Source organism: Streptantibioticus ferralitis (assembly GCF_029223525.1).
Classification (GTDB): domain Bacteria; phylum Actinomycetota; class Actinomycetes; order Streptomycetales; family Streptomycetaceae; genus Streptantibioticus_A; species Streptantibioticus_A ferralitis.
The window spans coordinates 1-57,671 of record NZ_JARHTQ010000003.1 but is presented as its reverse complement, the minus strand read 5'-3'; the positions used below and the strand labels follow the sequence as shown (position 1 = coordinate 57,671).

General features: G+C 70.6%; 38 protein-coding genes, 1 rRNA gene, 1 other RNA gene and 1 pseudogene (1 of these 41 running past the window's edge). 13 read left to right on the top strand and 28 right to left on the bottom strand.

Annotated features, from left to right (window positions below; genetic code table 11):
• On the top strand, window positions 1–193 hold the 3' portion of the coding sequence (locus tag P2L57_RS05860; protein ID WP_275809367.1) for a hypothetical protein. The gene continues 26 nt to the left of window position 1, outside the view; the window shows 193 of its 219 coding nt (coding positions 27–219); its start codon lies off the left edge, out of view; its stop codon occupies window positions 191–193.
• A 97-nt stretch (window positions 194–290) separates the two neighbouring features.
• On the opposite strand, the gene P2L57_RS05855 is transcribed toward P2L57_RS05860, so the two are convergent.
• Together P2L57_RS05855 and P2L57_RS05850 are read right to left on the bottom strand one after the other, a co-directional pair.
• Window positions 291–575, bottom strand: coding sequence for a DUF3039 domain-containing protein (locus tag P2L57_RS05855; protein WP_275809364.1), 285 nt, complete (start codon window positions 573–575; stop codon window positions 291–293).
• A gap of 36 nt (window positions 576–611) precedes the next feature.
• Window positions 612–1,190 (bottom strand): YqgE/AlgH family protein, encoded by a 579-nt coding sequence (locus P2L57_RS05850; RefSeq protein ID WP_275809361.1) that lies wholly within the window; start codon window positions 1,188–1,190, stop codon window positions 612–614.
• Window positions 1,191–1,605: 415 nt separating this feature from the next.
• On the opposite strand from P2L57_RS05850, the gene murA reads away from it, so the two are divergent.
• The gene (gene murA / locus P2L57_RS05845; RefSeq protein WP_275809358.1) at window positions 1,606–2,940 is read left to right on the top strand and encodes a UDP-N-acetylglucosamine 1-carboxyvinyltransferase; all 1,335 of its coding nucleotides are present in this window, start codon (window positions 1,606–1,608) and stop codon (window positions 2,938–2,940) included.
• A gap of 219 nt (window positions 2,941–3,159) precedes the next feature.
• Here murA and P2L57_RS05840 read toward each other — a convergent pair whose 3' ends face one another.
• The 9 genes from P2L57_RS05840 to ftsE all read right to left on the bottom strand — a co-directional run bounded on the left by P2L57_RS05840 (window position 3,160) and on the right by ftsE (window position 12,791).
• Complete coding sequence (locus P2L57_RS05840; protein ID WP_275809355.1) at window positions 3,160–3,441, bottom strand: HU family DNA-binding protein; 282 nt, start codon at window positions 3,439–3,441, stop codon at window positions 3,160–3,162.
• A gap of 328 nt (window positions 3,442–3,769) precedes the next feature.
• Window positions 3,770–5,212 (bottom strand): NAD-dependent malic enzyme, encoded by a 1,443-nt coding sequence (locus tag P2L57_RS05835; RefSeq protein WP_275809352.1) that lies wholly within the window; start codon window positions 5,210–5,212, stop codon window positions 3,770–3,772.
• Window positions 5,213–5,610: 398 nt separating this feature from the next.
• Window positions 5,611–7,914: a HelD family protein gene (locus P2L57_RS05830; RefSeq protein WP_275810102.1), complete on the bottom strand. Its 2,304-nt coding sequence runs from the start codon at window positions 7,912–7,914 to the stop codon at window positions 5,611–5,613.
• A 336-nt stretch (window positions 7,915–8,250) separates the two neighbouring features.
• On the bottom strand, window positions 8,251–8,667 hold the full coding sequence (locus P2L57_RS05825; RefSeq protein ID WP_275809349.1) for a VOC family protein: 417 nt from the start codon (window positions 8,665–8,667) through the stop codon (window positions 8,251–8,253).
• 216 nt (window positions 8,668–8,883) lie between these two features.
• Window positions 8,884–9,264, bottom strand: a transfer-messenger RNA (tmRNA) gene (gene ssrA, locus P2L57_RS05820).
• Between the two features lie 89 nt (window positions 9,265–9,353).
• The gene (smpB, locus tag P2L57_RS05815) at window positions 9,354–9,833 is read right to left on the bottom strand and encodes an SsrA-binding protein SmpB (RefSeq protein WP_275809346.1); all 480 of its coding nucleotides are present in this window, start codon (window positions 9,831–9,833) and stop codon (window positions 9,354–9,356) included.
• An 18-nt stretch (window positions 9,834–9,851) separates the two neighbouring features.
• On the bottom strand, window positions 9,852–11,048 hold the full coding sequence (locus P2L57_RS05810; RefSeq protein WP_275809344.1) for a S41 family peptidase: 1,197 nt from the start codon (window positions 11,046–11,048) through the stop codon (window positions 9,852–9,854).
• A gap of 91 nt (window positions 11,049–11,139) precedes the next feature.
• Window positions 11,140–12,057 carry a permease-like cell division protein FtsX gene (gene ftsX, locus P2L57_RS05805; protein ID WP_275809340.1) on the bottom strand — a complete coding sequence of 306 codons (918 nt, stop codon included), beginning with the start codon at window positions 12,055–12,057 and terminating at the stop codon, window positions 11,140–11,142.
• A gap of 44 nt (window positions 12,058–12,101) precedes the next feature.
• Window positions 12,102–12,791, bottom strand: coding sequence for a cell division ATP-binding protein FtsE (gene ftsE, locus P2L57_RS05800; protein ID WP_275809337.1), 690 nt, complete (start codon window positions 12,789–12,791; stop codon window positions 12,102–12,104).
• 314 nt (window positions 12,792–13,105) lie between these two features.
• On the opposite strand from ftsE, the gene P2L57_RS05795 reads away from it, so the two are divergent.
• Complete coding sequence (locus tag P2L57_RS05795; RefSeq protein ID WP_275809334.1) at window positions 13,106–13,294, top strand: hypothetical protein; 189 nt, start codon at window positions 13,106–13,108, stop codon at window positions 13,292–13,294.
• Between the two features lie 104 nt (window positions 13,295–13,398).
• On the opposite strand, the gene P2L57_RS05790 is transcribed toward P2L57_RS05795, so the two are convergent.
• The 4 genes from P2L57_RS05790 to P2L57_RS05775 all read right to left on the bottom strand — a co-directional run bounded on the left by P2L57_RS05790 (window position 13,399) and on the right by P2L57_RS05775 (window position 19,978).
• Window positions 13,399–14,424 carry a hypothetical protein gene (locus P2L57_RS05790; protein WP_275809331.1) on the bottom strand — a complete coding sequence of 342 codons (1,026 nt, stop codon included), beginning with the start codon at window positions 14,422–14,424 and terminating at the stop codon, window positions 13,399–13,401.
• Between the two features lie 273 nt (window positions 14,425–14,697).
• Entirely contained in the window at window positions 14,698–15,816 is a 1,119-nt protein-coding gene (gene prfB / locus P2L57_RS05785; RefSeq protein WP_275809328.1) for a peptide chain release factor 2, read from the bottom strand.
• Window positions 15,817–15,903: 87 nt separating this feature from the next.
• A complete protein-coding gene (locus P2L57_RS40125) occupies window positions 15,904–18,078 on the bottom strand; it encodes a protein kinase domain-containing protein (protein ID WP_308292437.1) in 2,175 nt (724 codons plus the stop codon).
• 211 nt (window positions 18,079–18,289) lie between these two features.
• Window positions 18,290–19,978: a serine/threonine-protein kinase gene (locus P2L57_RS05775; RefSeq protein WP_275809325.1), complete on the bottom strand. Its 1,689-nt coding sequence runs from the start codon at window positions 19,976–19,978 to the stop codon at window positions 18,290–18,292.
• A gap of 463 nt (window positions 19,979–20,441) precedes the next feature.
• Here P2L57_RS05775 and P2L57_RS05770 point away from each other — a divergent pair, with 463 nt between their 5' ends.
• The 5 genes from P2L57_RS05770 to P2L57_RS05750 all read left to right on the top strand — a co-directional run bounded on the left by P2L57_RS05770 (window position 20,442) and on the right by P2L57_RS05750 (window position 30,488).
• A complete protein-coding gene (locus P2L57_RS05770) occupies window positions 20,442–24,128 on the top strand; it encodes an FtsK/SpoIIIE domain-containing protein (RefSeq protein ID WP_275809322.1) in 3,687 nt (1,228 codons plus the stop codon).
• 203 nt (window positions 24,129–24,331) lie between these two features.
• Window positions 24,332–25,702, top strand: a complete 1,371-nt coding sequence (locus tag P2L57_RS05765) for an ABC transporter substrate-binding protein (protein ID WP_275809318.1) — start codon at window positions 24,332–24,334, stop codon at window positions 25,700–25,702.
• A 6-nt stretch (window positions 25,703–25,708) separates the two neighbouring features.
• Complete coding sequence (locus P2L57_RS05760; RefSeq protein ID WP_372515618.1) at window positions 25,709–27,064, top strand: carbohydrate ABC transporter permease; 1,356 nt, start codon at window positions 25,709–25,711, stop codon at window positions 27,062–27,064.
• On the top strand, window positions 27,061–27,960 hold the full coding sequence (locus P2L57_RS05755) for a carbohydrate ABC transporter permease (protein ID WP_275809315.1): 900 nt from the start codon (window positions 27,061–27,063) through the stop codon (window positions 27,958–27,960). Before P2L57_RS05760 ends, P2L57_RS05755 begins: the two co-directional genes overlap by 4 nt.
• A 110-nt stretch (window positions 27,961–28,070) precedes the next feature.
• A complete protein-coding gene (locus tag P2L57_RS05750) occupies window positions 28,071–30,488 on the top strand; it encodes a bifunctional glycosyltransferase/CDP-glycerol:glycerophosphate glycerophosphotransferase (RefSeq protein WP_275809312.1) in 2,418 nt (805 codons plus the stop codon).
• 16 nt (window positions 30,489–30,504) lie between these two features.
• On the opposite strand, the pseudogene P2L57_RS05745 reads toward P2L57_RS05750, so the two are convergent.
• A pseudogene (locus P2L57_RS05745) lies at window positions 30,505–31,530 on the bottom strand (acyltransferase family protein); the annotation flags it as partial.
• A 308-nt stretch (window positions 31,531–31,838) separates the two neighbouring features.
• Here P2L57_RS05745 and P2L57_RS05740 point away from each other — a divergent pair.
• On the top strand, window positions 31,839–33,386 hold the full coding sequence (locus P2L57_RS05740; RefSeq protein WP_275809309.1) for a hypothetical protein: 1,548 nt from the start codon (window positions 31,839–31,841) through the stop codon (window positions 33,384–33,386).
• Window positions 33,387–33,808: 422 nt separating this feature from the next.
• On the opposite strand, the gene P2L57_RS05735 is transcribed toward P2L57_RS05740, so the two are convergent.
• The 3 genes from P2L57_RS05735 to P2L57_RS05725 form a co-directional block, all read right to left on the bottom strand.
• Window positions 33,809–38,764 (bottom strand): NAD-glutamate dehydrogenase, encoded by a 4,956-nt coding sequence (locus P2L57_RS05735; protein ID WP_275809306.1) that lies wholly within the window; start codon window positions 38,762–38,764, stop codon window positions 33,809–33,811.
• 367 nt (window positions 38,765–39,131) lie between these two features.
• A complete protein-coding gene (locus P2L57_RS05730; protein ID WP_275809303.1) occupies window positions 39,132–39,785 on the bottom strand; it encodes an HAD family hydrolase in 654 nt (217 codons plus the stop codon).
• A gap of 59 nt (window positions 39,786–39,844) precedes the next feature.
• Entirely contained in the window at window positions 39,845–40,351 is a 507-nt protein-coding gene (locus P2L57_RS05725; protein WP_275809300.1) for a DUF6912 family protein, read from the bottom strand.
• Window positions 40,352–40,672: 321 nt separating this feature from the next.
• On the opposite strand from P2L57_RS05725, the gene P2L57_RS05720 reads away from it, so the two are divergent.
• Window positions 40,673–41,218, top strand: coding sequence for an Rv3235 family protein (locus tag P2L57_RS05720; RefSeq protein WP_275809297.1), 546 nt, complete (start codon window positions 40,673–40,675; stop codon window positions 41,216–41,218).
• Between the two features lie 53 nt (window positions 41,219–41,271).
• Here the strand turns inward: P2L57_RS05720 and secA are convergent, their stop codons facing one another.
• Window positions 41,272–44,055 (bottom strand): preprotein translocase subunit SecA, encoded by a 2,784-nt coding sequence (secA, locus tag P2L57_RS05715; protein WP_275809294.1) that lies wholly within the window; start codon window positions 44,053–44,055, stop codon window positions 41,272–41,274.
• 214 nt (window positions 44,056–44,269) lie between these two features.
• Between secA and P2L57_RS05710 the strand changes: the two genes are divergently transcribed.
• Complete coding sequence (locus tag P2L57_RS05710; protein ID WP_275809291.1) at window positions 44,270–44,860, top strand: GNAT family N-acetyltransferase; 591 nt, start codon at window positions 44,270–44,272, stop codon at window positions 44,858–44,860.
• Between the two features lie 106 nt (window positions 44,861–44,966).
• Window positions 44,967–46,265: a winged helix-turn-helix domain-containing protein gene (locus P2L57_RS05705; RefSeq protein WP_275809288.1), complete on the top strand. Its 1,299-nt coding sequence runs from the start codon at window positions 44,967–44,969 to the stop codon at window positions 46,263–46,265.
• A gap of 91 nt (window positions 46,266–46,356) precedes the next feature.
• On the opposite strand, the gene P2L57_RS05700 is transcribed toward P2L57_RS05705, so the two are convergent.
• The 7 genes from P2L57_RS05700 to mtnA form a co-directional block, all read right to left on the bottom strand.
• Window positions 46,357–47,085: a response regulator gene (locus tag P2L57_RS05700; RefSeq protein ID WP_275809285.1), complete on the bottom strand. Its 729-nt coding sequence runs from the start codon at window positions 47,083–47,085 to the stop codon at window positions 46,357–46,359.
• Between the two features lie 180 nt (window positions 47,086–47,265).
• Complete coding sequence (gene hpf, locus P2L57_RS05695; RefSeq protein WP_275809282.1) at window positions 47,266–47,943, bottom strand: ribosome hibernation-promoting factor, HPF/YfiA family; 678 nt, start codon at window positions 47,941–47,943, stop codon at window positions 47,266–47,268.
• Window positions 47,944–48,377: 434 nt separating this feature from the next.
• Complete coding sequence (locus P2L57_RS05690) at window positions 48,378–49,313, bottom strand: ComF family protein (RefSeq protein WP_275809279.1); 936 nt, start codon at window positions 49,311–49,313, stop codon at window positions 48,378–48,380.
• A 237-nt stretch (window positions 49,314–49,550) separates the two neighbouring features.
• Window positions 49,551–51,374: an LpqB family beta-propeller domain-containing protein gene (locus P2L57_RS05685; protein ID WP_275809276.1), complete on the bottom strand. Its 1,824-nt coding sequence runs from the start codon at window positions 51,372–51,374 to the stop codon at window positions 49,551–49,553.
• A gap of 32 nt (window positions 51,375–51,406) precedes the next feature.
• The gene (gene mtrB / locus P2L57_RS05680; RefSeq protein WP_275809273.1) at window positions 51,407–53,536 is read right to left on the bottom strand and encodes an MtrAB system histidine kinase MtrB; all 2,130 of its coding nucleotides are present in this window, start codon (window positions 53,534–53,536) and stop codon (window positions 51,407–51,409) included.
• Window positions 53,537–53,543: 7 nt separating this feature from the next.
• Window positions 53,544–54,221 (bottom strand): two-component system response regulator MtrA, encoded by a 678-nt coding sequence (gene mtrA / locus P2L57_RS05675; RefSeq protein ID WP_275809270.1) that lies wholly within the window; start codon window positions 54,219–54,221, stop codon window positions 53,544–53,546.
• 524 nt (window positions 54,222–54,745) lie between these two features.
• A complete protein-coding gene (mtnA, locus tag P2L57_RS05670) occupies window positions 54,746–55,888 on the bottom strand; it encodes an S-methyl-5-thioribose-1-phosphate isomerase (RefSeq protein WP_275809267.1) in 1,143 nt (380 codons plus the stop codon).
• A gap of 507 nt (window positions 55,889–56,395) precedes the next feature.
• Between mtnA and P2L57_RS05665 the strand changes: the two genes are divergently transcribed.
• Window positions 56,396–57,388: a DUF7847 domain-containing protein gene (locus tag P2L57_RS05665; protein ID WP_308292436.1), complete on the top strand. Its 993-nt coding sequence runs from the start codon at window positions 56,396–56,398 to the stop codon at window positions 57,386–57,388.
• A gap of 158 nt (window positions 57,389–57,546) precedes the next feature.
• On the opposite strand, the gene rrf is transcribed toward P2L57_RS05665, so the two are convergent.
• Window positions 57,547–57,663 (bottom strand): 5S ribosomal RNA (gene rrf / locus P2L57_RS05660).
• Between the last annotated feature and the right edge of the window lie 8 nt (window positions 57,664–57,671).

The following is a 57,671-nucleotide window of genomic DNA, read 5'->3' as shown; positions in this document are numbered from 1 at the left end:
CTTCCGCCTCCGCAACGACACGTGCTCCCGCTGCTTCGCCACGGGAGTGCGCCTCGTCATGACCGGCCCGATCGCCCATTCCCCGGGCGAGCAAGCGCCGATCCTGCACTGCGAGTTGTGCCACGCGATCTCCGAAGCCGCACGGCACGCGCAGTCCCAACTCCGCGATCCGATGCTCGAATGGAGCCCGTGATGCCGTTCCCGCCACACGATGACGCAGCGGTGATACACGACGCCGCCCCGGCGGGCGGGGCGGCGGGCGTGCGTAGGGGGTGCCGGAGGCCGAAGGGCTACTTCTTGCCGCCCTTGTCGTTGTCTCCGCCGCCGATCTCCATCGACTCGAAGATCTCCTTGCACATGGGGCAGACCGGGTACTTCTTGGGGTCGCGGCCGGGGACCCAGACCTTGCCGCAGAGCGCGACCACCGGCGATCCGGAGAGCGCGCTCTCCATGATCTTGTCCTTCTGTACGTAGTGGGCGAAGCGCTCGTGGTCGCCGTCGCCGTGCGACACCTGCGGTGTCGGCTCGACAAGGGTTCCGGTACCCGCCCCGCGCTCGGGCTCAAGAGTGCTCATGTCGAACTAGCCTAATTGACGGACACGCCCACTGGCCTAATTGAGAGAGGGATCGTCGGGATACGTGGCCACCATCGCCAGTTCGTTGCGCTGTCGGCGCAGCACAGAGCGCCACAATCGTTCCGGATCGGGGGACGAGACATCTCCCGGCTCCGACTCGACCACATACCAGGCGCCCTCCACCAGCTCGTCCTCCAGCTGGCCCGGCCCCCAGCCGGAGTACCCGGCGAAGATCCGCAGCGAGCCAAGCTCGGCGGCGAGCAGTTCCGGTGGGGCCTCCAGGTCGACCAGGCCGATCGCGCCGTGCACCCGCCGCCAGCCCAGCGGCTCGCCCTCCTCGCCCTCCCGGGCCTCACCGGGCACCACGGCCAGCCCGAGCGCCGAATCCAGCGAGACCGGACCGCCCTGGAAGACCACCTGCGGAGCGCCCGCCAGCTGTGCCCACGCCTCCAGCACGTCGCCGACGCCCACCGGGGTCGGCCGGTTGAGGACAACGCCCAGCGTCCCCTCCTCGTCGTGGTCGAGGAGGAGGACCACCGCCCGGTCGAAGTTCGGGTCCGCGAGGGCCGGTGTCGCCACGAGCAGCCGACCGGTGAGCGAGGACACCTCCGTCATGACCAACATGATCCCGCATCCAGGCCCGCTGCGGGCAGTTCTCATGGGGCTCATTCGGGGGCGGAGGCGGCCGGTCGTGCGATGCTCCGCACTGCGACGCGCCCGCACCGGGCCCCCGGTTGCCGGGACATGTCACCAGGGCGTGCCGGGTGGCCGATTCCGGTTCGTCCCCCGCCAGCTGCGTGACATCGTGATGGGCAATGTGCTGCACCTACGTGACAAGGGACTCAAGCCGTGCACGGGCTTGACAGGGGTGGTCTCTGAGCGCATTACCATTTCTTCCGGTGCCGCGCCCCGACTACCGGTCGGGAGTTGCTGCGAGTAGGGCGCGGACCGTCGTACGTGCGGACCTCCCGTACGTACGGAGGCGTACTGCCTCTCCCCGTCCTGCCACGTCTCCAGGAACGCGAGCCCCATGACCGACGACATCCTGCTTGTCCACGGCGGTACCCCGCTTGAGGGCGAGATCCGTGTGCGCGGTGCGAAGAACCTCGTACCCAAGGCCATGGTGGCCGCCCTGCTCGGCAGCGGGCCGAGCCGCCTGCGCAACGTTCCGGACATTCGGGACGTACGTGTGGTGCGGGGGCTGCTCCAGTTGCACGGCGTCACCGTCGGCCCCGGTGAGGGGCCCGGCGAGCTGGTGCTCGACCCCTCGCACGTGGAGAGCGCGAACGTCGCGGACATCGACGCGCACGCGGGCTCCTCGCGCATCCCGATCCTGTTCTGCGGGCCGCTGCTGCACCGCCTGGGCCACGCCTTCATCCCCGGCCTGGGTGGCTGTGACATCGGCGGCCGTCCGATCGACTTCCACTTCGAGGTACTGCGGCAGTTCGGCGCGACCCTCGACAAGCGGCCCGAGGGGCTGTACCTGGAGGCGCCGCACCGGCTGCGCGGCACCAAGATCCAGCTGCCGTACCCGTCGGTCGGCGCGACCGAGCAGGTGCTGCTCACCGCGGTGCTCGCGGAGGGCGTGACCGAGCTGTCGAACGCGGCCGTCGAGCCGGAGATCGAGGACCTCATCTGCGTACTGCAGAAGATGGGCGCGATCATCTCCATGGACACCGACCGGACGATCCGGATCACCGGTGTCGACACGCTCGGCGGCTACAACCACCGCGCGCTGCCGGACCGCCTGGAGACCGCGTCCTGGGCCAGCGCGGCGCTGGCGACCAAGGGCAACGTGTACGTACGCGGCGCCAGCCAGCGCGAGATGATGACGTTCCTCAACGTGTACCGCAAGGTCGGCGGCGCGTTCGAGATCGACGACGAGGGCATCCGCTTCTGGCACCCGGGCGGCGCGCTGAACGCCATCGCCCTGGAGACCGACGTGCACCCCGGCTTCCAGACCGACTGGCAGCAGCCCCTGGTGGTGGCGCTGACCCAGGCGTCGGGACTGTCGATCGTGCACGAGACGGTGTACGAGTCGCGGCTGGGCTTCACCAGCGCGCTGAACCAGATGGGCGCGCACATCCAGCTCTACCGCGAGTGCCTCGGCGGTACGCCGTGCCGGTTCGGCCAGCGCAACTTCCTGCACTCGGCGGTCGTCTCCGGCCCGACGAAGCTGCAGGGCGCCGATCTGGTCATCCCGGATCTGCGCGGTGGCTTCTCCTACCTCATCGCCGCGCTGGCGGCGGAGGGGACGTCTCGGGTGCACGGGATCGATCTGATCAACCGGGGCTACGAGAACTTCATGGAGAAGCTGCGGGCGCTGGGCGCGCATGTGGAGCTTCCCACTGGCGTGGCCGTCTGAGTCGGCGCCTCCGGCTACGGCTGGGACGGCGGCTGCGGCTGGGAACGGTCTCGTGCCGGGTGCGGCTTCGTCGCGCCCGCGGCGGGCTGTTCCCCCGCCCACCCTTTTCCCGGGGGCGTGCCCCCGGGAAAGATCGTGCACGCGTAAGGGCGGCCACCCCAGGGTGGCCGCCCTCGTGCGTGGGTGACGGGCATCCCGTCCCATCACCGGGACAAGTGCTTACTTGCCCTTCGCGGCTTCCTTGAGCTTGGAGCCCGCCGCGACCTTCACGGTGTACCCAGCCGGGATCTCGATGGGGTCGCCGGTCTGCGGGTTGCGGGCGGTGCGAGCGGCACGGTGGGTGCGCTCGAAGGTCAGGAAGCCAGGGATGGTGACCTTCTCGTCGCCCTTGGCGACGACCTCTCCGACGGTCTCGGCGAGGGCGGCCAGGACGGCGTCGGCGTCCTTGCGGGTCACCTCGGCACGGTCAGCCAGAGCGGCCACCAGCTCACTGCGGTTCATAATTCGTACTCCCGTGTTTTTCTTGCCATTAAGGCGTGAGTTTGAAGCCGATGCTGCCAGGCCCCTCGGACACTCAGTGGTCCGGGGCTGCCGCAAGAACCTCTCGCCCGGGTACGCATCCTGCCCGTACCAGCGGCGGGAAAGCCAATCCGGCGCCCGCGAGAGTCACACGAAAAGCGCCACCGTGGCGGCTTGGTGACGCTCCGTCCGCTCCTGACAGCGCAGCGCAGGGTTTGTCCGGCCGCGGCTGCGGCAACCTTATGGGCTCCGCAGCCACGACCGGCAGCGACGCGCTGGCTCGTAGCGCCTCACGTGCGGCGCGGAACGCCTACTGGACGTCGTTCGGCATCGAGTGCGGGGCGGCGACGCCCTGAGCCTTGGCGGCCTCCCGGACGGCCTCGGCGACTGCGCTGGCGACCTTGTCGTTGAAGACGCTGGGGATGATGTAGTTGGCGTTGATCTCGTCGTCCGCGACGACCTCGGCCAGTGCGCGGGCGGCCGCCAGCATCATCTCGGTGTTCACCGTGCGCGACTGCGCGTCCAGCAGACCGCGGAAGACGCCGGGGAAGACCAGGACGTTGTTGATCTGGTTGGGGAAGTCGCTGCGGCCGGTGGCGACCACGGCGGCGGTCTCACGGGCGACCGCCGGGTCGACCTCGGGGTCGGGGTTGGCGAGCGCGAAGACGATCGCGCCGTCGGACATGCCGGCGACGTCGGTGCCGTCCAGCACGTTGGGGGCGGAGACGCCGATGAACACGTCGGCGCCGCGGACGGCCTCCTTGAGCGTGCCGGTCACGTTCTCCGGGTTGGTGTTGTCGGCGATCCAGCGCAGCGGCGACTCGGGGTCGGCGTCCACCAGGTCGCTGCGGTCGCTGTGGACGACGCCGTGGATGTCGGCGACGACGGCGTGCTGGACGCCCGCCGCGATCAGCAGCTTGAGGATCGCGGTACCGGCCGCACCCGCACCGGACATGACGACCCGTACATCGGCGATCTTCTTGCCGACCACCCGCAGCGCGTTGGTCAGGGCGGCGAGCACGACGATCGCGGTGCCGTGCTGGTCGTCGTGGAAGACCGGGATGTCGAGCGCCTCGCGCAGCCGTGCCTCGATCTCGAAGCAGCGGGGCGCTGAGATGTCCTCCAGGTTGATGCCCGCGAAGCCGGGGGCGATCGCCTTGACGATCTCGACGATGGCGTCGCTGTCCTGGGTGTCGAGGCAGATCGGCCAGGCGTCGATGCCCGCGAAGCGCTTGAAGAGGGCCGCCTTGCCCTCCATGACCGGCAGTGCGGCCTTGGGGCCGATGTTGCCCAGGCCGAGCACGGCGGAGCCGTCGGTGACCACGGCGACGCTGTTGCGCTTGATGGTCAACCGGCGTGCGTCGTCAGGGTTGTTGGCGATCGCCATGCAGACCCGGGCGACACCCGGCGTGTAGACCATCGACAGGTCGTCGCGGTTGCGGATGGGGTGCTTGGACGCCATCTCGATCTTGCCGCCGAGGTGCATCAGGAAGGTGCGGTCGGAGACCTTGCCGATGACCAGGCCCTCGATGCCCCGCAGCTTCTCGACGATCTCGTCCGCGTGCGACGTCGAGGTGGCCGCGATGGTCACGTCGATACGGAGTTTCTCGTGTCCGGAAGCGGTGACGTCGAGGCCGGTCACGGACCCGCCGGACGACTCCACCGCGGTGGTGAGCTGACTGACCGCGGTCCCGCTCGCCGGGACCTCCAGTCGGACCGTGATCGAGTAAGAGACGCTCGGCGCCGTTGCCATGCCGACTTTCCTCCGCTAAGTCCGTGTCGTGTCCATGGGTCGGGCACGAGACACTCGATGGTCGCACCTACTGACGGGTAGGCGGTAACCAGCCTCGGATCACGGAAAGGTAATTCCGTGATGCGGTAGGCCAGGGTTAGATTATCGGCCAACCAGGGCCGGGCCGCAGACCGGTCCCTAGGCCGTCCGGGCCGCTCGAACGGACAATTCCCGCAACAGGAATGGGCAACCGGCAACGTTTGTTAGTCTGGGTACGGCACCGGCTCGATCCAAGCCCCCGGGCCCAACCATTGTCGCTACGAGCGACCTCTTGCCGCGAGGCGAGCATGGCGGGTCGGTGTCACAGGCTTCACACGAAGGGCCCCCTCCGCGGAGGGGGCCCTTCGTCGTACCCGCGCTCAGTCCCGCAGCAGATCCGGCACACCCGCCGCGTCGGGCTGGTCCCGCTCCCCCGCGATCACCGTCAACTGCTGGGTCGCCCGGGTCAGCGCCACGTACAGCACCCGCAGCCCGGCCGGGGACTCGTCGGCGATCTCGGCGGGCGAGACCACCACCGTGGCGTCGTACTCCAGGCCCTTGGCCTCCAGGCTGCCGAGCGGCACCACGCGGTCACCGAGCCCGGCCAGCCACTGCCGGGCCTCGTCCCTGCGGCCCATCGCCACGACCACGCCGACCGTACCCTCGACCTCGGCCAGCAGCCGCTGCGCCGCCGCCCGCACGGTCGCCCCCAACTTCCGGTCGGCGATGGTGAATCGCGGCACCACGCCGGTCGAGCGCACCGCGGTCGGAGACTGGGCGCCCGGCATCGCCAACCGCAGCACCTTGGCCGCCAGCTCCGCGATCTCGGCCGGATTGCGGTAGTTGACGGTCAGCGTGAAGCGGCGCCGGACCCGCGCGCCCAGCGCCTCGTCACGGGCGCGGGCCGCTTCGTCCGGGTCGCTCCACGAGCTCTGCGCCGGGTCACCGACCACCGTCCAGGTGGCACTCGTACCGCGGCGCGCGACCATCCGCCACTGCATCGGCGTCAGGTCCTGCGCCTCGTCGACGATGACATGCGCGTACTCGGTACGTTCCTGCTCACGGCGCTCGGCGCGGCTGCGGCGGGAGGAGTAGGACCGCTCGGCGTAGGTGGTGACCTCGTCCAGGCCCGTCAGCTCGTCCAGCGGGTCCGCCTCGCGCGGCCTCGACGGACGCGGCGGGGCACCCAGCAGCACGCGCAACTCGTCCAGCAGCGCCACGTCGTGCACGCTCAGCGGCCCCTGGCCCTGGTTGTCGAGGCGGCCCAGCGACCGCGCCAACTGCCGGATCTCACGCGGGTTCAGCGTCCGGCGCGCCCACCGGGCCAGCCGTCGCTCGTCCGCCATGGCAGCCAGGACCCGGCGCGGGGTGAGCACCGGCCACCACGCCTCCAGGAAGGCGATGAAGTCGTCCTCGGTCGAGACGTCCTCGTCGAACCCCTCGCGCGCCTCGGCGATCAGCTCCGGGTCCACCAGATGCGTACCGCGCCCGGACTTCGCCCACAGTGCGTCCAGGACGAGTCGGCGGGCACGCGGACGCATGAGGTTCAACGGCGCGGTACCGCCGAGGACGCTGCGCCGGATGTCGGCGAGTTCCCGCTCGTCCAGCTCAAGCCTGCGGCCGAACACCACCACGCGCAGCGACCTGGGCACCTCACCGCCGAGGTCCAGTGTGCCGCGGGAGGCCCTGCGCAGTACCTGGAGCATCCGCGACGAGCCCTTGACCCGGGCCACCGCGGGAGTGTCGAAGGCGTCCGCCTCGGCTCCCTCGACCAGCGAGCCGACCGCGCGGATCGCGACCTGGCCCTCCTCGCCGAGGGACGGCAGCACGCCCTCGGTGTACGAGACGAGCAGCGGCGTCGGGCTGACCACCAGGATGCCGCCGGAGTACCGGCGCCGGTCCTGGTAGAGCAGGTACGCGGCCCGGTGCAGCGCCACCGCGGTCTTACCGGTGCCCGGGCCGCCGGTGACCTCGGTGACGCCCGGGGCGGGCGCGCGGATCACCAGGTCCTGCTCGGCCTGGATGCTCGCCACGATGTCGCGCATCGTGTGGCTGCGGGCCCGCCCGAGGGCCGCCATCAGCGCGCCGTCGCCGACGATGGCCAGTTCCTCGCCGGCGAGGCTGGTCGCCAGCTCCGGGCGCATCAGGTCGTCCTCGACGCCGAGCACCCGACGGCCCTTGCTGCGGATCACCCGGCGGCGCACCACCCGGCCGGGGTCCTTGGGGGTGGAGCGGTAGAAGGGCGCGGCGGCGGGCGCCCGCCAGTCGATGACCAGGGGCGAGTAGTCGGCGTCCAGCACCCCTATACGGCCGATGTGCAGGGTCTCCGCGATGTCGGCCGTGTTGTCGGGGCGCACGGCGTCCTCGGCGACCTCGGTCGCGGTGAACGCGCCGTCGGGGCCGCGCTTGCCGTCCTTGCCGCGCAGCAGGTCGATCCGGCCGAACAGGAAGTCCTCGAACTCGGAATTGAGCCGATTGAGGTGGACACCCGCCTGGAAGACCTGCGCGTCGCGCTCCGCGAGCGCGCCCGGTGTGCCGACCTGGCCGCGCTTCTCGGCGTCGTCCACGAGGAACTCGGCCTCGTGGATCTTCTCCTCCAGGCGGTGGTAGACGCGGTCGAGATGGCGCTGCTCAGCGGCCAGCTCGCGGTCGACGACTGCGAGCTGGGTCGCCTCCTGCGCGATGTGGCCTGCGTCCACGGCCACGTCCTGCGCGTCCTGCGCGCTCACGCACGGACCCCCTTCTTGCCTTACTCACTTCCACTCCGCGCAGGAGCGGTGTCACTGCGTGGGAGCCACTCCTAGAGGAGCAGCCTGCCACCGTATATGAATACGGGCGTTTTCTCACGGGTGAGGTCGCGCGTGAGCTGTGCGTTCGGGGTTCCGGGTTCGCGGGAATTCCCTGCCCGCCCGTTGCCGGTATTCGCGCCCGGCGCGCGGCTCGGCTGCTCTGGGGCCGGGGGCGCGCCGCGCGCTGCCGTCGGGCGGGCAGGGAAACTCCCGCGACGCCGACGCGGAGCGTCAGGGAAGGTCCGCGAAAAGCTCCACGGCGTTACCGTCCGGATCGTGGACAACGGCGTACCGCTGGCCCCAGAAGGCGTCCCAGGGCTCCTTGTGGCCCTCGTACCCGGCACCGGTCAGCTCCGCGTACACCGAGTCCACCTCGGCGGGACCGACGCAGGCGAAGGCCAGTCCGATGCGGTGGCCGCCCTCGGGCGGCGCCCACTCCGGGTCGAAGGAGCGGATGGTCGCGGCGGAGTCCCAGGCGAGCCGCAGCCCACCGGGCAGCGCGACCTCGACATGCGGTTGGGTGTCGGCCTCCGCGGGCAGGTCGAGGCCCAGCCGCCGGTAGAAGGCGAGAGAGACGGCCATGTCGGTGACGACGAGGCCGATGAGGTTGAGGCGCGGTGTGGCCCGTGCGGGCTCAGCGGTGGTCATACCGGCACGCTAGACACACGGGACACCACTGGTCCAGGACGGATCGGCGATGCCGTCGGCCGCGAACTCGCACTGTTCGCACGGCACTTGGATGCGGGGAAGCGGGCTTCCGGCCCACCCCCGCCCGGACGCCCCCGCAACCCGCGGCGAAGCCGCACAGAAACGACGAAGGCGACATGGCCCGCGCTTTCCGTGGGCACACGTCGCCTGTCGCCTTCGTGGAGATGGCGGGAATCGAACCCGCGTCCTACGGTGCGGAACCAGGGCTTCTCCGAGCGCAGTCTGCTGTGCTTTTCTCGGCCCCGGCAGTCACGCAGACAAGCTGCCGACGGGCTCAGCCACTGTTTGGTTTCCCGCTAGGCCCCGTGGCCGGGCCTAGTGGTTGAGTTCCCTAGCTGATGCCAGGATCCGGGTCGGGAACAGCCCCGGGCTGACACTTCGCAAAGTCGCTGTCTGTTAGATCAGGCAGCGAGGGCGAAGGAATCGCGCTTGGTGTTGGCGATTATTTTTTTGCGACACATGGTTTACGAGATCATTGCCGCGTTCCTCGGCTCGCTTCCCCTGCCTCGACAACCGCAGTCGAAACCGATCATCCCCATTGTTTTGTTCTCAAGGTGCTGGCATCAGCATACTGGATCAATGGATGCCGGTGCCAGCGTATTCCCGGACCGTACGGCCGCCGGCAGTCAGCTCCGCTGGCGGCGGCGCGCCGCCGAGATCGCCCGATCCGCCTCGCGCCGGTCCTGCTTCTCGCGCAGGGTCTGCCGCTTGTCGTAGTCCTTCTTGCCCTTGGCAAGCGCGATCTCGACCTTGGCCCGGCCGTCCTTGAAGTACAGCTGCAGCGGGACCAGCGTGTGACCGGTCTCCTGCGTCTTGCCGATCAGCTTGTCGATCTCCGCCCGGTGCAGCAGCAGCTTGCGCTTGCGCCGCGCGGAGTGGTTGGTCCAGGTCCCCTGGCTGTACTCGGGGATGTGCACGTTGTGCAGCCACGCCTCGCCACCGTCGAGCTGAGCGAAGCCGTCCACCAGCGAAGCGCGCCCCTGGCGCAGCGACTTGACCTCGGTGCCGGTCAGCACCAGGCCCGCCTCGTAGGTGTCCAGGATGTGGTAGTCGTGCCGCGCCTTCTTGTTCTGCGCGATCAGCTTGCGACCCGTCTCTTTAGCCATAGCCTGGCCATTCTCCCACTACGACCGGGTCCCAAGGCCACTGAATACCTTCCTCGCCTCGGCCTCGGCGCTCTGTCGGCCGCGGACGGTCAGATCGGGGGCGATGCCCTGCCCGTCGACCTCGCGCCCGGTCGGCGTGCGGTAGTGGCCGACGGTCAGTTCGGCGACCGAGCCGTCGGGCAGCGTGCTGGGCATCTGCACGGAGCCCTTGCCGAACGTACGCCAGCCGACGACCACCGCCCGCCCGCGGTCCTGCAGCGCACCGGTGAGCAGTTCCGCGGCGCTCATCGTGCCGCCGTCCACCAGGACGACCAGCGGCGTCCTGGTGTCGCCGGTGCCCCGCGCGTACAGCGAGCGCTGCGCGCCGTGCACGTCGTAGGTGGCCACCAGGCCGCCGTCCAGGAAGGCGGAGGCCACATCGACGGCCTCGGTGACCAGGCCGCCCGAGTTGCCGCGCAGGTCCAGCAGGACGCCCTGGCGGTGGTCGCCGTGCGCGAGGGCGGTACGCACCTGGTCGGCGACGCCGTGCACGAAGGAGTCGACGCCGATCTCGGTGACCTCGGGCCAGGGCTGGGTCACGGTGACCGGCTCGGTGGTCAGCATCGCGCGGCGCACGGTGATCGCCCAGTCGTGGCCGTCCCGCTGCAGGGCGAGCCGGACGGCGCTGCCGGGGCGCGGGGCGGGCGCGTCATCCGGGCCGCCGGGGTCAACACCGCGCAGCCGGGCGACCACTTCGGTCACCGGGCGGCCGGTGACGTCCCGGCCGTCGACGGCGCGCAGCCAGTCGCCGACGCGTAGCCCCGCGCGTTCGGCGGGGCTCGCGGACTGGACGCGGGAGACCGCTATGCGGCCGTCCGGGTCACGCCGTACCCACAGTCCGACGCCGACGTACCTGCCGTCCAGCTCCTGCCGGAAGCCCTCGTACTCCTGAGCGGTGAAGAACGACGACCAGCGGTCACCGCTGCGGCTGACGAGCTGCGCGGCGCCCTGCGGGCCGACCTTGCCGTCGTCGATGGCCTGGGCGATCTCGCTGGTGTCCAGGTGCGAGGCGGCCGCCGGGGCCTGTGCACGGTGGTGCCGCGGTATCGGGTGCGGTCCCGGCTGGCTGAAGGCCCCGGTGGCCGCGCCGGTGGCCAGCACGGCACCGAAGACAAGCGTCAGGGTCGCCCCGCGGCGGATCCGCTGGGGCCTCACGAACATCGTGGGGCCGGACATGCTCGGGAGTGTAGGGCAGGGCTGTACGCCCAGGCATGGAGAACACCGGGGCGTACGGAAGCCCGGCCGGAGGGCGGCCCGTACACGCCCGTCACACCTTCAGGTACTTGCGGAGAGTGAAGAAAGCGGCAAGGGACGGCATCATAACGCCCACCACCAGCACCAACGGCAGCACCCTGATCACATCGCCCCAGCCGAGGAACTGGATCAGCTGGATCTTGGCCTGCAGCTTCAGTCCGCCGTCGATCAGGAAGTACCGCCCGGCCAGCAGCATGCCGCAGGCGAGTCCGCCGCCGATCAGCCCGGCCAGCGCCGCCTCCATGATGAACGGCATCTGGATGTAGAAGCTGGACGCGCCGACCAGTCGCATGATGCCGGTCTCCCGGCGGCGGCTGAACGCCGAGACGCGCACCGTGTTGACGATCAGCAGCATGGCGACCGTGAGCATGAACGCCAGTACCGCAAGGGCGACATACGTCATGCCGTTGAGCAGGCCGAACAGGTTGTCCAGCAACTTGCGCTGGTCCTGCACCGATTGCACGCCGGGACGGCCGTCGAAGGCGCTGGAGATCACGTTGTACTGCTGCGGGTTCTTGAGCTTGACCCGGAACGACCACTGCATCTGGTCCGGAGTCAGCAGATCGATGCCCGCCTGCCCGGAGAACTGCTGCTTGTAGTGCTGGTACGCCTCCTGCGGCGACTCCTTGAAGACCTTGTCGACCACCGGCAGCTTGTTCAGATCGGCCTCGATCTGGTTCATCTGGTCCGGAGTGACCGCGCCCTTCGAGCAGTTGGCGGTGTCCGTGCCGTCGGTCTTGTTGCACAGGAAGATCGACACCTGGACCTTGTCGTACCAGTAGCCCTTCATGTGGCTCACCTGCTCGCGGGCGAGCCAGGAACCGCCCGCGAGGGCGAGGGAGAGGGCGACGGAGACGATCACCGCGAAAGTCATGGTGAGGTTACGGCGAAGACCGACGCCGATCTCCGACAGGACGAACTGGGCGCGCATGGTGACCTTTCTGCTGGTGGCTGCGGCTGCGGCTGCTGGTGGGGCTAGTGCTGGTAGCCGTAGACACCGCGCGACTGGTCGCGGACCAGTCGCCCCTTCTCCAACTCGATGACGCGCTTGCGCATCTGGTCGACGATCTGCTGGTCGTGGGTGGCCATCACGACCGTGGTCCCGGTCCGGTTGATCCGGTCCAGGAGCTTCATGATGCCCACGGAGGTCTGCGGGTCGAGGTTGCCGGTCGGCTCGTCGGCGATCAGCAGCAGCGGCCGGTTGACGAACGCGCGGGCGATGGCCACCCGCTGCTGCTCACCACCGGAGAGCTCGCCGGGCATCCGGTCGTCCTTCCCGGCCAGGCCGACCAGGTCGAGGACCTCGGGAACGGTCTTGCGGATGGTGCCGCGCGGCTTGCCGATCACCTCCAGCGCGAACGCGACGTTCTGCGCGACGGTCTTGTTCGGCAGGAGTCGGAAGTCCTGGAAGATCGTGCCCACTTGGCGCCGCATGTGCGGCAGCTTCCAGTTGGACAACCGGTTCAGGTCCTTGCCGAGCACATGCACGGCTCCCGTGTCGGTGCGCTCCTCGCGGAGCATCAACCGCAGGAAGGTGGACTTCCCGGAACCGGAGGATCCCACCAGGAAGACGAACTCGCCCTTCTCGATCTCCAGCGACACTTCGCGAAGCGCGGGGCGGTTCTGCTTTGGGTAGGTCTTGCTCACATTGTCGAATCGGATCACAGCTGCACCAGGGTCGGCCTAGAGGGGACGGACAGCCGGTAGCGCGGCTCTCCCGGTGCGCCGACCATACGCGAAGCGCGCGCGACCGCGCAGGCGCCGTCCGTGGTTTGGGGGGTTCCTCACCAGCGATACGCGGACAAAGCGCACATCGGACGCACCCACTGGTGTGGACGGCCGTACGGGGCGCGCCGAATCGTGCGGGAACTGGCACAGTGGAGGGACAGCGGTGTATGAGGCGCCGGAGAACGACCGGGATGACCGCCCGGGAACCCGTCGACGCCGGATGGCGTTGAAAAGGGTGAGGAGGACATCGCATGACATGCGACCGACTGGTGTGCGCCAACTGCGCCGGACCTGTCTCGGAAGGCCGCTGCGCCGTATGCCGAGCCAACCGGGAGCGCCTGCACCAAGAGAGCCCGTTCGGCGCAGTGACCCCGGCCACACTGATGGCGCTGCTCATCGCGCTGATCGCGGTGGCGCTGGTGATACGCCAGGCCGCGTGACAGGCCGTACGACCGGCTGACGGGGCCACGAGACATACGAGGGGCCTGGGGCTACTTGGAACGTAGCCCCAGGCCCCTTACATATGGCTGAACGCCGGGTGTCGTCAGGCCGCCGTACGACGGTTGACCAAGCGCGGCATCAGCCGGAAGCCGATACCACCGGCGATCATCGTGGCGGCGCCGACCAGCAGGAACGCCGTGTCGGACGAACCGGTCTCAGCGAGCTGCTGCTTCGGCTTGCCCTGGGCGACCTGCTGGGTGTTGTTGTTGTCGGTGCCGGTGTTGTTGTTGCCACCGCCGCAGTTGACGCTGTCCTGGGACAGCGTGCAGGTGCCGCCGTTGTCACCGGAACCGGTGGAGCCGGTGCCGCTGCTCGTGCCCTGCGAGGTACCGGAGCTGGTCCCCTGCGAGGTACCCGAGGAGGTGCCCTGCGAGGTACCGGAGCTCGTCCCCTGGGACGTACCGGAGCTCGTGCCCTGCGAGGTACCCGAGGAGGTGCCCTGCGACGTACCCGAGGAGGTGCCCTGGGACGTGCCGGAGCTCGTGCCCTGCGAGGTGCCGGAGCTGGTCCCCTGTGAGGTACCCGAGGAGGTGCCCTGCGAGGTGCCGGAGCTCGTGCCCTGCGAGGTACCCGAGGAGGTGCCCTGCGACGTACCGGAGCTGGTGCCCTCGGAGGTGCCGGAGGAGGTGCCCTGGGACGTACCCGAGGAGGTGCCCTGGGACGTGCCGGAGTTGTCACCGCCGGTGGTCACACCCACCACCGTGCCGCCGCCCGTGGTGACACCCACCACGCTGCCGCTGTCGCCGCCGGACGTGGACGTGGTGCCGGACGAGTCGCCGCCCGACGTGGACGTGGTGCCGGAGTTGTCACCGCCCGTGGAGGACGTCGTACCGGAGTTGTCACCGCCCGAGGTGGAGGTACCGCTGGTGACACCCACGATCGAGTTGCCACCGGTGACACCGAGAACGGTGCCGTCCTGAGCGGACTTCGCGGTCTGCTGGGCCGCACTGTTGTCGACGCCCGGGCTCATGGCCTGAGCGGTACCCACGGCAGTCAGCGACGCACCGGCCGCGAACACCGCGCCGGCGGCTATGCGCGCCATGCGCACGCGAGTCTTACGATTGGTCATCTGCCAACTACCCCCAGTAGCTGCTGATCTCCGATGCGGAGAATGCGAAGAATGTGGTGCAGCTATGCCCGGGGTCGCGATTCCCCGGGGCGCGCGCGTCGCAGGACCACTGCTCGCCCGCCCCCGTCCGCTGGTACCCCGTCACACGCATGCCGCGCGCCAGCTTTCCCACATTTCACAGCAGCGTCAAGCGGATAGCGACGCCGAATGCCCGGATTGGCGTTGTTTGCTGGGCAGTTGGGTGTAAGGCTGTGATAAAAAACGCCAACTGGCTTACGCCGTGAGCTCCTTCTCCTGCTGCTTGCGCCAGCGGATACCGGCCTCCAGGAAGCCGTCGATCTCGCCGTCCAGCACCGCCTGGGGGTTGCCGACCTCCCACTCGGTACGCAGGTCCTTGACCATCTGGTACGGGTGCAGGACGTACGAACGCATCTGGTTGCCCCAGGAGTTGCCGCCGTCGCCCTTGAGCGCGTCCATCTTCGCCTGCTCCTCCTGGCGGCGCCGCTCAAGCAGCTTGGCCTGGAGGACGTTCATCGCCGAGGCACGGTTCTGGATCTGCGAGCGCTCGTTCTGGCAGGAGACCACGATGCCGGTCGGCAGGTGGGTGATGCGCACCGCGGAGTCGGTGGTGTTGACGCCCTGGCCGCCGGGGCCCGAGGAGCGGTAGACGTCCACCCGCAGCTCGGACTCGTCGATCTCCACGTGGTCGCTCTGCTCGACGACCGGCAGCACCTCGACGCCCGCGAAGGACGTCTGGCGGCGGCCCTGGTTGTCGAACGGCGAGATGCGCACCAGCCGGTGCGTGCCCTGCTCCACCGAGAGGGTGCCGTAGGCGTACGGGCTCTTGACCGCGAAGGTGGTCGACTTGATGCCGGCCTCTTCCGCGTACGAGGTGTCGAGCACCTCGGTGCTGTAGCCATGCCGCTCGGCCCAGCGCAGATACATCCGCTGCAGCTGCTCGGCGAAGTCGGCGGCGTCGACACCGCCGGCCTCGGCCCGGATGTTCACCAGCGCCTCCCGGGCGTCGTACTCGCCGGAGAGCAGCGTGCGGACCTCCATCTCGTCCACCGCCTTGCGGACCGAGGCCAGCTCGGCCTCTGCCTCGGCGCGGGTGTCCGCGTCGTTCTCGGCCTCGGCGAGCTCGAAGAGCACGCCGAGATCGTCGATCCGCCCGCGCAGCGCCTCGGTCTTGCGCAGCTCGCCCTGGAGGTAGGACAGCCGGCTGGTGATCTTCTGCGCGTTGTCGGGGTCGTCCCAGAGCGACGGCGCCGCGGCCTGCTCCTCAAGCTCGGCGATGTCAGCCCTCAACTTGTCGAGGTCCAGGACAGCCTCGATGGACTCCATGGTGGAGGAGAGGGACTTCAGCTCTTCGGATACGTCGACGATTGCCACGCCCCCAGCGTACCGGCTTGCAGATGGGTCGATTCTGCGGTTGCCGCACGCCGTGCTCCCGCCGCTGGTCCGCCCGCTGCCGACCGCCTACTGCTGGGCGGAGCCGACCGCCCGGGACAGGGCGCCGGCGCCGGTGCGGACCCACGCCTCCAGGCTGCGGCCGCTGGTCGTCACGCCCGCGCCCGAGCCGCTCGCGCCGGTGTCCTCGGCCAGGTCCGTCACCGTCCAGTCGGCGCCGTCCTGCGGGCTCACGGCCTGCGCGAGGCCGCCGCCGGAGGGCGCGAGGAGGTACTCGCGGCCCGCGGCGTAGACCGGTTCCGGGCGACCGGTGGCGTCGAGCCTGCCGACGACCTGGGTGGGCCTCCAGGCGCCGTGCGCGTACGGCAGGCGCAGCACGGCGCCGTCCGCCTTGCGGACGACGAAGGCGTCCAGGGTGCCGGTCGCGCGGGAGACCAGGCCCGGGGCGGCGGTGATACGGCCCGCGGTGGGGACGACCGCCCAGGCGTTCCAGCGGTCGCCGACCAGGGAGGCGGTGACCAGGTCGCCGCCGGTGCGGCCCACCAGGTCGATGCGGCCCGGCTCCGAGGAGGCGGCGGCCGGGGCCGCGTCGAACGTGGTGCGCTCGTCGACCATGTACCACTGGCTCCACACCCCGCCCGCGAGGGTCCTGCGGTACAGCAGGTGGTCGGTGCCGAGCGCGAACAGGTCGAGCTGGCCGGGGCGGGCGGAGACGACGGCGGGGTCGTCGGCGGCGTGTATGCCGCTGAGCCGCTGCCAGGCGCCGTACTGGCCGGTGGCCGCGTCGCGGGTGAGGTACCAGATGTTCTGGTCGGTGCCGCGTGCGAAGACGTACGTGATGCCGGAGAGCACGATCGCGCGCGGGCCGCCGACCAGCGACACCCCCGCCCGGGGCGCGTCCTGGAAGGCGGACCAGTGCGGCAGCGCGGCGGGAGCGCCGGTGTGGCCCTGCGGGGAGGCGGCGCCCGCCGTGGGGGCGGTCGGGGTGGTGCCGCGCGGGGTGCCGCCGGGGTGCTGGTCCTCGCGCGAGTTGGACTTCCCGTCGCCGCCCGAGGCGACCGCCCAGCCGCCGATGCCCGCCGCGACCACGGCGGCGGTCGCGGCGGCGGCGAGCTTGAGGCGCCGCCTGCGCAGCGCGTCGGGTACCGCCCGGTGCCGGTGCGGGACGCGGTGGCCGCCGGTGTCGCGGTGCGGATAGGCGGCCAGTTCCTCGGCGGTGGGGAGCTTGATGCTGGTGTGGGTGTCGCGGCTGGAGTCGGGCGTGGCCCCCCGTACCAGCGGCACGGCGCCGCGCCGGGCGCGCGGTGCGGCCTCCCGCGCCTCGGGCGGCACGCTCTGCGAGCGGTCCTCCGGATGCGTACGGTCCGGCTCGTCGGCGTCCGCCGCCTCCGAGGGCGCGGCCACCTCCAGCGGCGGCAGCCCGGCCAGCTCGGGCAGCAGGCCGCGCAACCGCTCGCCGAGTTCCTTGGCGGTCAGCCGGGAAGCGGGCGCCTTGGCGAGGCACTGCGCCAGGATCTGCCACAGGGCCTCGGGGGCACCGGGGATCGGACTGACGGTTTCGGTGACATGGCGGCGCAGTACGGCGCCGGGGTGGCCGCCGCCGAACGGGGTGAACCCCGCCAGGAGTTCGTAGAGCACGGTGGCGAGCGCGTAGATGTCGACGCTGGCGCGCGGCGGCAGCCCCTCGATGATCTCGGGAGCGAGGTAGTCGGGAGTGCCGATGATCCGGGTCGCGCGAGTGCGACGCGGGGAGTCCACCAGGCGGGCGATGCCGAAGTCGGTGAGCAGCGCGGGGGGCGCGCCGCCGGGCCCGGCCGGGGCGGCGGCGTCCAGGAGGACGTTCTCCGGCTTGACGTCGCGGTGCACGACACCCGCGGCGTGCGCGGCGGCGAGGCCGTCGGCGACGTCCGCGGCGATGGCGACCGCGGTCTCCGGCGCGAGGCGGCGCTCGCGCTCCAGCCGGGAGCGCAGATCGGAACCGCGGACCAGGTCCATGACGAGCGCGAGGTCCGAGCCGTCGACCACCAGGTCGCGGATGCCGACGATGCGCGGGTGGTCGAGGGACAGCAGCGCGGTGCGCTCCTGGACGAACCGGCCGACCAGGTCCTGGTCGGAGGCGAGGTCCTCGCGCAACAGCTTGATGGCGACCGGACCTTCGGGCCCCTCACCCAGCCATACCGTTCCGGCGGAACCCCGCCCGAGGACCTGCTGGGCGGTGTACCGGCTGCCGATCTTCCGTGCCAAGGCTGCTCCGACTCATCCGACGTCACCTGTCGCCATTCGACGGCCTGTTGGGCGGCGCGGGCGACAAGCGTTGCCGACAAAGCTACGCGGATGACGGCGCGTTGGGGGCATCGGCGGGTGGCGAGTGCGGCTTCTGCGGGGGAAATCACCCTCAGGAAGTCGACAAATCAACAGGCTCGGCGCCAGGAGGGGCCTTCGAGGGCCCCTCCTGTCAGCCGTTGCCGATCATCCTGCCGGAGCTGTGGCCAACGCTGGAGACCCAGTGCCAGGCCGAGCTGATCCAGCTCGACGTCGCCTCGTACCAGCTCTGGCCCTTGGCGACCCACTCCGGGACCGGCGTGAAGTTCCACACCAGCACGGCGATCACCACCAGGATGAAGATCATGAACAGGCAGCCCTTGAGGCAGCCCGCGCCCGGAATCCGCATCCGGCTGCGCGGCCGCGGCTCACGGCGCGGCGCCGGTTCCCGTTCGGGACGGCGCTGCGGCTCATAACGCTGCGGCTGCGGCTCGTACCGCTGCTGCGGCTGCGGCTCGTAGCGCGGCTGGGGTTGCTGCTGGTAGCGCGGTTGCTGCTGCTGGTAGGGCTGCTGCTGGCGCGGGGCCGCCGCGGGCTGGCGGCGCGGGCGGCGGCGCAGCGGGTCCTGGCTGGGGTCCAGGTACTGCAACTCGGTCTGCTCGTTGCGGCTGCGGGCCGCGTTGAGCTGGGACTCCCAGGGATGCGGGCCCTGCGGCTGCTGGGACTGCTGCGTCTGCCCCGCCGGGCCGGCGTCCGGCAGCGGCGGCATCACCCGGGTGCCGTCCGCGCCGATGGTGGGCGCGGAGTGCGGCAGCACGCTGGTCGCGCCGTTCGGGTCGTACCCGTACGAGCCGTTCTGGCCGTATGCCGCGGCGCCGCCGCTGGTGGGCAGGACCTGTGTCGGGTCGGCGGCGCCCGCCGCTCCGGCAGCGGCGCCCAATCCCGTGCCGGGCACCGTGGCCGGGGCGGGGTCCGGTGCGAGCAGCGCGGCGACGCCCAGCGCGGCCTCGGCCGCCGCCGGGGTGGCGTGCACCCCGACGCCCTGGCCGACAACGCGGAGCGCACGGGCCAGGTTCTCGGCGCTGGGTCGCTCGTCCGGGTTCTTCCGCAGGCAGCGCTCGATCACCGTCCACAGCGGCTCGGGCACGGTGGAGGGGCGGCGCGGCTCCTCGCTCAGGTGCTGGTGCAGCACTTCGAGGGCGCTCTCGCCGCGGAACGGCGGATGCCCGGTGACCAGCTCGTACATCAGGATGCCCGCGCCGTAGATGTCCACGGCGGAGGTCTGCGGTCGGCCCTCGGCGGACTCCGGCGCCACGTACGCGGGCGTGCCGACGAATTCATGCGTGCGGGTGACGCCAGCAGAGTCAGCGAGCCGCGCGATGCCGAAGTCGGTGAGCATCGGATGCATCTGCGAGCCGTCGGCGCTGCTGGACAGCAGGACGTTGGCGGGCTTGAGGTCGCGGTGCACCACGCCGTCGGCGTGGCTGGCCGCGAGCGCGTCGGCGATGCCCGCGGTGAGCAGGGCGGCGCCCATCGGGCTGAACGGCCCGTTCTCCCTCACATAGCGGTGGAGATCCGGACCGTTGACCAGGTCCATCACCAGGGCCAGCAGCTCGCCCTCGACCACCAGGTCACGGGTGCGCACGATGTTCGGATGGGTCAGGCGCAGCAGTACGGAGCGCTCCCGCAGGAAGCGCATCACGATGTCCGGATCGCTCGCCAACTCCTCCTTGAGGACCTTGATCGCGACGGCCTCCCCGGCCTGCGACGCCGTGCCCTCCGCGGGTTCGGCCGCCTCGCGCACCCGGGCCCGCCAGACGGTGCCCGTGGCACCCCGCCCGAGCGGCTCCTCTAGCAGGTACTTGCTGCCTACCGGCCGCACGTCATGAGCTCCCAGATCGTGGTCGACATCGCTTGCCGGACCCGCCCGCCCGTCGCCCGCCTCCGCCCTCAGCGGAGGCGCTTCGCGCCGAGGCGTCGATAGTCCATTCGCCCACTGTAGTGCCGCACCGCCGTACCGGTCCGAGCTCTGTGGAACGGACCCTGTGACGGCCGTGACATGGGGCTTCTGGGTAGGACGCCAGGGACAGGCGATCGGTTGCCCGACGCCCGGCCACGTCTGTGTGAACGGTCGAGACCGCACTTGCGTTCACCACGGGACGGACTTTCGGTAGCGGCCGTGATCGAATTCCATCCGAATGACACCGGTCGCCGACCATTCAAGATCGTTATGGTGAGCGCCGGGGGTGGAGTGTCAGTGGCAGGTGGGAGGATGCCTCACGTACGACGCGGTGGGGGACGGCGCCCCTGCCGGGCTTCCCGGGTGAGAAGGGACGCGGACGACGATGCAGATCCGGCTGACCGTCCTCGGGCCGCGCAGCGGCCGCGCCTGTGACGTGCTCGTGACCGCTCCGGCGGACACGGCGCTCGGCACGGTGGCGGGCGCACTCGCGGCCAGTGTCGGATCCGGGCAGCCGGTGCGCTCGTCCGGCTCCGCGGTGGCGCTCTACGCGGGTGCGGAACGCCTCGACCCGCAGACCGCGCGGTTGGGCGTTCCCCCGTTGGTGGACGGCGCGGTGCTGTCGGTGCACACCGCGGCCGAACCGGAACATGACGATCCGGATGCCGCCGCGCGCCTGCAGGTGGTCGGCGGACCGGACGCGGGTGGGGTGCATCTGCTGCACGGCGGCCAGGTACGGATCGGCAGGTCGGTGGAGGCCGATGTGCCGATCGACGACCCGGACGTCTCCCGGCTGCACTGTGTGGTGACAGTCGATCCGGGCGGCCAGATCACGGTCGCCGATCTCGGCTCCACCAACGGCACCCGCGTCGACGGCCGTCCGGTCGGCGACCGCCCGATACCGCTGCCGCCCGGCGCCCTGCTGCGGATCGGCGAGTCCACGCTGCGCCTGGAGTCGGCCGCCGCCCCGGACGGCGGCGGCCCGGCCGCACCACCACCGCCGCCCCCGGCGCTCGCCGTCCTTCCGGACAACGAGGGCCATCTCCAGGTCGTCCTACCGTCCCCCACCGACTACGGGACGGGGTCCTACGCCCGGGTGCCCGCACCCCGCGGCCCCGGCCTCCCGCCGGGTCAAACGGCGCCGCACGGAACCGGTTCCGGTTCCAGCCCGGCGCAGCCCGGGCGGGCGGCCTCGTCGGACGGTACGGCCGCACAGGCCCCGGGCGGCGAACCCGGCGCGCGGGACGGCGAGTTGACCTCCGGTCACGCGGCGGAGGCACCGCACGGCGGCACCGGCAACGGGCAACCACCAGCCCCCGCAGGGGACTTCACCGGCGTACCCGGCCCCATCGGCGCGGCAGCACGCGGTAGCGACGCCCCCGCGGGCAACGCCGCCATGGGCCCCGGCAGGCACGACACCGGATCCGAAGCAGGCCCGGGCCGCCGTACCGAACCCAGCGCAGGCCCGGAACGCGCCGGGACCGCGGCGCACCAGACACGCGGCGCCGCAAGCCCCGACGCCCCCACCACGCACACCACCGGCACCAGCCCGGGCCCCCGCCCCACCACGGCACCCGATGCGGCGCCGGACACCGCTCACGCCCGCCACGCAAACCCCGGCGCGGGCCCGGACAACACCCGCGCCGGAACCGGCGCGCACCCCGCGTCCGCCGCCGAAGCGACCGCCCCGCACGCCCCCGGAAGCACCCCGGGCAGGACCACCGGCCCGGACGGCACCGCCCAATCCGTCCAGCCCGGTCCCGGCACGGCGGCCAACGCCGCCCGCGCCCACGCGGACACGCCACTCGGAACCGGCGCGAGCCCACAGCGCCCCACAGCAGCGGACGTCCCCACCGCCCCCGGCGCGGCCCCAGCGGCAGGCGCCCCCGCCTCACGTACCGCGACACGGGATCGGCTGGCGGCCGTCGCGCGGGACGCGGTGACCATGGCCGGACGGGGCGGGGTCTTCGGGGAGACGCCGGGGGCGCGCGGCGGGCTGTCCGGTGCGATAGGGGCCTTGGCCCGGCGGCTCGCCTCGGGCCGCGGCGCCGGGCGCGGCGACCGCGGACGCTCCGGCCATGACCGGCTGACCGCCGAGGCGGCCGCGCTACGGGAGCGGGCCCCCGACCCGGCCGCCGTTCTGGTGACCGCGCTGGGCCCGGGGCCGCGACTGTGGGAGCGCGGCTGCGGCCACCCCGACGCGCTGGCGGTGCGGCTCGGCTCCACCGATCTGCCGACCGACGACGGCCTGCTGCCCTCCGTGCCGGTCACCGTCGGCCTGCGCGGCGCGGGCTCGCTCGGGATCATCGGGCCCCGGCCGCGGCTGAGCGGCCTGGCCCGCTCGGTCGTGGCGCAGCTGTGCGCGCTGCACTCCCCCGCCACGCTTGAGCTGGTCCTGATCAGCGCGGACCGCTCCCGCGGTATGGACCAGCGCGCCGACGAGTGGTCATGGCTGAACTGGCTGCCGCATCTGCGTCCGGCGCACGGCCAGGACTGCCGACTGCTGCTCGCCTTCGACCGGGAGCAGGCCGAGGCGCGCACCGCGGAGTTGGCGCGGCGGCTGGACGACGGGCCGCTCGGCGCGGGCTGGCCGTCGGCGGAGCCGGAGGCGGTGGCCGCGGTGGCGGCCGGGCGTTCCGGTCCGTACACGGTCGTGGTGGTGGACGGCGACCCCGGTTCCGCCACACTGCGCGAGTCGGTGGCACGGCTGGCGCATGCCGGTCCCGCTGCCGGGATCCATCTGGTGTGCCTGGCCGAGTCGGCCGACCGGCTGGCGGCTCGGTGCGGTGCGCTCGCCCGGCTGGAGGGCGACGTGGCGACGACCTTGGCCCTCGCCCCGGAAGGCCCCGCCCGCGCGGTCGTTGACGCGGTCTCCGGCGCCTGGGCGGAGCGGTTCGGGCGAGCGCTGGCGCCGTTGCGGGAGGCGGACGCCGTGGGGCGCCGGGGCCGCAGCGCATTGCCGGACACGGCCCGGCTGCTGGACCAGCTGGACCTCGCGCTGGCCACGCCGTCGAAGATCTCGGCACGTTGGACGGACGAACCCACCGCGCCCCGGGCCACGTTGGGGGCGGGGCCCGAAGGCACGGTCGCGGTGGACCTGGCCGCCGAGGGGCCGCATCTGCTGGTCGGCGGCGCACCGGGCGCGGGCAAGACCGAGTTGCTGCGCTCCGTGGCGGCGGCGCTGGCGGCGGCTGCCCGGCCCGACGAGTTGACGCTGGTGCTGGTCGACGGTTCGCCGGAGCGCGGCGAGGGCTTGCGGGTCTGCACGGATCTGCCGCATGTCTCGACGTATCTGGCCGCCTCCGATCCATCCCGTATGCGGGAGTTCGCCCAGGCGCTGGCGGCGGAGCTCAAGCGCCGCGAGGAGTTGCTGGGCGGCGAGTCGTTCGAGTCCTGGCACGCCCAGCGCCGGCTCGCCGAGCAGTTGGGCATACCGCGTACCGGGCCCGGTACGGCGCGGCCGTCGGCCGAACAGCCGTCCGCGGAGGGCGCGGTGAAGCTGCGCAGCAGGGAAGCGGCGGCGCTGCCCCGACTGGTCGTCATAGTGGACGACTTCGACGCGCTGACCGCACCCGCGCTCGGCAGTCCGGGCCGTCCGGCGGCGGGTTCGGTGGTACGGGCGGTCGAGGCGCTGGCCCGGGCCGGGGCCCGGCTGGGCGTCCACCTGGTCGTGTCGACCGGGCGACCGGAGCGTACGGCGGGCACCGAGGCCGACGACCGCTCGCGGCTGAGGATCGCGCTGCGCACCGAGGACCCGGAGTCCGCTGCCCTGCTGGTGCATGTGGAGGAGCCCGCCGGGCTGGCTGAACAGCTGCCCGGGCGCGGGTACTTGCGCAGGCCGGACGGGGCGGTGACGCCGTTCCAGGCGGGCAGGGTGAGCGGCCGGATTCCACGAACGGCCACGCTGCGGCCCACGGTCGTGCCGGTTGAGTGGGAGCGGATGGGGGATCCGCCGACACGGCGGCCGGTGCGGGAGCTCGGCAACGGGCCTACGGATCTGGCACTTCTGGCCAGCGCGCTGCAGCGGGCGGCGGAATCGGTTGGCGCCGATTCGCCGGAGGCGCTTGTCTGACGCTGTGCGTCCCCTTGCGCCGTCGCGTTGTGATCGCTCGCGCCTTTCCCCGCCGACCCGCCAATTGCGGTGAAAAATCACGTGTTTGATCGTGCATCACATCATGGTCACGATCGGCTGCCCGCTCCCGCAGGCGGCCTTGCGGGGGCTGAGCCGCGGGCGTACGACTGTCGCACGTTTCCGGCAGGCAGGGGGAAGGGCAGATGCGTACCTCGCGCAGGGCTCACGCCGCACTCGCCATGACGGCGGTGGCCGCACTCGCACTCGGCGCGGCAGGCTGCGGCAGCGGCGGCGGCAAGAGCGACAACGGCGGCCAGTCACCGGGCGCCGGAGGCAGCCAGTCCGCCGTGAAGCTGCCGGATCTACACGGCCAGCACCTGGAGTTGGCGGCGGTGTGGACCGGCGCCGAACAGCAGAACATGCAGAAGGTGCTCAATGAGTTCGGCAGGCGCACCGGCGCTTCGGTCACCTTCACCCCGACCGGAGACAGCGAGTCCACCTTCCTCGGTACCAAGATCGAGGGCGGCAAGCCGCCGGATGTCGCGCTGCTCGCCCAGCCCGGTGTGCTGGACCAGTTCGCACAGAAGGGCTGGATCAAGCCGGTCAACGCCGATGTGCAGGCCCAGTTGACCGCCAACTTCTCCGCGGGCTGGCAGAAGTTGGGCGCGTACAACGGCAAGCAGTACGGCGTACCGTTCAAGGCCGCCAACAAGTCGCTGATCTGGTACAACTCGGCCGCCTTCCAGTCGGCGGGGGTGAGTGTGCCGAACACCTGGGCGGACTTCCTCAAGACCGCGCAGACCATCTCCGACTCCGGCACTCCGCCGGTGTCGGTCGGCGGCGCGGACGGCTGGCCGCTGACCGACTGGTTCGAGAACGTCTATCTGAGCCAGGCGGGCCCGCAGAAGTACGACGAGCTGGCCCAACACAAGATCAAGTGGACGGATCCCTCGGTCAAGGACGCGCTCACCACCCTCGACCAGTTGTTCGGTAAGGACCAGCTGCTCGCGGGCGGCCATACGGGCGCACTGCAGACGGATTTCCCCAAGTCGGTCACGCAGACGTTCACCGGCAATCCGCCCGGAGCGGCGATGGTCTACGAGGGCGACTTCGTCGCCGGGTTCATCGAGGCCAACACCAAGGCGAAGGTCGGGACGGACGCCAAGGTCTTCCCGTTCCCGGCGGTCGGCAGCGGCAAGCCGCCGGTAACCGTCGGCGCGGACATCGCGGTGGCGCTGAAGGACGCCAAGGGCGCGCAGGCACTGCTGACCTTCCTCGCCTCGTCGGACGCGGCGAAGATCTGGGCGCAGGCCGGCGGCTTCCTCTCGCCCGAGAAGTCGCTGGACCTCTCGGTGTATCCGGACGATGTGACGCGCAATATCGCCAAGGCGCTGATCGGGGCTGGGGACGGCTTCCGCTTCGATATGTCGGACCAGGCACCGGCGGCCTTCGGCGGCACCAAGGGCGAGGGCGAGTGGAAGGACCTCCAGGACTTCCTCGCCAACCCGGGCAATGTGGCAGGCGCGCAGCGGGCGCTGGAGGCCGATGCCGCCAAGGCGTACGGGAACGGCTGACCGGCGATGTCCGCCTCGATGGCCGCGCCCGATACGGCCGGACCTGTCACGCCGCCTGCCGGAACGCCCCGCAGGGCCAAGGGCATCACCGGGACACGGCCATGGGTGGCGGCACTGTTCCTGCTGCCCGCGCTGGTGCTGCTCGGCGCGCTGGTCGTCTATCCGATCGGCTACTCGATCGTCCGCAGCCTCTACGACGCGGGCGGCTCCGGCTTCGTCGGCGTACGGAACTACGGCACGGTCTTCTCCGACTCCGGGACCCTGACGGCGGTCAGGAACAACGCGATCTGGGTGGTGGTCGCGCCGTCGATCACCACCGCGCTGGGGCTGATCTTCGCCGTGCTCACCGAACGGGTGCGCTGGGGAACGGCGTTCAAACTGGTGGTCTTCATGCCGATGGCGATCTCCATGCTCGCGGCCGGGATCATCTTCCGGCTGGTCTACGAGCAGGACCCGAACCAGGGCGTGGCCAACGCGGTGATCTCCAGCGTCCATGACACGTTCTCGGCGGGCTCGGCGTACCCGGGCGCACGACCGCGTCCCGGCGCCGATCTGGCGCCGACGGCGGGCGGCTCCTACACCACCAGGTCCACGGTGCGCCCCGGCACCGCGGCGCTGCTGCCGCTGGTCGGCATTCCGCAGGCCGAGCTGCCGTCCAGCGCCCAGCAGGCCGGACGACCGCGGGGCGGCGGCATCACCGGCACGGTCTGGCTGGACTTCACTCCGGGGGGCGGCGGTCGGGCCGGTGTCATCGACCCCGGCGAGAAGGGGCTGAAGGGCGTCACCGTCCAGGCGGTCAAGGTCGGCCGGGTCGTGGCGTCCGCGAAGACGGCGGCCGATGGCACGTTCACGTTGCCCGCCACCGCACAAGGCGCCCAACTACGGCTGCCCGCCTCGAACTTCGCGGCCAGGTACGGCGGCGTCGACTGGCTCGGCCCGACGCTGGTCACTCCGTCGATCATCGGCGCCTATGTGTGGATGTGGGCGGGCTTCGCAATGGTGCTGATCGCGGCCGGGCTCGCCGGTGTGCCACGCGAACTGCTGGAAGCCGCGCGGGTCGACGGCGCCAACGAGTGGCAGGTCTTCCGCAAGATCACCGTGCCGCTGCTGGCGCCGGTACTGGCCGTGGTCGTCGTCACGCTGATGATCAACGTGCTGAAGATCTTCGACCTGGTGTACATCATCGCGCCAGGGGCGACCCAGAACAACGCGATGGTGCTCGCCCTGAAGCTGTATCTGACCTCCTTCGGCGGCGGCAACGACCAGGGCGTCGGCAGCGCCATCTCCGTTCTGCTGCTGCTTCTCGTGCTGCCCGTGATGATCTTCAACATCCGCCGGATCAGAAGGGAGGGACGCCGATGACCTCCGTCGACACCGCGACCGCGGGCGCCGCTCCGGCACGGCGCGGACCGACCCTCGCGTCACGGCTGGCGAGCCGCGCGGGCGGCGGCGTGCTGCGTGTCGCGCTGGTCGTCATCGCCCTGTTCTGGCTGATGCCCACGATCGGGCTGCTGCTGTCCTCGCTGCGCAGCAACACCGACATCGCCGCGTCCGGCTGGTGGAAGGTCCTCACCGCCCCCTCGCAGCTGACCGTCGCCAACTTCCGGGCGCTGCTGAGCAACGGCACCATCACCCACTCCCTGCTCAACACGCTCTACATCACCGTCCCGGCCACCGTGCTGGTGGTGGTGATCGGCGCGCTGGCGGGGTACGCGTTCGCATGGCTGGACTTCCGGGGCCGCGACTGGTGGTTCCTCACCGTCGTGGGGCTGCTGGTGGTACCGGTCCAGATCGCGCTGATCCCGGTCGCCCGGCTCTTCGGCGACATCGGAATCTTCGGTTCGATCACCGGCGTGGTGCTCTTCCACACCGCCTTCGGGCTGCCCTTCGCGATCTTCCTGCTGCGGAACTTCTTCGCCGAGATCCCCCGCGAACTGCTGGAGGCGGCGCGGCTGGACGGGGCGGGCGAGATCCGGATCTTCACTACCGTGATCATGCCGCTGGGCGGTCCGGCCATCGCGTCGCTGGGCATCTTCCAGTTCCTGTGGGTGTGGAACGACATGCTGGTGGCGCTGATCTTCGCCAACAGCGACTCGGCGCCGATCACCGTCGCGCTGCAGCAGCAGGTGCGCCAGTTCGGCAACAACATCGACGTCCTCGCCCCCGGTGCGTTCGTCTCGATGGTCGTTCCGCTGGTGGTGTTCTTCGCCTTCCAACGGCAGTTCGTCTCAGGTGTGATGGCGGGCGCCGTCAAATAGCCGCAGCACGCGCCCTGTTGGGGGACGGGATCCAGGCCGTCCCCGCCGGGTGACCCGACGCCGTAACCGGCCGGGTACCTGAGCAGTTTCCTTCCTGGAAGGGATGTGCCGTGCCCCGCTTCAGCGTCATCGTTCCCGCCTACCAGGTCCAGGCGTATCTGTCCGAGTGCCTGGAGTCCGTGCTCGCCCAGCACTACCCGGACTTCGAGGTGATCGCCGTCAACGACCACTCGCCGGACGCCTCCGGCGAGATCATCGACGAGTTCGCCGCCCGCGACCCCCGGGTGACCGCCGTCCACCTCCCGCGAAACATGGGGCTCGGCCCGGCCCGCAACGCCGCGATGGCCCGCGCCAGCGGCGACTACCTGCTCTTCCTCGACGGCGACGACACCTTCGCGCCCGGCGCGCTCCAGGCCATCGCCGACCGCCTCCGGCACACCGGTGATCCCGATGTGCTGGTCTACGACTACGACCGCACGTACTGGACCGGCGAGGTACGGCGCAACGCCCTCTCACACCACCTCGGCCAAGCGGGCCCGCCGGTCTTCACCATCGACGACCGCCCCGAGCTGCTCCGGCTGCTGATGATCGCCTGCAACAAGGCCTACCGCCGCGAGTACATCGCCCGTCTGGGGCTCACGTTCCCGTCCGGCTTCTACGAGGACACCCCGTGGACGTATCCGACGCTGCTGGCCGCCGAGTCGATCGCGGTGCTCGACCAGGTATGTCTGCACTACCGGCAGCGTCGGCGCGGCAACATCCTCTCCACCACCAGCCGCCGCCACTTCGACATCTTCGACCAGTACGACCGGGTGTTCGCCTTCCTCGACGAGCGCCCGCAGCTGGCCCGCTGGCGGCCCGTCCTCTTCGAGCGGATGATCGACCATCTGGGAACGGTCTACAACTCGCCGGGGCGGCTGCCGCGTTCGGCCCGCGCGGAGTTCTTCCGGCGGTGCCGCGCGCAGTACCGCCGCTACCGCCCGGCGGCACAGCGGGCGGGGGCCGGCGGGCATCCGTCCCGGCGCAGCGCGTTGCGCTACCTGCTGACCAGGCTCGGCGCCGGACGCACCTACCGGCTGCTGTGGCGCGTCGACCGGTTGCGCCGCTCGGCGCGCTCGCCGGCCCAGGCGGCCTACCGGAAACTGCGGGCCGGGCTGCTCCAAGTCCACTACCGCCTCCAGTCACACCGCCGTATCGATCCCGGGCTGGCCGTGTTCGCCGCGTACTGGAACCGGGGCTACTCCTGCAACCCCGCCGCCATCGAGGCCGCCGTCCGCGAACTGGCCCCGCACATCCGTACCGCATGGATTACCACCCCCGAATTCGCGCACACCCTGCCGGAGGGCGTGCGGCGGCTGCACCCCGGCTCCGCCGCCTACTGGACGGCGCTGGCCCGCGCCAAGTACCTGGTCAACAACGTCAACTTCACTCACCGGCTGGCCAAACGACCCGGCCAGATCCATCTGCAGACCCACCACGGCACGCCGCTCAAGCACATGGGCCTGGACCTGCGGGACTATCCCGCCGCCGCGGCGGGCACCGACTTCACCCGGCTGATGGCCCACGCGGACCGCTGGGACTACGTGCTGTCCGCCAACCGCCACTCCACCCTGGTGTGGGAGCGCGCCTACCCGGCGGCGTACACCACCTTGGCGTACGGCTATCCGCGCAACGACGCCCTGTACCGCGCCACCGCCGACGACGTGCTCCGCGTCCGCGACCGCCTCGGTATCGCCACCGGCACCACCGCCCTTCTGTACGCCCCCACCCACCGCGACTACCGCCGCGGCCCGTTCCCCCTGCTGGACATCGAACGCCTCGCCCGCGCGCTCGGGCCGGAGTTCGCCCTCCTCGTCCGCTCCCACTACTTCTATCAGCAGCCACTGACAACGGCCTCGGCCGATGACGCGGCGGTGGTCGTCGACGTCTCCGGCCACCCGTCGATCGAGGAACTCTGCCTGGCCGCCGACGGACTGCTCACCGACTACTCGTCCGTCATGTTCGACTACGCCAACCTGGACCGGCCGATCGTCATCCACGCCGGGGACTGGGAGGCGTACCGGGCGGCTCGCGGCACGTACTTCGACATCACCGCCGAGCCGCCCGGCGTCGTCGCCCGTGACGAGGACGCGCTGATCGAGGCCTTCACCAGCGGTGCCTGGCGCGGTCCGCGGGCCGCCGCGCTGCGGGCGGCGTTCCGGGCGCGGTTTTGCACGTACGACGACGGGCACGCGGCGGAGCGTGTCGTACGGCGCCTCTTCCTGGAGGAGCCGCAGACGCCGGCCGAAGGCGTCGGCCTGCCGCCGGTGCTCCCGCTGGCAGAGCGCACCCCGGCGCCGTCGCCCGCAGACTGCCAGGGCGGCACCCAGCGGGGCGCGCAGCGCTCGTCAGACGGCGGTCAACCGGTCAGCGGCCGAACACCTGGCGCGGGCTGCGGAACGTCGGCTCCACTGCCCAGCGCGCGATCTTGCGTACCGGCGGCGTGGTCAGCAGCAGCGCCAACGCGATCGCCCCGGCCGTCAACGTGATGACGGCGGGCGGACCGGAATTGGCCACCAGGTCGTACAACCCGTTCGCCTGCGCGGACTTCACGATCAGGCCGTGCAGCAGGTACGGGTACATGGTGACCGTCCCCAGCGCGGTCAGCCACAGCCGACGGGCGGGCACCAGCGCCAGTGCCGCGGCGACCAGGACCACGCTCACAGCGAACAGCCCGGCCCGGATGGCGACGTACTCCAGCGCGCCCACGTGCAGATCGGTGGCGCCGTACTCCATCGACAGCCAGTCCGCGTCGGCCATGGGCGCCAGGATGTACGCCATCGGCAGGGCGATGATCAGCGCGGCGGCCGCCCACAGCCGCACCGCGCGCCGGCGCAGCCACCGGAAGTGCTCGGGCTTCACGAACAGGCCCGCCACGAACCAGGGCAGGAACTGCAGCACACGCGAGAGCGCCAGATCGGTACTCACGTTCATCAACCCGGCGACCACCGAGACCAGCACCGACAACAGCACCGGCTGGGGCACCGCCCGCCACACCGGCGTGGTCAGCCGCCACACGAACAGCGCGATCAGGAACCAGCACAGGTAGCTGGGGTAGGTCAGGTCCAGCCGGAAGGGACGGCCGTCCGCTTCGGCGACAACCGCCAAATAGAGCGTCTCAAAGATCAGGTACGGCACCAGAACGGTCTTGATGAGCTTGCGAACCTGATCGGGACGCGCCTCGAAGCTGCGCGAGAAGTACCCGCTCAACATGATGAACGCGGGCATGTGGAACGCGTAGACCACCAGGTACGCGGCTTTGACCGCCCGCGAATGGCTGATCAGCGGGTACCAGTTGTGACCGATGACGACCAGGACCACCAGCAGGAACTTCGCGTTGTCGAAGAACGGGTCGCGCGGCGCGCGCGATCCGCGGACCGCAGCCGGCTGCGCCGGGGACACCACCTCCTGTGCCCCGGAGGCTGATCCGTTCTTCTGCAAAGTGTCGACTGTGGTCACTGTGAAGACGCTAGTGAGCACCCACCCCCCGTCCGCAAGGGGGCGGGGCCGTATAACCCCTACGGGTGACATGACTCATACGACTAATCAGGCTATCCGGAGGTAACGGACGCGCCCCCGAATCCGACGCATCCGGCAATGCGCCATATGGAGTGACCCGCCGAAACAACGAGGAAACCTGAAACGCGGAAACCTGAAACGTGGAACCCTGAAGCGTCGAGGCCGCCCGGGAAACCCGGCCGGCCTCGAAACCGACCACCTGCCGTCGACTCCCGGCGGCCCATTCGCCTCCTGCCCGTAACCCGCGCGGCGTCATTGTCTTTGGGCGCTCGTGAGCGCCCACGGGCGACGACCACGCCCGAGGACGCGCAGGAGGGTTCATGGCGGGTGTGTTGACGACGGACGGCGGCACTGCGGGCACCGGGCAGCGGGCGCCGCGAGCGGGCGGCGCCACCCGGCTGGCGGCCTGGCGGCCCGGCCCCTACGCCATCATCGCCACGGCCTTCCTGGTCCTGATGACCGTCCTCGCCTGGCGCAACAACATCATCTCCGACTTCGGCCAGCACGCCTCGGCGATCGACCGGATCAAGGCCGATCCGCTGCATCCGGCGAACCCTCTGGTCGACCTCTCCGGTGACAACAGCCCGTACTACTCGCCGCTGATCGTCGTCCTCGGCCTGATCGCCAAGCTGACCGGGCTGGCCGGCTGGCAGGTCCTTGAGGGGTGGGCCCCGGTCAACCTGGCCCTCTTCCTGACCGGCATCGCCGCGTTCTCCCGCACGCTGAGCAAGAACCGCTGGGTTCCGGTGCTGGCGCTGGCCGCGATGATGCTGCTGTGGGGGATCAGGCCCGCCGCGTGGAGCGGATTCCTCAACCCGGGCGCGCTCACCCGGAACGTGACGTTCCCGTCGACCTTCGCGATCGCGCTCACCCTGCACACCTGGGCACTGACCGCGCGAGCCGCCCGCGCCCGGGCGGGGCTGCTGATGCACACGGCGATCGGCCTGTGCATGGGACTGATCCTGCTGATCCACCCGATCACGTCGATCGGTGCCGCGGCCGGAATCGCCGCGATCGTCCTCGGCTGGCAGCGGGACTGGAACCGCGCGGTCGCGGCGCGCTGGGCGCTCACGGTCGCGGCGGCCGTCGTCCTCGTCGCCGTGTGGCCGTACTACGACGTCTTCGCCCTCGCCGGGGACACCACCGTCGACAAGTTCCACAAGCAGCTGTACGGGCGGCGCCTGATCAGCTGGTACGGACTGAGCCTGGTCGGCGTACCCGCGCTGTGGATGCGGTTCCGACGGCACCGGCTGGACCCCCTGCCGCTGCTGTGGCTGGCCGACATCGCCATCGCGACGTACGGCTGGTTCAGCGGCCGGTACACCTACGGCCGCATCTTCGGCCTGCTGCTGGTGCCCCCGCAGCTCGCCCTCGCCGTGGAACTGGTCAGGGCTCGCCCCTGGAACCTGGCCCGCAGGGCCATGGCCGCCGTCGCCGCGGCGGCCGCCGCGATCGGCCTGGCCGTGCAGACCGGCGCGATCGTCCAGGTCCCGGCCTCCTCCCCCGTCCACCTCCAGCACCTGGCCACCTGGCCGAGCTACCGCTGGGCGGCCGACCACGTCCCCGTCGGCGACGTCGTGCTCAGCAACGACTACCGCGCCACACACGTCCTCCCCGCGTACGGCATCTTCCTGGTCTCAGGCGCCTGGCCCGACCCCTCCCTCCCCGTGGAAGTCCGCAACCGCCGCAACCACGACGTCCGCGTCTACTTCTCCTCCCACCCCACCCCCGCCGTTCAGCACCTCATCGCCACCCGCTACCACGCCACCTGGGCCCTGTTGGACCAGGGCCAGCCCATCCCCGCAGGAGCCCACCTCATCGCAAGCGGCCCAAACACCGGCGAAAAACTCGTCCGCCTGCCCAACTGAGCCACTCCCGCGTCACACCCGCCCAAACCACCGCGACGGCGGGGCCCGGCGCTCAGCACCCCCAACGGGCGGCTGGGCTACGGCCGTTTCGGCACCGCCGTTCCCTACTCACCGCCGCGGCGGACCTCATCCCGCCGCCGCGCGAACAACCACGACGCCGCGGATCGGCGGTCACCCGACGGCCGCACCCCACCAGCGCCAGCCGAACCAGGAGCAGCGCCCGGAGGCGTTCCCAAGGCGCAACGCCACGCACACAGCCAGGTCAGGGGGCGCAGCCCCCGAAGCGGGGCCCCAGGGGGCGCAGCCCCCGAAACAGGAGCCCAGAGGCCGAGCCCCACAAGCGGGGCCCCCGGAGCGGGGCCCAAGGGGCGCAGCCCCCGGAGCGGGGCCCAGGGGGCTGCGCCCCGGACCCCTTCTTGGGATCAGCTATGCGTACGCAGCAGCGTACGCATAGTCCGCATGGCCACCGACAAGTTCGCCAAGTCGAACGAGTCCGAGCTCTGGATCTCCTCCAACGTGGTGCGGGCCCGGCCCAGCAGGGCCACGTTCTTCTGCTCCCAGGCGGCGAACCGCTGCTCCGGGGTCGACGAGCCGTTGCCCGCCGAGAGGACGTCCTGGGTCAGCGCCGCGTGGGCGGCGAAGAGGTCCTCGCGGATGGCGGCGCGGGCCATCGACTGCCAGCGGTCGGCGCGGGGCAACTCGATGATGCGGTCCAGGAGTTGGGTGATCCGCAGCCGGTCCGCGAGGTCGTAGTAGACCTCGGCGACATCCAGCGGATCCTTCTGCACCCGGTCGGCCACCGCCACGATGTCCAGCGCCGGGAAGACGGACGAGAAGCCCGCCACCCGCGTCGCGAGTTCCTCCGGCACCCCGGCGCCGGTGAGCTCGTCGTGGATGCCCTGGTACCACTCCAGGTCCGCGCCGCGCAGCAGCTTCGGCAGCTGGCCCCACACCGCGGCCACGCCCTCGCTGAAGAAGCCGATGGTCTCAGCGATCGCCAGCGGCTGCGGACGGTTGTTGAGCAGCCAGCGGGTGCCGCGCTCGACCAGACGGCGCGAGTGCAGCCGGATCCGGGTCTGCACATCGGCGGCCACGATGTTGTCGAGGGACTCCACCTCGTCCCAGATCCGCGCCATGTCGAAGATCGCGCGGGCCGCGGTGTGCGCCCGTACGATCTCCTCGGTCGAGGCGCCGGTCTCCTCCTTCATACGGTGCAGGAACGTCGTACCGGCGGTGTTGATCGTGTCGTTGACCAGCAGCGTGGTGATGATCTCGCGGTGCAGGGCGTGACCGTCGACCTGCGCCGGGAACCGGTCGCGCAGCGCCTTGGGGAAGTAGGCGTGCAGCAGTCCGCGCAGATACGGGTCGTCCGGCAGCGTGGTGGTGATCAGCTCCGCGGCGGTGGTGATCTTCGCGTAGGCGAGCAGAACGCAGGTCTCCGGATCGGTCAGCCCCTGACCGGCGTTGAGCCGCTCGCGGATCTGCCGGTCGGTGGGCAGGAACTCCAGGGCCCGGTCCAGCTTGCCCTCCCGCACCAGGCGACGGATGTACCGCTGCTGCGCGGACAGCAGGCTCGGCGCCTGCGCCATGCTGTTGGCCAGCGCGACGTTCTGCGCGTAGTTGTTGCGCAGCACCAGCGCGCCGACCTCGTCGGTCATCTCCGCCAGCAGCTGGTTGCGCTGCTTGACGGTCATGTCGCCGTCCGCGACCACCGAGTTGAGCAGGATCTTGATGTTGACCTCGTGGTCGGAGGCGTCCACACCGGCGCTGTTGTCGATCGCGTCGGTGTTGATCCGGCCGCCGCTCCGGGCGAACTCGATGCGGCCCAGCTGGGTCAGACCGAGGTTGCCGCCCTCGCCGACCACCTTGACCCCAAGGTCGGCACCGTCCACCCGGATCGCGTCGTTCGCCTTGTCGCCGACGTCGGCGTGCGACTCCGTGGAGGCCTTGACGTACGTACCGATGCCGCCGTTCCACAGCAGGTCTACGGGCGCCTGCAGGATCGCCTTCATCAGCTCGGCCGGGGTCAGCTTGACGACGTTGCCCGCCAGCCCCAGCACCTTGCGGATCTGCGGGGTGATGGCGATCGACTTGGCGCTGCGCGGGAACACACCGCCGCCCGCCGAGATCAACTTGCTGTCGTAGTCGGCCCAGCTGCTGCGCGGCAGCTCGAACAGACGGCGGCGCTCGGCGTACGAGGTGGCCGCGTCCGGCTCCGGGTCGATGAAGATGTGCCGGTGGTCGAAGGCCGCGACCAGCCGGATGTGCTCCGACAGCAGCATGCCGTTGCCGAACACGTCACCGGACATGTCACCGACACCGACGACGGTGAAGTCCTGCTCCTGGGTGTTGTGGCCCATCTCGCGGAAATGCCGCTTGACCGACTCCCAGGCGCCACGGGCGGTGATGCCCATCTTCTTGTGGTCGTAGCCGACCGAGCCGCCGGAGGCGAACGCGTCGCCGAGCCAGAAGCCGTAGGAGATCGCGACCTCGTTGGCGATGTCGGAGAATGTCGCGGTGCCCTTGTCCGCGGCGACGACCAGATAGGTGTCGTCCTCGTCGTGCCGCACGACGTCGTGCGGCGGCACGACCTCGCCGCTCACCATGTTGTCGGTGATGTCCAGCAGACCGGAGATGAAGGTCTTGTACGAGGCGATGCCCTCGGCCAGCCAGGCGTCCCGGTCCACCGCCGGATCCGGCAGCCGCTTGCCGACGAAGCCGCCCTTGGCGCCCACCGGCACGATCACGGTGTTCTTCACCATCTGCGCCTTGACCAGGCCCAGGATCTCGGTACGGAAGTCCTCGCGACGGTCCGACCAGCGCAGGCCACCACGAGCCACCTTGCCGAACCGCAGGTGCACGCCCTCGACGCGCGGCGAGTACACCCAGATCTCGTACGCCGGGCGCGGCGCCGGCAGGTCCGGGATCGCCTGCGGGTCGAACTTCATCGACAGGTACGGGTGCGGGTTGCCGCCCGCGTCGTGCTGGAAGTAGTTGGTGCGCAGCGTCGCCTTGATCAGGGTGAGGAAGGACCGCAGGATCCGGTCCTCGTCGAGCGAGGCGACCTGGTCCAGCGCGCCGTCCAGCTCCTCCAGCAGACCGTCGATGAGCTCGGAGCCCGCACGCTGGTGCTCCGGGGACAGCCGGGCCTGGAAGAGGTTGACCAGCAGCCGGGTGGTGTGGACGTTGGTGCGGAGGGTTTCCTCCATGTACTCCTGGCTGAAGGTGGCGCCCGCCTGCCGCAGGTACTTGGCGTAGGCACGCAGCACCATCGCCTGACGCCACGTCAGACCGGCGCGCAGCACCAGGGAGTTGAAGCCGTCGTTCTCCGCCTGGTCGGTCCACACGGCGGCGAAGGTGTCCTGGAACCGCTCACGGGCGTCATCGCCGACGTCGCCCAGGGACCGGTCGAGGCGCAGCCCGAAGTCGTACACCCACGCCTTGGTGTGGTCCGAGCGCTTCAGCTCGTACGGGCGCTCGTCGACCACCTCGACACCGAGCCGCTGGAGCACCGGCAGCACGGCGGACAGGGAGACCGGCGCGCCGGTGCGGTAGATCTTGAAGCGGCGCTCGCCGCGGGTGGCGCCCACCGGCTCGTAGAGGGACAGCGTGAAGTCGCCCTCGGGCTTGAGGTGTTCGAGGTGCTGCAGGTCGGCGACGGCGGTGCGCGGGGTGAAGTCGGCTTTGTAGCCCTCGGGGAAGCCGTGCGCGTAGCGGCGGGACAGCTCGGCGGCCCGCTCCTCACCGCACTCCGAGGCCAGCGCCTCGTTGAAGCCGTCCTCCCAGGAGCGGGCGGCCTCGACCAGCCGGGCCTCGATGCGGTCGACCTCGGCGTCGGTCAGCTCGGGCAGCTGGGTGCCCGGCGCGACCCGGATGACGAAGTGCAGCCGGGAGAGCACCGATTCGGTGTTCCAGGCCGTGAAGTCGACCGTGCGGCCCTGGAGTTCCTCCTTGAGGATGTCGGTCAGCCGCAGCCGGACCTCGGTGGTGTAGCGGTCCCGCGGCAGGTAGACCAGCGCCGAGTAGTAGCGGCCGTACTCGTCCTTGCGCAGGAACAGCCGCAGCCTGCGGCGCTCCTGCAGGTACAGCACGCTGGTGACGATCGGACGCAACTCGTCCGCGCTGGTTTGGAACAGCTCGTCGCGCGGGTAGGTCTCCAAGATCTGCAGCAGGTCGCGGCCGTCGTGGCTGTCCGGAGTGAACCCCGCACCGGAGAGCACTTCCTGCACCTTGCGGCGGATCACCGGGACCCGGGAGACCGACTCGGTGTACGCGGCCGAGGAGAACAGGCCGAGGAAGCGGCGCTCGCCGGTGACATTGCCGTCGGTGTCGAAGGTCTTCACACCGATGTAGTCGAGGTACGAGGGACGGTGAACGGTGGCGCGGCTGTTGGCCTTGGTGAGGATCAGCAGCTTGGGCTCGCGTGCCTTGGCGCGGGCGTCAGCCGGAAGCCGGTTGAACGACGGCGAGATCGGCTGGCCCGCTTCGTCCACCCGGTGCTGCGGGTCGGAGCGCAGGATGCCCAGGCCGGTGCCGGGCACCGCGGTCAGCACGTCCTCATCGGCGCCGTCCGGGCCGGGCTCGGTGGTCAGCCGGTACTCGCGGTACCCGAGGAAGGTGAAGTGGTCCTCGGCGAGCCAGCGCAGCAGCTCCCTGGCCTCGCCGACCTCCTGCTCGGGCAGCGGCGGCGGGGTGGCGGCCAGCTCGTCGGAGATGCGCAGCGCGGCATCGCGCATCTTCGTCCAGTCCTCGACGGACTCGCGGACGTCGGACAGCACCCGCCGCAGGTCGGAGGAGATCTGCTTGAGGTCCTCGCGGTCGGTCTCACGGTCGATCTCGACGTGGATCCACGACTCGACGAAGGCGTCGTGCGGCAGCTCCGCGCCGGGCAGGGCAGCGCTGGCGGCCTCGACCAGGTTGCCGGTGCCGATGATCTCCAGGAGCTTGCCGGTGACGTCACGGCGGACCACGACCTGCGGGTGGATCACGACATGGATCGCGCGGTCCTGGCGGGACAACTCGTTGGTGACGGAGTCGACGAGGAACGGCATGTCGTCGGTGACCACCTCGACGACGGTGTGGCTGCACGTCCAGCCGTTCTCCTCCACGGAGGGGGTGTGCACCCGCACGTTCGCGGTGCCCTGAGGGCGGGCCTCCGCGAGACGGTAGTGCGACAGCGCGGCGCCGTAGACGTCGACCGGATCACGGTCGACCAGATCCTCGGCGGCGGTGTGCAGGTAGTAGCGCTGGAGGAACATCTGGACGGCCTCGGTCGTATCGAGGCCCGGGCCAGATTGTCCCCCCGCCGGGCTGTTCTCAGCTACCCGTGCCGCCCGGTCGAGCAGCTCGGCCTTGGCTTCGTCCAGCTTGGTCTGCATGTCCTCTGACTCCTGTCGCGCGCCGTTGCGTGACGTCAATAGGTGTGGTGATGGCACGTCGTCCCGGCGCGGGATTTCCGTTCGGGAACGACGCTATGCCTGGGTGAGGGATGTCCGGGCGGTTGTCCCAGGATTTGACCCGGATGTAACGGTCAGCGGCGAGCCGGGCGTGGTGCCGCCCCGGACGCACGGAGGCTCCGTCGCCTCCGATGGCTATCGCGCTGATCACGGAGCCAAGGCTATCGCTCCCCACCGGGAAGCTGTCAGCGACCGTTTATGTACAAAGAAACAGGTCGATGTTTGACACTTTGGCCACCCCGCCGAGGCGCACCGCAGCCCGTAGGGTGCGCCGGGACACCTCCCGCCCCTAACGGACCAGGCGTTCCGCCGTCTCCACCGCCTCCGCCAGGCTGTCCACCACCGGCACCCCGGCGGCCTCCAGGCTGGACCTGGCGTGCGAGCCCCCGGTGTACAGCACGGCGTGAGCGCCCGCCGCGACAGCCGCCCGGGCATCGTCCACCGCGTCCCCGATGACCACCGTACGCCGCGGCTCGACACCGTCGAGTGCCGCGAGATGGCGTATCAGATGCTCCGTCTTGCCCTCGTCGGACCGGCCCACCCTGCCGTCGACCCGCACGAAGTGCCGTTCGATACCGTGCTCGCGCACCAGCGGGACCAGCCGGTCATGCGGCGCCAGCGAGCACAGCGACTGGGTGCGCCCGGCGACCCGGCCCTCCGCCAGCAGCTCCACAGCCCCCGCGGCCAGAGTGCAGCGGTCGGCCAACGCCCAGTAGTGCCGGTGGAACACCGCGTCCAACACCAACCACTCGTCCTCGGTGGGCAGTCGCCCGATCAGCCTCTCGTAGAAGCGCGGGACCGGCACGCAGTACAGCTCCCGATACCGCTCCAGGGTGATCGACGGCAGGCCTATCTCGGCGAACGAGGCGTTGGTCGCCTCGATCACCGTCTCGATGTCGTCGAGCAGGGTCCCGTTCCAGTCCCACACGAGATGCGCCGTCATGCCCAAGACGGTACCGGTGCGGTCTGACAATCGGTCCCGCGACCGGGGTACACCAGGACTCAGCCGATCAGGGCCGGGATCTCCTGCGTCGCGTACCAGAGCAGCTCATGGTCCTCGGCGCCGTCCACCACGAAGCGCGCGTCGTCATCGCCCGCGTCCGCCGCGCCCAGCGCCTCCGCGGCCGCCGCCACATCCCGCTCGGCGTCCTCGGCGTCCACGTGCACCGCGGCGGCCTTGGTCAGCGGCACGGGCGCCGCCAGGCGCACCACACCCAGCGTGGACGGATCCAGGCCGCGGTCCGGATCGGCGACCGCCGTGCCCTCCGGCACATCGACCGCGACCACGACACGCCGCCGCGCCGCGGCGGCGTCGCCCGCCAGCAGCCGCAGGCTGGCCTGAGCCGCCCGGGACAGCGCCGCGTACTCCAGTTCCTCGATGTCGTCCGAGACGTACCACTCGCGCAGCGCGGGCGTGACCGCGTACGCGTCCAGCGGTGCCGGACCCAGCTCGCCCGCCTTGAGGGCCTCGGCGAGTCCGGGCAGGGTCGTGGGGATGTAGACGCGCATCGCTGCCGCTCCGTGACAGTGCTGATGAGGAACGGTCACAGCATAAGGTCGCGCCCCGCCATGCCGGTCATCCGTGCGGGCCGGGCGTCCCCCTTCGGGCGGTGCGCTCCAGCGCCGCCGACGCCCCCGAACCCCCCGGAAGCGCCCGATCCGGTGCGTCACCACGCGCCCATCACCCTGATAGGTGAATTCTGGAGCCGGTCACCGGCCGGGGCGCCCGGCCTTGTCGTCGCCGCCGCGCACTCGCTAGAAGTCTCCTCAACTACGGACAGCTACCGCCCGGCGACCCCGCCGGGCCCGGCAGAGCGGGGGAACTCAGCCATGACGACCAGCACGTTCGAAACGTCGGCAGATGCCCGGCGTCCAGCCCGTACCGCCACGCGGCGGCCACCTTCGGTGACCGGGCCACCCGTCCGCCGCGACAACCGGCGGCCCGGTCCGCGGGGCCCGGGCTCATCCGGCCCGCGGCCCCAAGGCCCCGGCCAGGGCCGCCGCGGCACCGGCAACGCGGCGGGCGCCCCCGCGGCGGCGCGCCGCGCCCAGCCGCACTGGTGGTTCGCGGACCGGCTCGTCGAAGTCCTCAGCGGCCGGCGCCCGGTCGCCTGGATGCTCGGCCACACCTCCGGCGAGGCCGCCTACGAGCGGCTGTGGCAGCTCGCCTCCCAGGGCGTGCTGCGGCCGCCCAAGGGCCGTCCCACGCCCCTGGTACGCCGCTGCGGGTACCGTGCGCCCGCGCCCGGTGTCCGGGAGGCGTTCGCCCGCGTCTGCTCCGGAGACGCCCTGCGGGCGCTCGCCTTCCGGCTGGAGCTCGGCGCCGACCACCGCTGGCGCTGCACGGCCGTCGAGTGCGCGGGGCCGTCGTGGTGACGCACGAGGGCCGGGCCTCCCACGGAGACCCGGCCCTGTTGTGCGCACATCCGCTACTTCTTGCGGCGGCGGCCGCCCTTCTGGGCCTTGCGCCGCTCGGCGCGGGTCAGACCGTCCGACTCCGAAACCGTCGGACCGCCGTCACCGTTGGTGCTGAAGTCGCCCTCGACGATGCCGCCCTCACCGTCCACCTTCGGGGCGGAGAAGTGCAGCCGGTCCGGGCGCTGCGGGGCCTCCAGTCCCTTGGCGTGGATCTCGGGACGCCCGGCACCGGCCGGAACCACGTCCTCCTTCTCCAGCGCGGGCACCGCGTCCGCCGCCACCGGGACCTCCTCGACCTGCTGCTCGACCTGGACCTCCAGGTTGAACAGGTAGCCGACGGACTCCTCCTTGATGCCGTCCATCATGGCGTTGAACATGTCGAAGCCCTCACGCTGGTACTCCACCAGCGGGTCGCGCTGCGCCATGGCGCGCAGCCCGATGCCCTCCTGGAGGTAGTCCATCTCGTAGAGGTGCTCACGCCACTTGCGGTCGAGTACGGACAGCACCACGCGGCGCTCCAGCTCGCGCATGATGTCCGAGCCGAGCTCCTTCTCCCGGGCCTCGTACTGCTTGTGGATGTCGTCCTCGATCATCTCGGAGATGAAGTCGGCGGTGACTCCCGCGCGGTCGCCCGCCGCCTCGTCCAGCTCCTCGATGGTCACCGTGACCGGGTAGAGCTGCGCGAACGCGGACCACAGCTTTTCGAGGTCCCACTCCTCCGCGAAGCCCTCGGACGTCTCCGCCTTGATGTAGTCGTCGACGGTGTCGTCCATGAAGTGCAGGATCTGCTCCCGCAGGTCCTCGCCCTCCAGAACACGGCGGCGCTCGGCGTAGATGACCTCACGCTGCCGGTTGAGCACCTCGTCGTACTTCAGGACGTTCTTGCGGATCTCGAAGTTCTGCTGCTCGACCTGCGACTGCGCGGACGCGATGGCCCGGGTCACCATCTTGTTCTCGATCGGCACGTCGTCCGGCACGTTCGCCATCGCCATCACGCGCTCGACCATCTGCGCCTTGAACAGCCGCATCAGGTCGTCACCGAGCGAAAGGTAGAAGCGGGACTCGCCCGGGTCGCCCTGACGTCCGGAACGACCGCGCAGCTGGTTGTCGATACGACGCGACTCATGCCGCTCGGTGCCCAGCACATACAGCCCGCCGAGCTCCTTGACCTCCTCGAACTCGGCCTTGACCGCGGCCTCGGCGCGCTCCAGCGCCTCCGGCAGCGCGGCCGCCCACTCCTCGACGTGCTCGACCGGGTCCAGGCCGCGCTGCCGCAGCTCCGCCTCGGCGAGGTCGTCGGGGTTGCCGCCGAGCTTGATGTCGGTGCCACGGCCCGCCATGTTGGTGGCCACCGTGACCGCACCCTTGCGACCGGCCTGCGCGACGATCTGCGCCTCCCGGTCGTGCTGCTTGGCGTTGAGCACCTCGTGCGGCACACCGCGCTTGGCCAACTGCTGCGAGAGGTACTCGGACTTCTCCACGGAGGTGGTGCCGACCAGGACCGGCTGGCCCTTCTCGTGCTTGTCCGCGATGTCGTCGACGACGGCCGCGAACTTCGCCTCCTCCGTGCGGTAGATCAGGTCGGGCTTGTCGAGCCGCTGCACGTCGCGGTGCGTCGGGATCGGGACCACACCGAGCTTGTAGATCTGGTAGAACTCGGCGGCCTCGGTCATCGCCGTACCCGTCATACCGGACAACTTGTCGTAGAGGCGGAAGAAGTTCTGCAGGGTGATGGTGGCCAGCGTCTGGTTCTCGTTCTGGATCTCCACCCCCTCCTTCGCCTCGATCGCCTGGTGCATGCCCTCGTTGTAGCGGCGGCCGGCGAGGATACGGCCGGTGTGCTCGTCGACGATCATGACCTCGCCGTCCATGACGACGTAGTCCTTGTCGCGCTTGTAGAGCTCCTTGGCCTTGATCGCGTTGTTGAGGAAGCCGACCAGCGGGGTGTTCACCGACTCGTAGAGGTTGTCGATGCCCAGCCAGTCCTCGACCCGGGTGACCCCGTCCTCCAGGACGCCGACGGTCCGCTTCTTCTCGTCGATCTCGTAGTCGCGGTCCAGCTTCAGGCGCTGCACCAGCTTGGCGAAGTCGCTGTACCACTTGGTGGCCTGGTCCGCCGGACCGGAAATGATCAGCGGGGTACGGGCCTCGTCGACCAGGATCGAGTCGACCTCGTCGACGATCGCGAAGTTATGGCCGCGCTGCACCAACTCGTCCTTCGACCACGCCATGTTGTCGCGCAGGTAGTCGAAGCCGAACTCGTTGTTGGTGCCGTAGGTGATGTCGCACGCGTACTGCTCACGGCGCTCAGCCGGGGTCATGTTGGCCAGAATGCAGCCGACCTCGAGGCCGAGGAACTTGTGCACACGCCCCATCCACTCCGAGTCACGCTCGGCCAGATAGTCGTTGACCGTGATCAGGTGGACGCCGTTGCCGGAAATCGCGTTCAGGTAAGCGGGCAGCGTGCCGACCAGCGTCTTGCCCTCACCGGTACGCATCTCGGCGACATACCCGAGGTGCAGCGCGGCGCCACCCATCAGCTGGACGTCGTAGTGGCGCTGGCCGAGCACCCGCTTGGCGGCCTCGCGCACCGTGGCGAACGCCTCCGGAAGCAGGTCGTCCAGGCTCTCGCCGTCCGCGTACCGCCGCTTGTACTCGTCAGTGAGGGCCCGCAGCTCGGCATCCGTGAGGTTGACGAAGTCCTCTTCGATGGAATTGACCTGGTCCGCGATGCGGGTCAGCTTGCGCAGGATCTTTCCCTCGCCTGCGCGCAGGATCTTGCCGAAGACGGACACGTAGGCTGGCTCCTTGCCGGTCGGGCCTGGCACGTTCTCTCGCACTGGGCACAGCGGGTGTTTCGCTGGCTGTCTACAGCCTCCGCTGCACCGGCCATCGTAAGCGAGGACACCAGCCCGTCGGGAGGTCCGCCGTCGGACCCGCGCGCTGTCACTCCGGTCAGTGACGGAAATTACCTGTCCAAAGGGGCGAGCCCTTGGAAATACTCCCCCAATGGAACCCGTGACGCTGACCACCGAACGTCTGATCCTGCGCCCCCTGGAGACGCGGGACGTGCACGCGGTGTACGCCGCCTGCCAGGACCCGGAGATCCAGCGCTGGACCACCGTTCCGTCCCCGTACACGCGCGAACACGCGGAGACGTTCATCGGCCAGATCTCCCCGGACGGGTGGCGCGACGACACCCAGTACGGCTTCGGCGTGTTCACCAACGGCGAAGATCAGCTGGTGGGCACGATGGCCCTGGTACGGCTGGCCATGCTGCACACCGAAGAACGGCAGGCCGAGCTGGGCTACTGGACCGCCAAGGAGCAGCGCGGCCGCGGATACACGGTGGAAGCAGCGCGCGCGGTGTGCCAGTGGGCCTTCATCGAGCTCGGCGTGCAACGCATGGAGTGGTACGCCGAGGCGGGCAACGCCGGGTCCCGGGCGGTCGCCCTCAAAACCGGCTTCCGCATGGAGGGCACCCTGCGCGCCCGCATCGTGCACGAAGGAACCCGGCGCGACGCCTGGACCGGCTCACTACTGCCGTCGGACTGGTCACTGACCTCGCCGACGCCGTACCTGCCCTACCCGCAGTCCTGAGACCGGGCGCGGACAACTGGGCGCGGACAACCCGGGCGCGGACAGCAAACCGCGCGCGGCCAGCGCGCCCGGGGCGTTGTCAGTGGTGCCCCCTACGCTGATCCACATGACGAATCCGACGCGTACCAAGCCGGGCAGGAGGCACCCCGAGGCCACGCTCTCCGCGGACGAGGCCCGCCGGATAGCGCTGCGCGCCCAGGGGCTGCTCGGCGCGCCGGACCGGCGGGGCGGCGTACGCGGCGTGCTGCGGCGGCTGGGCGCCGTCCAGTTGGACACCATCTCGGTCCTGGCACGCTCGCACGAGCTGGTCCCATACGCCCGGCTGGGCGGCGTGGGACGTACGGCGGTGGAGTCGGCGTACTGGGGCGCGGACGTGCCGGGGCCCCGCCGATCGCCGGAGGCAGCGGACACGGAGGGGCCGAACACGGCCGCCTTCGAATACTGGTCGCACGCGGCATGCGTGCTGCCGATCGAGGAATGGCCGCATTTCGCCTTCCGCCGCCGGGCACGACGGGCGAAGGGCCACCGCTGGCATGTACTGGAGGACGCCGAGCGCTCCTGCGCGGCAGTCCTGGACCGGCTGAAGGCAGACGGGCCACTGACCTCGACCGAACTCGGCGGCGCCAAGAACGGCGGACCGTGGTGGGACTGGTCCGAGACGAAGATCGCCGTGGAATGGCTGCTGGACACCGGCGACGTGGTGTGTACGAAGCGGCGCGGCTGGAAACGGGTGTACGACCTCGCCGAGCGCGCGGTCCCCGGCACCCTGCTGCACGACGACCTGTCCGACACCGAGTGCCTACGGCGCCTGGTCGGCCAGGCGGGCGCGGCGCTGGGCGTGGCGACCCGGGCCGACCTCGCCGACTACCACCGGCTAAAGGCCGAGCAGGTCGACACCGTGATCGAGGAATCGGGCCTGGTGCCGGTCGAGGTCGAGGGATGGGGAAGGACCCCCGGCAGGAAGTCCGGAACGGCACGCGCCAACGAGAAGACCCCGCCTGGCGAGGCCTGGGCAGACCCTGAGGCGCTGTCGACCGAGCCTCGCGGCAGGCACCGCGCGACCCTGCTGTCCCCCTTCGACTCCCTGATCTGGGACCGGGCCCGCACCCAGCGGATCTTCGACTTCACCCACCGCCTGGAAGCGTACGTCCCCAAACCCCGGCGCATACACGGCTACTTCGCGATGCCGCTGCTCGCCGGCGGCAAGTTGGCCGGCCGAGTGGACCCGGCGCGCGAAGGGAACACCCTCGTGGCCCGCCAGGTATCGGTGGCGGGTCCCCGGGCGGTGGCCCCGATGGCCCAGGCACTACGGGAAGCGGCCGAGTGGGTGGGCTGCGATGCCATACGCGTCGAGCGGATGGACGACCAGAAGCTGGCGGCCGAGCTGAACGCACAACTGGGCTGAGCTGCCCCGCACTTGGGACAAGGACCTGAGGGAGGGATACGCCCCGGGACCACCGGCAGATATCCAGCCGATACGGCCTGCCCGACACCGGCTACCGGATCTCCAGGATCTTCTCCCGCATCGCGTAGACCACGGCCTCCATCCGGGAGTGCAACTGCAGCTTCTCCAGGATGTTGCGCACATGGTTCTTCACGGTGTTCTCGCTGATGAAGAGCTCCTTGGCGATGTCGCGGTTGTTCATCCCCGTCGCGACCAGCTTGAGGACCTCCAACTCCCGGTCCGTGAGCCGGGGTGCGGGCACGAAGCGACGCTCGTCGGTGCGCTGGATCATCGACTTGAACTCGGTGAGCAGCTTGGACGCCATCGACGGGCTGATCTGCGACTGGCCGTCGGCGACAGCGCGGATCGCGGTGGACACCTCGTCCGTGGAGATCTCCTTGAGGAGATACCCGGTGGCCCCAGCCTTGATCGCCTCGTAGAGGTCGGCCTCCTCATCGCTGATCGTCAGCATGATGATCTTCGCGCTGGGCGCCACCTCCTTGATGGACGTGCACGCCTCGATACCGCCGCGCTTGGGCATCCGCACATCCATCAGCACGATGTCAGGCAGCAGATCGGCCGCCTTGTCGACAGCCTCCGCCCCGTCCCCGGCCTCGCCGACGACCTGGATGTCCTCCTCCTGCGCCAGCACGATCTCCAGACCGCGCCGGAACAAGGCGTGATCGTCCACGACCAGGACCCGGATGGGCTCGCTACGCCGCTCGCCCGTGCCCCGGCCGTCGTCCCCTTCGACGGCCGCCGACTCGAAGCTGTCCGGCATCGGTTCCTCCCCCTCAGGCCAGTGCCCCAGGCAACTGCGCTGCACAGCCGCGGCGGGCCAACCAGGCCTCATCACACGCCGGTTGGCACTCACCCCATGATTTCATGCCGTACCGCAGCACGGGGGATTCCGCGGACACAGTGGCGCCCCCGGTCTCGCCAGGGGCGCCACCGGCTCCGGTCACCTACGCAGCGCTCCACCCGCGCCGGTGGGGGGCTCTGCCTCGGGGTCCTCCTTGAGGTAGATGACGCCGTAGTCGTAGCCGTGGCGCCGGTAGACCACGCTCGGCTGGTGCCGTTCGGAATCGACGAACAGATAGAAGTCGTGACCGACCAGTTCCATCGCGTAGAGCGCCTGGTCGAGCGTCATCGGGGACGCGGCGTGGGTCTTCTCGCGGACGACCAGCGGACCTTCACCCTGGACATCCAGCGGACCCGCCTTGGTGGTGGGAACGCCGTCGGCGGCACCCTCTGCGCTCGCCTCCGCACTGAGCGTCGCGAGGGGCGCGGTGTATTCGGCGACACTGATCGCGGTACGGCCGCCACGACGGGCCATGTGCCGCTTGTCGGCCAGCTTGCGCAGCTGCGCTTCCAGCTTGCTGGTCGCCGCGTCCAGCGCCGCATACGGATCACTCGCCGCCGCTTCGGCCCGGATCACCGGGCCGCGGGAGTGCAGCGTGATCTCTACCCGGTCAGAACGGTCGGCAAGCCGGGGGTTGTGCTCCTTGGAGACTTCGACATCCAGGCTGATCGCTTTGCCGTCCAGCTTCTGGATCTTCTCCAGCTTCAGCTTCTCGGCGACGTGCTTGCGAAACCGCTCGGGCACTTCGGTCTTACGGCCCTTGACGACGATGTCCACGCAGAACTCCGTTCCCGGACAGCCCCGCGCGCGCGGGGCACATCCCTTGCGCTAAGGCCGGCGGGCACCGGTCCCGTCCGGCACTGCGATCACTGCTACCCCACACGCCCCGGACGCCTCCGGAGCAGCGAGGTCGCGGCTTTCACCTCCTCCTCCCCCGAGGGGAAGATCAACACCCCATCCGTTCGATGGCAATGCTGCTGCCCGCCTGTTCGGAGTACGCGTGGTGCCATGCACGCCGAATGCCGCAACTTCGTCCAAGCCCGGTCATCAGCGACATAGCACCTGACACTCCTCACAACCGAACATAGCCCTCGGGGGCCAAGGTCGGCACCCCCTGTGGGCCTATACCTCCGTTCGGGTGAATCGCGTGCGTACTCCCTGCAACGTTCCAGTGCCGTAGTCGGTTCCACTCCGACTCTGACCAGCCGGAATCACGGCCCGTCGGCGCGCCTGGGCGGCACGTCCGCGTCGGTTCCGGAAGGAACCGCCGTACCGTTCGCGCCGCCGAGACGACGGCCCCGGGGAGGCCGGCTTCCGGACGAGCGCCGCGCCCTCCCCGTGCGCGGCCGAGGCACACCTTCCGGCGCCGAAGGCACGCTGTACGGGGGCGGGCTCACCTGCCGTACCGACGTCGCCGCCCCCACCAGCCCGAACGCACGCGGGGTCGCGGCCACCACCGCGGCAGCACACACCCGACCGCCCGCGGCATCCAGCGCACGCGCGGCCTCCACCACCGACGCCCCGGTGGTCAGCACGTCATCCACCACGACCACGGGACCATCCCGCAGCAGCCGCCCGCTGCCGGAGACAGCCCCCAGCGCGCCGGACAGGTTCTCCAAACGCTCGGCAGCCGACAGCCCCGCCTGATCGGCGACCAGCCGCCGCTGCCGCAGCACCGCGAGAACCCGCGCCGACACCCCGGCACGGCGCAGCTCCCTCGCCGCACGCAACGCGACCCGCCGCGCCGGATCATGACCGCGCGCGGCCGTCGCCAGACGGGCGGAGGGGACGGGGATCAGCAGGAGCGGACCGGGGTGGGGGGCCTCCCCCTCCCCCTCCCCTCCCCCCACCCCCCGTATCGCCGCCTGCACCGACTGCGCCAGTGCTTCGCCGAGCGGTTCGGCGAGGCGCAGTGCGCCGCGTTCCTTGTGCGCGAGCAGCACCGCGCGCACCTCGTCCTCGTACGCACCCGCCGCGTAGACCGGCGGAAGCCCGGAGGGCACCGGGTCCGGCCACACCCGTCGGATGGCCCCCGCACCGCACAGCTTCTCCCGGCAGCCGTCGCACAGGGCGCTGCGGACCCGGCCGCACCCAGCGCAGTCGACGGGCAGTACAAGATCGGCGATTTCCCGATACCACGACCGCATGGGGACCACTGTGCCGTGGGGGGTGGCGGTGGACCACCCCTGTGGACAAGCGGCTGTGGATAACTCCGAAGGGGGTGTGGCGGGCCGCCACGGCGCAGCCCGGCGTACCCCCGGCGCGTGTATCGGGCGGCGGCCCCGCAGGCCCGTCAGAGGGCCCGTGAGAGGCCTGCGCGGGCCCATTGAGCGCGACCGCATGTACCGCGCACCCGCTGAGCGGACCACACGTACCGCGGAACCTCAGCCCGGATAGACCGGGCCCGTGCCGTCCGGAGACACCTGCTGCCAGTCCGCGTCATTCGGCAGCCGGTACATGCCCTCGTCGGAGGCGACCAGCAGCGGCCGCTGCTGGTCCTCGAACGCGGCGACCGCCGAGACCTTGCTGATCCCCGGCAGTGTCGGGGTGTACGCCGCCGAGCCGTCGGTGTCCACGTACTGCAGTTGCTGCACGCCGCGCGACTGCTTGCCGACCACCACCAGCCGGCTCCCGCCCGCCCAGGAGGCCGCCTCGACATCGTCCAACTGCGGTGCCACCGCACGGAGTTCGGTCACCGAGACCTGCGGGTGATCGACGGTCCCCGAACGCTCGATCCGTCCCAGTTGGAGCGTCGTCCGCCCGCCGTGGTCGACCAGCAGCGCGATCCGTACCCCGTCCGCCGCGACGCGCAACGCCTTGATCTGACCGTCCGCGAGATTGGGCACCGACACCTCGGTCGTCTTCCCGTCGCGCCACATCAACAGCCGCTGGTGCTGCGGATCGCGATCAGCCACCCACAGGTTGCCCAGGCCGTCCCAACTGGGCGCGGTCAATCCCTGCGAGGGGTCGTGGGCTTCGCTGGACAGCACCTCGCGCGCGCTGCCACCGGAGGACAGCGGAGCCACGTACAGCGACCGTCCGTCCGTTCTCACGCCTGCCGCGGTCTCCCCGTCGCGCGACACGGCGACGGACTGCAACCGCGCCGTCGTCTCGCCGAACGGGCCGAGCACCCGGTGCGCCGTCTCCTCGTTGCCGGAGACGGTGACCATCCGGTGGTCGGTGTCCACGAAGTACTGCTGCGCGCCGCTGCCCACCAGGCGCGACGGCGCGTACGCCTGTGCCTGGTCGTGTCCCAACGAGCAGAGCGTCGAGCCGTCCGGGCCGGCCACTTCGACGGAGGTGACCTGCGCCGAGGACTGTTCCTGCACCGTGTGCAGCAGTTGCGCCGCCATCCGCTGGCACTGGTCGCGCCCGACGCGCACCGCCACGTCGCTCAGCTGCACCCGCAGTTTGCCGGAGTCGTCGAGACTGAGCTTCTGGCTCTTGAGCTGCGTCCCGGCGGGAAACGCCGATGTGACCACCGGCTGCAGCCAGTTGCTCGGCCCGGCCAGCAGCGCCTGCACGGTCGAGGTGACGGGGTCTATCCGCCGCCGCACATACACCGGATCGGCCACCAACACGTCCTTCGCCAGTGGGATTTGCCCCTCTTCGGGCCCCAACTGCGCGAAGTAGTACATGTTCACGGAGCGGTATATGCGCTGGAAGTCCGACTCGCTGAGCACCAGCCCGTCCGGCAGGCTGTCGATCCGCCACTCGCCGGCCACCTTGATCAGGTGGAAGTCGGTCCGGTACGTGGACGTCGCCGGCGAGTACGAGTGCTTGCGATCGACCGTGGCGATCTGACCACCGGTCAAGGTGATCGTGGTGCCAACGTCCTCGCGCGCCACGTTGGCGCGCTCCGGGTCGAGTTGGGGGCCGCCCGAGAGCACGGTGATCTGCGCGAACGGGTCCCACTTGACGGCCGAACCGGCCAGGTACTTCTTCGCGGTCTGGTAGTCCGCCTCGTCGCTGGTCGTCGCCTCGAGGAAGCCGCGCACGATCTGCATCGGCTGCTCGTTCTTCTGCGGCTGCACACCGAACACCCGCACCTGCGGGTCTGAGTCGGCACGCTGCTGGTTGCCGACCTTGGTCACCTCGCCGGTGTCAGGCATCGAGGCGCACCCGGTCATCAGCAGGGCGCTGCACAGCAGTGCGCCCGACGTGATGCCCCACTTGACGGGCGCGCGACGGCGGTCGGCCTGCGACATGCCGGTAGTCCTCCCCTGGCCCTGCGGGCCGATCAGCGGTCCGCGTCCTGCTCTCGTACGGTGTCCGCGGTGGCCGTGTCGTCCGGTCGGCCGGTCCCGGCGGTGTGCACCATCTCAGGGCGTTCCGTGACCTCCGTGGCTGGTGTGGCCTCGGTGGGCCGGGTTCCGACGACCCGTGCCCCGCTGCCCGGCAGCGCCGCCGGGTCGGCGGCGGGCGGGCGTGGCGAGAGCGCGGGCACCGAGGGCAGCGGCGACCGGGCGGCGGGCACCGGTGCGGGCGTGCGTCCGTCGCGTAGCGACTTCGACGCGGTGGCGGCCAGGCCGCGCTGGCGGCGTGAGTCCTCCGGTTCCAGCGGGATCGGCGAGCCGCGCAGGGCTTCTCCGGCCGTCCGGGGGAGGGTCAGCCGGAACTGCGATCCACCGCCGGGCTCGCCCCAGGCCTGGAGCCAGCCGCCGTGCAGTCGGGCGTCCTCCACCGCGATGGACAGGCCGAGGCCGGTGCCGCCGGTGGTCCTGGCCCGGGCCGGGTCGGCGCGCCAGAAGCGGTTGAAGACCCGGGTCGCCTCGCCGGGCTTGAGTCCGACTCCGTAGTCCCGTACGGCGATGGCGACCGCACCGCCCGCCGAGGCCAGCCGCACGGTCACATCGCGGCCTTCGCCGTGCTCGACGGCGTTGACGACGAGGTTGCGCAGCACGCGTTCGACCCGACGGGCGTCGGCTTCGGCGACGACCGGCTGCTCGGCGCCCCGCACCACGATCCGGCTGCCCTTGCGGTCGGCCAGCGGTTCGGCCGCGTCGACGACGCGTCGGACGACCTCGCGCAGGTCGATGGCCTCCGCGTCCAGCGCGGCGGCGCCCGCGTCGAAGCGGCTGATCTCCAGCAGGTCGGACAGCAGCGACTCGAAGCGTTCCAGCTGGCTCTGCAGCAGTTCGGCCGAGCGTGCGGTGACCGGGTCGAAGTCCTCTCGCCCGTCGTGGATGACGTCGGCGGCCATGCGGACCGTCGTCAAGGGGGTGCGCAGCTCGTGGGAGACGTCGGAGACGAAGCGCCGCTGCATCCGCGACAGCTCCTCCAGCTGCTGGATCTTGGTCTGGAGGGTGTGCGCCATCTTGTTGAACGACTCGCCGAGCCGCGCGATGTCGTCCTCGCCGGTGACCTTCATCCGTTCCTGCAGGAATCCGGCCGCGAGTCGTTCGGAGATGCCCGCGGCCATCCGGACCGGGGTGACGACCTGTCGTACCACCAGCCAGGCGATGGCGCCGAGCAGGCCCACGACGAAGACCCCGGCGGTCGCGAGCGTCGTCTCGACCAGGCTGAGGGTCTTCTCCTCCTGCGTGAACGGGAAGAGGTAGTACAGCTCGTACGCCTTGCCGTTGGCGTCATTAAGTCGCTTGCCGATGACCAAACCCGGCTGGCCGTCCGGATCGCCCTCGCGCTTGATGAGGGTTTCCTTCTGGTGCGCCCCGGGTTCCTGGGCGACGGCGTTGCGCAGGTCCGGCGGAACGCTGTCCTCGGGGAGCACGTCGCCGGAGGCGCGCGGTCCGCGGGTGCTGGGGCTGTCCGCGAGGTAGGGCTGCTGGTCGGCGTCGGAGCTGAGCGCGACCACGTAGTAGACGCCCTGGCCGCCGCTGGCGAGCTGCTGGACGAGGTTGGTCAGCCAGGTGCCGGGGTCGGCCTGGCCGCGGCCGGTCGTGGGCGCGCCGGTGCCCGTCGAGCCCGTGGGGTCGCCGGGGGCGCCCGTGTTCGCGGCGAGGGACTGGGCGACGTTGAAGCCGCCCAGCGCCTGGCCCTGGGCGGTGGTGGTCTTGGCTTCCCGCAGCCCGTTGCGGACCTGTCCGATGACGACGATGCCCAGCAGCAGCACGACGCCGAGCGACATCAGCAAGGTGGTGGCGACCACCCGTACCTGGATGTTGCGCCGGTACAGGCGCGCCGCGGGCAGCAGCGGGCGGCGCGCCCAGCGCAGGACTGACCCCAGTACGGGCAGCAGCCCCCGGAGCGGGTCGGCGTGGCGGCTCTCCAGCCGCTCGCGTTCATGCCCGGGCCGCTGCTGCTGCTTCGTACTGTGGTCGCGCTCCTGGTTCACGGCATGCGAAGACCCGGCCTCCGCGCCGTTCTCGTACCCGGACTCCGTGGCCTCGATGCCGTTACCCGCGGGCATCCCGATGTCAGCCCGGTCCGGCCTTGTAGCCGACACCGCGCACGGTGACCACGATCTCCGGGCGCTCCGGGTCCTTCTCCACCTTCGAGCGCAGCCGCTGCACGTGCACGTTCACCAGCCGGGTGTCGGCCGCGTGCCGGTATCCCCAGACCTGTTCGAGCAGCACCTCACGGGTGAAGACCTGCCACGGCTTGCGGGCGAGTGCGACCAGCAGGTCGAACTCCAGCGGGGTCAGTGCGATGGCTTGTCCGTCGCGCTTGACAGAGTGCCCGGCGACGTCGATGACCAGGTCGCCGATGGCGAGCTGCTCCGGCGTGGGCTCCTCGGCCCGCCGCAGCCGGGCCCGTACCCGGGCGACCAGTTCCTTGGGCTTGAACGGCTTGATCACATAGTCGTCGGCGCCGGACTCCAGGCCCACCACGACGTCGACGGTGTCGCTCTTGGCGGTGAGCATCACGATCGGCACCCCGGACTCGGCCCGGATCTGCCGGCATACGTCGATACCGTCCCGGCCTGGCAGCATCAAATCGAGTAGCACCAGATCCGGCTTGGTGTCGCGGAAGGCGGCAAGGGCCTTGTCGCCGTCCGCAACGAACGACGGCTCAAAACCTTCTCCACGCAGCACGATGCCGAGCATCTCTGCCAGTGCGGTGTCGTCGTCGACGACAAGGACGCGTCCCTTCATATCGACATCATCCCATTTTCGCATCTGGGATATAGAGGTGGGTGACCCACGTCACTGACCAGCGATGACGTGCGCTGATGATCGTTGATGTCCATAGATGTCCGTTGCCGTTGCTGTCAGCCGTGGTTACCGTCCTCAAGGCATGATCACCTCAAGAGCGTGATGCTCACCACACCCCGCACCGTAATGATCTGGCCATGGGCCAAGCCGAATTGGACGACCCTCCTCGCCGCACTCAGAGAAGCCCCCACACCCCGCAGGCTACTCGGCCGGAGGGCGGTGGGAAGGGCTTGGCCCCAGTCGGGCCCGGCCCTTCGCTACCGCGCGATCCAGCGAAGGTGAAGACCGCGTCAGACCCAGGCGAGTGCAAGCGCACGAGGTAGAAGACGGGCGCGACACAAGCGAAGCGGGCCTGCCCTGCCGTATCCGGGTGGAGCCCCTACGCGCGCCACGATGGAGTCAGGTGACTCAGCTCATGTTTCGAACCAGCTCCGCTCGCTGAATGTGCCGCTCCCAGCGCCCACTTAACCCGCCTCAGCTGGGGCGAGAGCGGCGAGTGTGGCTGCTGTTACGGGAGAGGCGACACCGTTCTCCGTGACAAGCGCCGTCACCAGTGCGGCCGGTGTGATGTCGAACGCAGGGTTGTACGCCTGGGTGCCCAGCGGCGCGACCTGGATACCGGGACCGGCCTCGGTGACCGGGGCCCGCGGTGAGGCGAGTTCGGTGACCTCGTGGCCGGGGCGCTGCTCCACCTCGATCGACGCACCGTCCGGGGTCGACAGGTCCACCGTCGTGGTGGGGGCCACCACGACGAACGGCACGTTGTGGTGTGCGGCGAGTACGGCCAGTGGATAGCTGCCGACCTTGTTCGCCACCGATCCGTCGGCGGCGATCCGGTCCGCGCCGATCAGCACCGCGTCCACCGCCCCGGCCGCGAAGAGCGAGCCGGCGGCGTTGTCGGCGAGCAGCGTGTACGTCATTCCGGCGCGTGCCGCCTCGTAGGCCGTCAGCCGCGCACCCTGCAGCAGCGGCCTGGTCTCGTCCACCCACAAGCGCCGCAGCAGTCCCTCGCGGTGTGCGGCGTGCGCCACTGCGAACGCGGTGCCGCCACCGCCGGAGACCAGGGCGCCGGTGTTGCAGTGGGTCAGGACGCGGTAGCCCCCGCCCGGCACCAGTTCCTTCAGCAGTGCCAGCCCGTGGCCGGCCATACGGTCGCTGGCCGCCGCGTCTTCGGCGTGCAGCGCGCGGGCCTCGGCAAGCGCGGCCCGGGCGGCCCGCCGCGGGTCCGCGCTGCCCACGAGGGCGGTACGGTACGCGGCTGCGGCGCGGCGCACCCCGTACCCCAGGTTGACGGCGGTCGGCCGGGCGGACGCCAGCAGCTGTGCGGCCTCCGCCACGTCGAAGCCGCGTGCGGCGGCAAGCGCCACACCGTAGGCTCCGGCGAGCCCGAGCACCGGAGCGCCACGGACCGCGAGGCTACGGATGGCGTCCACCAGCGCCAGTACATCGGTGCAGACCAGCTCGACCTCCTCTGTGGGGAGCCTGGTCTGGTCGAGGAGTATCACCACGGGCCCTTCGGGAGGCTCCTCCCAACGCAGCGTGGGAATGGTGACCGGAGAACCGGACTGTGAGTCGTTGGCCAGAGATACCACGGACTGATCACCCATCCGTCCAGTCTGCCCTGCCCGGTGGGCGCTTTTGAATGGCCCGCACACATGGGGTTGTCGGCACCCGTCACGGCGGGAACGTGTGCGCGCCGCCCATGGCACGATGGCCGCGGACCCAAGGGGTACCGACCCGACAGGTCCTGACGCGCAAAAGGAGCACCAATGAACAACTCTCCGGGCTGGGCTTCGCCCGGATCCGGCCCCTCCGACTCTTCCGGCTCTTCCGGCCCGTCCGGGCCCGCTGACCCGGCGGACCAGGGCGAGCAGACCGTGCCGGAGGCCGGAGCGGAACAGCCTGCGCCTCAGGACGCCGTGCCCTCGACGTGGTCCAAGAACCAGCCTCCGGCTGCTGGTTGGAGTACGTCCGGTACGGGGCCGCGGGCATCTTCGGGACCAGGCGGACCTGTCCCCCCGCCTCCGCCGGGGCCGGGACCGCGATGGGGCGCGCACGCCGGATCGGCGCAGGGTTGGGGCACGGCGTCCGGGCGAGGCACCTACTGGCATCAGTTGCCACCGGCCCCCAAGCCGGGGGTGATTCCACTGCGTCCGCTCAGCGTCGCGGAGATCCTCGAAGGCTCCATCGCCACGATGCGCGCGCACTCGCGCACGGTGCTCGGCATCTCGCTCGGCCTCGCCGTCGTGACGGAGACGGTCTCGACCCTGGTCACCGGGTTCTTCTTCAACAGCAACCCGAGCCTGGACAAACTCCGCGACGGCACCACCACAAAGGTCAGCGATGTACTCAAGGCCTTCGGGGACTCCGTCGCCGGAAGCGGTTCGGCGTCGCTCATCAGCATGCTGGGGCAGATCATCGCCACAGCCATGCTCACCATGATCGTCAGCCGCTCCGTACTGGGCCGGTCAGTCACCGCGGGCGAGGCATGGCGTGACTCCCGGCCCCGACTGGTGCGCATGCTGGGGCTGACGCTGCTGATCCCCTTGATCGGACTCGCCATAGTCGGCCTGGGCGTCATGCCCGGCGTTCTCCTGGCGCTTTTCGGCTCGGCGAACGCGGGCGCGGGCCTTGCCTTTCTCGGCGGTACCGCGGGCGGATGCGTCGCCATCTGGCTGACCATCAGTCTCAGCCTGTCCTCCCCGGCCCTGATGCTGGAGAAGCAGGGGGTATTCGCCTCGATCGCCCGCTCCTACAAGCTGGTACGGGGCTCATGGTGGCGGGTCTTCGGCGTGCAGCTGCTCGCCATACTCATGGCCTTCATCATCACCTCGATCGTCTCGATCCCCTTCACGGTGATCGCCCAGATCGTCAGCAGCGACAACACGGGTGGTCTTCTCGCGGGCGCCGGTTCGCACATCGGCTGGGCATTCCTCATCGTCATCGGCGTCGGCGCCGTCGTGGGCACCATGTTCACGTTTCCGCTGAGCGCCGGTATGGCCGCCCTGCTCTACATGGACCAGCGCATCCGCCGTGAAGGCCTCGACATCGAGCTCGCTCGTGCCGCGGGTGTCGACGGGTACGCGGCCTCTCCCTCGCGGGAGTAAGACGGAAAGCCCCAAAAGGGGGGTGGGTGGTTCCGCCCGAGTCCAGGCGTCGCCGATCTGGGTTCAGGCGGGAACCACCCACCGGTCTGCTGCGCGAGGGCATAAAAATGGCTGTGGCCCCTGGATCTGAATCCAGGGGCCACAGCCATTTAAGAATTGTTCGGCGGTGTCCTACTCTCCCACAGGGTCCCCCCTGCAGTACCATCGGCGCTGAAAGGCTTAGCTTCCGGGTTCGGAATGTAACCGGGCGTTTCCCTAACGCTATGACCACCGAAACACTATG

What these genes read in the sequence shown, in the direction of transcription:
- P2L57_RS05710 (WP_275809291.1), top strand. Translation starts at nt 44,270, where the DNA reads ATGGAACCCGTGACGCTGACCACCGAACGTCTGATCCTGCGCCCCCTG.
- P2L57_RS05825 (WP_275809349.1), bottom strand. Translation starts at nt 8,667, where the DNA reads ATGACCACCGCTGAGCCCGCACGGGCCACACCGCGCCTCAACCTCATC.
- P2L57_RS05730 (WP_275809303.1), bottom strand. Translation starts at nt 39,785, where the DNA reads ATGACGGCGCATCTCGTGTGGGACTGGAACGGGACCCTGCTCGACGAC.
- P2L57_RS05835 (WP_275809352.1), bottom strand. Translation starts at nt 5,212, where the DNA reads ATGGCAACGGCGCCGAGCGTCTCTTACTCGATCACGGTCCGACTGGAG.
- P2L57_RS05810 (WP_275809344.1), bottom strand. Translation starts at nt 11,048, where the DNA reads ATGTCCGGCCCCACGATGTTCGTGAGGCCCCAGCGGATCCGCCGCGGG.
- P2L57_RS05755 (WP_275809315.1), top strand. Translation starts at nt 27,061, where the DNA reads ATGACCTCCGTCGACACCGCGACCGCGGGCGCCGCTCCGGCACGGCGC.
- P2L57_RS05690 (WP_275809279.1), bottom strand. Translation starts at nt 49,313, where the DNA reads ATGCGGTCGTGGTATCGGGAAATCGCCGATCTTGTACTGCCCGTCGAC.
- murA (WP_275809358.1), top strand. Translation starts at nt 1,606, where the DNA reads ATGACCGACGACATCCTGCTTGTCCACGGCGGTACCCCGCTTGAGGGC.
- P2L57_RS05725 (WP_275809300.1), bottom strand. Translation starts at nt 40,351, where the DNA reads ATGCGCGTCTACATCCCCACGACCCTGCCCGGACTCGCCGAGGCCCTC.
- P2L57_RS05790 (WP_275809331.1), bottom strand. Translation starts at nt 14,424, where the DNA reads ATGACCAATCGTAAGACTCGCGTGCGCATGGCGCGCATAGCCGCCGGC.
- P2L57_RS05840 (WP_275809355.1), bottom strand. Translation starts at nt 3,441, where the DNA reads ATGAACCGCAGTGAGCTGGTGGCCGCTCTGGCTGACCGTGCCGAGGTG.
- smpB (WP_275809346.1), bottom strand. Translation starts at nt 9,833, where the DNA reads ATGGCTAAAGAGACGGGTCGCAAGCTGATCGCGCAGAACAAGAAGGCG.
- P2L57_RS05735 (WP_275809306.1), bottom strand. Translation starts at nt 38,764, where the DNA reads ATGCAGACCAAGCTGGACGAAGCCAAGGCCGAGCTGCTCGACCGGGCG.
- P2L57_RS05685 (WP_275809276.1), bottom strand. Translation starts at nt 51,374, where the DNA reads ATGTCGCAGGCCGACCGCCGTCGCGCGCCCGTCAAGTGGGGCATCACG.
- P2L57_RS05855 (WP_275809364.1), bottom strand. Translation starts at nt 575, where the DNA reads ATGAGCACTCTTGAGCCCGAGCGCGGGGCGGGTACCGGAACCCTTGTC.
- P2L57_RS05795 (WP_275809334.1), top strand. Translation starts at nt 13,106, where the DNA reads ATGACATGCGACCGACTGGTGTGCGCCAACTGCGCCGGACCTGTCTCG.
- P2L57_RS05700 (WP_275809285.1), bottom strand. Translation starts at nt 47,085, where the DNA reads ATGCCGGACAGCTTCGAGTCGGCGGCCGTCGAAGGGGACGACGGCCGG.
- P2L57_RS05770 (WP_275809322.1), top strand. Translation starts at nt 20,442, where the DNA reads ATGCAGATCCGGCTGACCGTCCTCGGGCCGCGCAGCGGCCGCGCCTGT.
- P2L57_RS05850 (WP_275809361.1), bottom strand. Translation starts at nt 1,190, where the DNA reads ATGACGGAGGTGTCCTCGCTCACCGGTCGGCTGCTCGTGGCGACACCG.
- P2L57_RS05760 (WP_372515618.1), top strand. Translation starts at nt 25,709, where the DNA reads ATGTCCGCCTCGATGGCCGCGCCCGATACGGCCGGACCTGTCACGCCG.
- mtrB (WP_275809273.1), bottom strand. Translation starts at nt 53,536, where the DNA reads ATGCCCGCGGGTAACGGCATCGAGGCCACGGAGTCCGGGTACGAGAAC.
- ftsX (WP_275809340.1), bottom strand. Translation starts at nt 12,057, where the DNA reads ATGCGCGCCCAGTTCGTCCTGTCGGAGATCGGCGTCGGTCTTCGCCGT.
- mtnA (WP_275809267.1), bottom strand. Translation starts at nt 55,888, where the DNA reads ATGGGTGATCAGTCCGTGGTATCTCTGGCCAACGACTCACAGTCCGGT.
- P2L57_RS05740 (WP_275809309.1), top strand. Translation starts at nt 31,839, where the DNA reads ATGGCGGGTGTGTTGACGACGGACGGCGGCACTGCGGGCACCGGGCAG.
- P2L57_RS05765 (WP_275809318.1), top strand. Translation starts at nt 24,332, where the DNA reads ATGCGTACCTCGCGCAGGGCTCACGCCGCACTCGCCATGACGGCGGTG.
- P2L57_RS05705 (WP_275809288.1), top strand. Translation starts at nt 44,967, where the DNA reads ATGACGAATCCGACGCGTACCAAGCCGGGCAGGAGGCACCCCGAGGCC.
- P2L57_RS05720 (WP_275809297.1), top strand. Translation starts at nt 40,673, where the DNA reads ATGACGACCAGCACGTTCGAAACGTCGGCAGATGCCCGGCGTCCAGCC.
- mtrA (WP_275809270.1), bottom strand. Translation starts at nt 54,221, where the DNA reads ATGAAGGGACGCGTCCTTGTCGTCGACGACGACACCGCACTGGCAGAG.